The organism is Ruegeria sp. CDSA193 (assembly GCF_059611885.1).
Map to the genome: position 1 here is coordinate 115,344 of NZ_JBXWPN010000003.1, position 57,671 is coordinate 173,014.

Consider the following 57,671-nt stretch of genomic DNA (forward strand, 5'->3'; position numbering starts at 1 on the left):
TCCGGCACGATCGGCGGCGGCACACTTGAGTTTCAGGCAGCCGAAGCGGCGCGGATACAAACCGCCCAATCGCGCCTGACCCATCACGCGCTTGGCCCCGACATGGGCCAGTGCTGCGGTGGCGCTGTTTCCTTGCTAAGCGAGGTCTATGACCGCAACAACATCAACGATCTGGACGACAGCATCATCGCGCGACCAACATCGGGCCAGGACATGCCACTGTCGGTCAAACGCCTGTTGACCGAAGCCCGCGGACAGGGGATTGCACCAGAGGCACAGCTGATCGAAGGCTGGATGGTCGAGCCGGTCCACAAACCCGCGCGTGCACTGTGGGTCTGGGGCGCGGGTCACGTCGGTCGCGCCTTGGTGGATGTCCTGTCACCGCTGCCCGATCTCGCAATCACCTGGGTCGATACAGGATCCAAGCGGTTTCCGGAAACCGTACCGAACGGAGTCACCGCCGTCCCTGCCGCGAAACCAGCGGAACTGGTTCGGCATGCGCCGCGTGATGCTGAACATCTGGTGCTGACTTATTCACACAATCTGGACTTGGAATTGTGCAACCGTCTGCTTTCGCACGATTTCCGCTTTGCGGGGCTGATCGGCTCGGCTACGAAATGGGCGCGGTTCCGGTCTCGGCTGGCGGCGCTGGGGCACTCGCCCGATCGGATCAGCCGGATCACCTGCCCGATTGGCGACCCGGGCCTGGGCAAGCACCCGCAGATGATTGCCGTGGGCGTCGCAGCACAACTGCTGCGCCCGATCGGGCAAAACAATTTGAAGAAGGATCTGAGCGCGTGACCACTCCACTGCTAAGTTTGCAAGGACTGACCAAAGCCTATCCCGGCGTCGTGGCCAATGATCAGGTGTCCTTTGACATCGGTGAGGGCGAAGTTCATGCCCTGTTGGGCGAAAACGGCGCGGGAAAATCCACGCTGGTCAAAATGATTTATGGCTTGGTGAAGCCAGACAGCGGCACCATGCTGTTGCGTGGCCAACCCTTTGCTCCGCCCGAGCCGCGCGCCGCGCGTGCTGACGGAATCGCGATGGTATTTCAGCATTTTTCGCTGTTCGACGCGCTGAACGTGGCCGAGAACATCGCATTGGGGATGGAGAACCCGCCGCCAATGGGCGACCTGGCCTCGCGCATTCGGGAAGTTTCGGAAACCTACGGCCTACCGCTGGACCCCTTTCGTACAGTCGGCGACCTGTCTGCGGGGGAACGCCAACGGGTTGAGATCATTCGCTGCCTTCTGCAGGATCCAAAGCTTTTGATCATGGACGAACCAACCAGTGTTCTGACTCCGCAAGAAGTCGATATCCTTTTCGAAACGCTGAATAAATTGCGGTCTGAAGGCACATCGATCCTGTATATCTCGCACAAGCTTGAAGAAATCCGCACCCTATGCGACCACGCTACGATCCTGCGTCTGGGCAAGAATGTGGGCGAATGCGTTCCGTCTGAAACCTCGGCCCGGGAGATGGCCGAGTTGATGGTCGGTTCAACCCTGCAAACACCTGAGCGCGGAGGCCGCGAGTTCGGCGAGGTCGCGCTGGATGTCAGCGGGCTTTCCGTGCCCTCGCCGTCTGAATTCGGCACCGCGCTGAAGAATGTCCACATGACAGTTCGCAAGGGCGAAGTGCTGGGAATTGGCGGTGTTGCCGGCAACGGACAGGACGAACTGCTGGGTGTCCTGTCTGGCGAAATCCAGACAGCTGCCGATGCGATCAAATTCGATGGCCAGCCGATTGGCAAACTGGGCCCAACCGCACGGCGCAAGCTGGGCGTACTGACCGCCCCCGAAGAGCGGTTGGGACATGCAGCCGCCCCAGACATGAGCCTGACCGAAAACGCCCTGCTGACCGGATCGGTCCGCGAAGGGTTGGAAAGAAACGGGTTCTTGAAATGGGCAGAAACCAAAAGCTTTGCTGAAAAGATCATCAGCACCTTTGATGTGCGCACGCCGGGGCCCGAGAATGCGGCCCGGTCATTGTCAGGCGGCAACCTACAGAAATTCGTGATCGGGCGCGAGGTATTGCAGAACCCCGATGTGCTGGTCGTGAACCAACCCACATGGGGGGTGGACGCCGCTGCCGCTGCGTCGATCCGGCAGGCCATTCTGGACCTTGCCGCCAAGGGCACGGCGGTGGTCTGCATCAGCCAGGATCTGGACGAATTGATGGAAATCTCGGACAGCTTTGCCGCCCTGAACGAAGGCAGGCTCAGCGCGCCACGCACAACCACGGGTCTGACCGTGGATGAGATCGGCCTGATGATGGGTGGTGCACATGGCATGGAGGTAGCCCATGTCTGATGCAAAACAAAATATGACGACGGGGGTGTGAGCAGATGATTGTATTGGAGAAACGGCCACAGCCGTCCAAGGCGTGGTCTTATGCGACCCCGCTTGTGGCGGTACTGGCGACGATGCTGTTTGGCGGCATATTGTTTGCCGTCCTGGGTAAAAACCCGGTTCAGGCCATCGGCACCATTTTCTGGGAGCCTCTGTTCGGTGAATTCGCCTTTTATTACCGCCCGCAGCTGTTGGTGAAGGGCGCGCCGTTGGTGCTGATTGCGATTGGCCTGTCGTTAGGCTTCCGCGCCGGTATCTGGAACATCGGCGCCGAGGGTCAGTATATCATGGGCGCCATCTTTGGTGCGGGGGCCGGGCTGGCCTTTTACCCGCTGGATGCCTGGTATGTCTTTCCGATCATGGTGATGGCAGGTGCGCTTGGCGGTTGGCTCTGGGCCTCTATTCCGGCCTTTCTGAAGGTGCGCTTTGGCACCAATGAAATTCTGGTCTCGCTGATGCTGGTCTATGTGGCTGAACAGATGATGGCCTCGGTCTCGCTGGGACTGCTGAAAAACCCCGAAGGGTTCGGTTTTCCGGGTTCACGCAATCTGCAATCCTATGAGAGTGCGCATAATGCCGAGCTGATCGCAGGTTCGGGGATGCATTGGGGCGTTGTGACCGCACTGATAGCCGTGATCTTTTCCTATATCCTGCTGAACCGGCACATGCTGGGCTTTCACATCCGCCTGACGGGTGAGGCCCCGCGCGCAGCCAAATTCGCCGGGGTAAACCCAGCACGACTGATCCTGTTCTGTCTTGGCCTGTCAGGCGCACTGGCCGGGCTGGCGGGGATGTTCGAAGTCTCGGGCCCCTCGGGTGTTGTCAGCATCGACTTTAACGTCGGCTATGGCTTTACCGCGATCATCGTGGCCTTTCTGGGTCGACTGCATCCGGTGGGCATCCTGCTAGCCGGTGGTCTAATGGCGTTGACCTATATCGGTGGTGAAATTGCGCAGTCCCAAATGGGTCTTCCTGCCGCGGCCATTCAAGTATTCCAGGGGATGCTGCTGTTCTTCCTGCTGGCCTTCGACCTTTTGACCAACTACCGCATCCGTGCGGCCCGTAGCGAGGTGGCGTAATCATGGACCTTGGTGAGATTAATCCCGTACTTCTGGTCGCGTCACTTATGGTGGCTGCAACCCCCCTGCTTCTGGCCGCGATCGGTGAATTGGTCGTCGAAAAAGCAGGAGTTCTGAACCTTGGCGTAGAGGGCATGATGATCGTTGGCGCGATCAGCGGCTTTGCGATCTCGGTCGAGACTGGGTCGCCCTGGCTGGGCTTTGCCGCCGCCGCCATAGGCGGTGCAGTACTGTCCCTGCTGTTTGTGCTGCTGACGCAGGTGGCGCTGGCCAATCAGGTTGCCAGCGGCCTGGCGCTGACTCTGTTTGGTTTAGGGTTCAGCGCCCTGCTCGGTCAAAGCTATGTGGGTGTCAAACCCCCCAGCATGGGCGATATCCATATCCCGGTGATCAGCGATATTCCGGTGATCGGCCCGATCCTGTTTCAGCATGACCCGATCCTTTATGTCGGCATCGCTTTGACAGCGGCCGTCTGGGCTACGCTTAAATACACTCGCGTCGGACTGATCCTGCGCGCGGTAGGTGAAAACCACGATGCGGCGCATGCGCTTGGCTATAAGGTGATCAAGATCCGCATCATGGCGATCCTGTTCGGCGGTGCCTGTGCCGGGCTGGGTGGGGCCTATATCAGCTTGATCCGGGTGCCACAGTGGACCGAGGGCATGACAGCCGGTGTCGGCTGGATCGCCCTGGCCTTGGTCGTCTTCGCCAGTTGGAAGCCATGGCGCGCCCTGCTGGGTGCCTATTTGTTCGGCGGTATCACCGTGTTGCAGCTGAATTTGCAGGCAGCGGGCGTTGCCATCCCGGTCGAGTATCTGGCAATGTCGCCCTACATCATCACGATCCTTGTGCTTGTGATCCTTTCCGCCGACAAAAGCAGCGCACCTGCCTCACTCGGCCGGATATTCCATGCCTCGCATTAGACGGGGACAACTGAACCAACTTGGGGAGTAACACATGAAAATTACTACATTTCTGGCAAGCGCCGCCATGGCGCTGGGTTTGGCAACTACTGCCATAGCCGAAGACAAAACCAAGGTCGGCTTTGTATTTGTCGGCCCGGTGGGCGACGGCGGCTGGACCTATGAACATAACAAGGGCCGTCTGGCGGTTGAGGAAGAGTTCGGCGACAAAGTCGAAACCGTGTTTGTTGAATCCGTGCCCGAAGGCCCGGATGCAGAGCGGGTGATGACCCAGATGGCGCTGGAAGGTGCAGACCTGATCTTTACCACCTCGTTCGGATACATGGATCCGACCATCAACGTGGCCAAGAAATTCCCGAACGTGAAGTTCGAACACGCGACCGGCTATAAAACAGCCGACAACGTTTCGGTTTATTCGGCACGTTTCTATGAAGGTCGTGCGGTACAGGGCCATATCGCGGGCAAGATGACCAAGTCGAACATTGTTGGCTATATCGGGTCCTATCCGATCCCCGAAGTGGTCCGCGGAATCAACTCGGCCTATATCCACGCCAAGAAGGTCAACCCGGATGTCGAGTTCAAGATCATCTGGGCCTACACTTGGTTCGATCCGGCGAAAGAAGCAGATGCCGCCACTGTTCTGATCGAACAGGGCGCGGACGTGATCCTGCAGCACACCGACTCGACCGCACCGCAAGCAGCTGCGCAAGAGGCGGGCAACGTCATCACTTTCGGCCAGGCCTCGGACATGAGCGAATACGCTCCGTACCCGCGCGTCTCGTCGATCATCGATGACTGGGCGCCCTACTATATTGCACGGACCCAGGCCGTCATGGATGGCACATGGGAAAGCGCCAATACATGGGATGGCATCCGCGAAGGCATGGTAGCAATCGGCGAAATCTCGGACGCGGTTCCCGCTGACGTCAAAGAAGAGGCACTGGCGCTGAAAGCGGCCATGGCCGCGGGTGAATACCACCCCTTCACCGGACCGCTGAAAAAGCAGGACGGTAGTGACTGGCTGGCCGAAGGCGAGACCGCAGACGACGGTACACTGGCCGGCATGAACTTCTATGTAGAAGGCTTGGAAGGTGAGATTCCGCAGTAAGGCGGCACAGGATAACGCAGAAAGGCCCGCCATGTGCGGGCCTTTTTTGATTTTGCCACCTGTTTTATGCCACTCTTGATCTTCGATAGCCCGAAACCAGCGCCAAGCACATTGATCCGCGGCTCTACCGATCAACGAGGACCAGATGAATTCAAAACGCGAATTGCTGCAGAAACTGTTGAAAGGTATCGAAACCGGGGATGCCGAGGCCGCAACCGTCGTCAACGAAGAAAAATACATCCAGCACAATCCCCAGACCCATGAAGGCAGCGAGGGGCTGGCCACGTTGTTTGCCCGCCTGTCGAAAACAAATCCCAAGGTTAAATTTGTTCGCGTTTTTGAAGATGGCGAATTCGCTTTTGCCCATAACGAATATGATTTTGCCGAAGTTAAGGCCGCGTTCGAGGTCTTTCGGTTTGAAGACAGCAAAGCTGTTGAGCACTGGGATAACATTCAGCCCCTGCGCGGCCCAAACGCTTCGGGACGCGGCATGCTTGATGGGCCAACTGAAATCACGGATATTGACAGAACCGAACAGAACCGGGAATTGGTCGACAACTTCTCGCAAACGGTCCTGATAGACCGGAAAACCGAGCGGATGAAGGCGTTTGTTGATGCGAACCTGATACAACACGATCCCGATGGTGTTGACGGCATCGACGCCTATCGCATGGTGCTTGAAGCTAGATCAGACGCGGAGTTGATCGTTCAGTATCACCGCGTCCATCGTGTGCTGGCAGAAGGGAATTTCGTCCTGTGCATGAGCGAAGGTGCCAGTCACGGAAAACATACCAGCTTTTATGATCTGTTTCGGGTCGCAGACGGAGTGATCGTCGAGCAGTGGGGCACTATGGAAACCATAGCGCCCCGTAGCGAGTGGAAGAATGACAACGGCAAATTCTGATCTAAGTAAGGGCCGTTAATGCCCGGTCAGAACCAGCGTGTTCACCGGCATCAGGATCAAACGCAGGCGCAGACCCGCCGCATGAACCACGCCGATCGTGTCGACCACATGCAGGAAAGCAGAGTGCCAAAAGCCCAAATCTTCATGCTCCAGCCGCTCGTGGTTATCGGTGTAGACATTCGCCAGACAGTTGCTGCCGGGCGGGATATCATCCGCCATGCCCTTATAAAGCGGTTCAAAATAAACCAGGATCGAGCCCGGCACCTTGTTGGACTGCACGTCTCTCAGCTCGTCTGACGGGCGAATTTGTCCCGATGGGATCACATCCTGAACTTCGACCACCACAACCGGAATAACCGTGAACGGCTTGGTCATGCAGCCCAGCTCTCCGACCATGCCGGGCTTGATAACCTGCGCCGACATCTGATTGAACGCAGCCTGAAAGCGGTCATGCCCGGAATTTGACGGCACAAGAATACCTGCTGGACGTAGCAGAGGACTGACGTAATCGCCAACCTGCAAGCCGAACTGTTCGATCCTCCCCGTCACACCCGCGTTGATCACAGTCTTGTCCAGCTCGGTCAAAGCAGCATCCAGGTTCGCATTGGCGCTGGCCAGTTGGGCCGGGATCAGCTCTTCGATTTGCTGTACGACGGCAGCGCGTTGCGATTCAGCCGCAACCAGCTTGGCCTCTCGTTCAGCGACAAGGTTTTCCAGCCGGTCAATCTCGGCCAGGCGGACGGCGCTTGACCCTTCGTCCCGCAGGGTCGTATTGCGTTGCAAGTCCTCTAGCGCCTGATCCAGCGCCGCTTTTGCGCCCGCGATCCCGGCGGCGGCCTCGGCCAGATCGGTCTCCGCAACTTTCAGTGATGCCTGAACTTGCGCGATCTGCGCATGCGCTGCCTCAACCATTGCAGTCTGAGTAAAGTCCTCGATCCGGAAGATTGGCTGCCCAGCAACGACCTGTTGGTTGTTGGAGACATAGACCTCGGACACTCGCCCACCCAGTTGCGGCAGGATCGTCACCGTGCGGAAATACGAGGCCGCAGTTTTGCTGGCCGGGTGAAAATAGAACAGAGTGGTGATCACGGTCAGCGCCATAATGGCACAGGTTGTCAGACCCCAGCGCAGCTCGTACCACATGGTGAATAATGTGATCTCGTGCCCGATACGTTTTCCCTGCACAAAGCGGCGGAACAGATAATCAGGCAGCACTGTAACCAGCGCGCACATCAGTGTTTCAAGCATGTCCTATTGCTCCTGCTGCGCGACGGGTTCGGGGGATGGAACGGGATCGGGATCAGCAGGCGGTTGCGGCGCCAAAGATCGGATCGCATCGGCAATGGCACGCAAGGGCGCACCTATGTCGGGAAACTGGAATCCGGCGACCAGAATGGCTGCAATCCAGAACAATCCGTTATGAGTGAACAAAGCCAGCAGCGCAAGAATTCCCACAAGCTGAAACTGCGGGTGGTTGGATTCATGCGCGAGCTTTTCGGGGATCGAATGCAGGGTGAAATAGCCAACGCCGATCAGGATGATCACCACAACCGTGAAAATGAACATGACCGTCAAAAGAAAATCGCTGCCATCCGCCTGGGTCACGTAAGACGGAATGTGCCCCGTGGCCAATGGGTGTAAATCTGCTGTGCTCACCCTGCCCTCCTCTAAATGCTTTCCACTTCTTTGGATGGGTTGATGCGCAAATTCAACCCTGCTTAAAGTCTCAATTAGAATTCTACGGTCGTGCAGGGCGCATTCGACGTCAGAAAATCACGACTGCGGCCAGCAAAGGGGCGACATGATAGATTTCCTGATTATCGGCGGCGGTATTGCCGGGCTTAGCGCGGGCGCGCGGTTGTCAGAGCGCGGCCAGGTCACCGTGCTCGAAGGCGAAGAGGCGCTGGGCTATCACGCATCAGGCCGGTCCGCGGCTATGTTTGCACCCGCCTATGGTCCGCCTGCTGTTATTGCCCTCAACCTTGCCAGCGCAGCGCATTTTGAGACGAATGACTATCTGTCGCCACGCGGCTGGGTTCTGATCGGCGGGAAAGACCAACACGATGTGTTTCACCGGGATGCCGATCAACTTGGCGGCCGACAGATTTCCTTTGACGCGGCACAATCCCTTATCCCGATCCTGAACCCCGAAACCGTCGGGTTCGCGGCGCACAGCGACAGTGAACAAGATATAGATACCGACCGCATGATGCAGGATTTCGCCCGGACGATCCGTGGGAATGGTGGATCCGTTCTGACCCGGCAAAGCGTCACGGCAATTCGCAAACATAGGCACTGGATCGTCGAGGCCACCGAGAGCTTTGAGGCACGACACATCGTCAATGCAGCCGGCGCCTGGGTTGACGAAATCGCGGCGATGGCCGGTATCGCGCCGATTGGTATCCAGCCGCGCCGCCGCTCAATGGCCCGTATCCCGGCCCCCGGCGGGCATGACTTGCGCGCCTGGCCCATGATGTTGGGTGCGGGCGAAAGCTGGTATGCTAAACCCGACGCGGGCAAATTGCTGGTCTCACCTGCCGATGCCGATCCGACCGCCGCCCATGATGCGTTTGCCGATGACATGGTTCTGGCCGAGGGCTTGGCCCGGTACGAGGCAATGGTCACCGAGCCTGTGACGCGGGTCGAAACCAACTGGGCGGGCTTGCGCAGTTTCGCACCGGATGGCAGCCTGGTTTTGGGGCCCGATCCGACCGATCCTACGTTTATCTGGTCTGCCGGTCAGGGCGGTTACGGGTTTCAGACGGCCCCTGCTGCATCCCAACTGGTAGCGGATCTGACAGTCGGCAACCAATCAAGTCTGGACACGGCGACCATCGCCTCTCTGAGACCAGACAGGTTGCATAGATGAACAAGCGCCCGTTACCCTCCAACGCCAGCGTCGCGACTGTAGGAGAGAACGGTCAGTTGGTCGCTCCGGCAGCCAGCCGTAACGTCGGGGCTTTGTGCGATCTTCTGGACCGGTTCGCCCCTTTGACCGGACAAGCGCTGGAACTGGCAAGTGGCACCGGTCAGCACATCGCAGCCTTTGCCGAATGCCGCCCCAGCATGCATTGGCAACCCAGTGAGGTTGAATCCGAACGGCAGGCCAGCATCAATGCCTACACCGCGGGCCTGCCGAATGTGTCTAAAGCAGTCGCTCTGGATGCAACCATCGAGGGTTGGCATCAGCCGTTTGGCGGCAGGGATCTGATCGTTCTGATCAATCTCTTGCACCTGATCAGCTGGGCCGAAGTGGAAACGCTTGTCGGCGAGGCAGCTCAAGCACTGAACGCGAATGGCCGGTTGATCCTCTATGGTCCCTTCATGCGCAACAATCGCCTGACCAGCGCGGGGGATCAACGATTTCATGCAGCTCTGGTCCAGCAGGATGCTGAAATCGGATATAAAAACGACGGAGAAGTTTCTGAGCTTTTGGCCAATCACGACCTGAAAATCCTGGAAGTCGCGGAGATGCCTGCAAATAACCTGGCCTTCATCGTGGAAAAATCTGACACCTGATCCAGATCAAAGCCCGACCGAGGCCAACTAAACATATTCCAAACACACGATGTTAAATGGAATGTAGCATGCCCTGGCAGGAAAAGATCAACGACACGCGAAAAGGTCTTCGCAATTTGAACGGCGCAATCCCTGATACCGCCCGCGCCTTCGGTGCGCTTGGCGCGGCGGTCAAGCAAGGCGGAACGCTGGACTACAAGACCAAAGAATTCATCGCTCTTGGCATATCCATAGCGGACCGATGCGAACCCTGTATCATGCTGCACACCGAAGCTTTGATCAAAGCCGGCGCGTCGCGTGACGAGGTTTCGGACGTTCTGTCCATGGCGGTTCAGATGGGGGGCGGGCCGTCGATGATGTACGCCTCTAAGGCGCTGGACTGCTTCGACGAGCTGAGTGCATGAAAAAAGCCCGCGTGCCGCGGGCATTTGAAGGCGGCACCAAAAAGGTGCCGCCGTTCTTATCCAGATCAGCCGTCCTTGCGGATGGTTTCGTTTTTCGGATCATAGGGGCTGTCGCAGGTGACGACCGCATCCCACAATTTGTCCTGAAGCTTGACCTTCAGCTTGGTGCCTTCCACCGCCAGATCGGGCTTCACATAGCCCATGCCGATGGATTTCTCGAAGGCTACTGAATAGCCACCCGAAGTCAGACGACCGACGCGTTCACCTTCCGGCGTATACAACACTTCACGGCCCCACGGATCGGCATCCTCCGGTCCGTCGATCAGCAGGGTGCAGCATTTCACGCGCACGCCGGTCTCTTCCAGCTTGGTCTTGCCATAGAAGTCCTTGGACAGGTCAACAAAGCGTGGCAGGTCGGCTTCCAGCGGGGTCGCGTCGCGGCCCAGTTCGGTGCCGAAGGCACGATAGGATTTCTCCTGACGCAGCCAGTTCTGGGCGCGTGCGCCGACCAGCTTCATGCCATGCTTCTCACCCGCTTTTTCCAGCAGGTCGAACAGGTAGTTCTGCATTTCAATCGGGTGGTGCAGTTCCCAGCCAAGCTCACCGGTATAGGCCACGCGGATCGCGTTGACCGGGCACATGCCCAGTTCGATCTGACGGGCCGACAGCCATGGGAAGCGCTTGTTGGACAGTGCGGTTTCCGGATCGGCGTCTTTGATGACCTCTTTCAGAACGTCCCGCGATTTGGGTCCGGCAATGGCAAAAACGCCCCACTGAGTGGTCACATCCTGGATCTCGATGTAACCGAACTCCTCCATCTTGTCCTCGGCCGCCTTGCGCAGGTAATCGGCGTCGTACTCAGTCCAGGCACCGGCAGAGACGATGTAGTAGTTGTTCTCACCGTTACGGACGATGGTGTATTCGGTGCGGGTGGTACCGTGCGAGGTCAGCGCGTAGGTCAGGTTGATACGACCGACCTTGGGCAGCTTGTTGCAGGTGAACCAATCCAGGAACTGGGTCGCACCGGGGCCTTTGACGACATGCTTTGTGAAGGCCGATGCGTCGATCAGGCCAACGCCTTCGCGGATCGCCTTTGCTTCGTCAACGGCATGCTGCCACCAGCCACCGCGGCGGAACGAGCGGGCATCATGGTCGAAGTTTTCGGGTGCATCCAGCGGACCAAAGTAGTTCGGGCGCTCCCAGCCGTTAACCCAGCCAAACTGTGCGCCACGCGCTTTCTGACGGTCATAGGCCGGAACAGTCCGCAGCGGGCGGCAGGCAGCACGTTCTTCATCGGGGTGGTGCAGGATATAGACGTGCTCATAGCACTCTTCATTCTTGCGTGCCGCAAACTCGGTGGTCATCCAGTTCGACGAGTAACGTTTGGGGTCCAGCGAAGCCATGTCGATCTCGGCTTCGCCGTCGACCATCATCTGCGCCAGATAATAGCCGGTGCCGCCTGCGGCGGTGATACCGAACGAGAACCCCTCGGCCAGCCACATGTTGCGCAGACCCGGAGCCGGACCAACCAGCGGGTTGCCGTCGGGCGTGTAGCAGATCGGGCCGTTGAAATCGTCTTTCAAGCCGGATTCGGCACAGGACGGCACGCGCTCGGCCATTGCCATATACTGGTCTGCAATCCGGTCGAGATCGAGCGGGAACAGATCAGCACGGAAGCTGTCCGGCACGCCGTGTTCGAACTGCGCCGGCGCACCATGTTCATAGATCCCCAAAATCCAGCCGCCGCGTTCCTCGCGTGCGTAGGATTCGTTGTCGGCATCGCGGACAACAGGGTGTTCGGGGTTGCCCGCTTCACGCCATTTGACCAGCTCAGGGTCTTTGTCCATGACGATGAAGGTGTGTTCGACCGGGATCGCAGGCATCTTGATACCCAGCATTTTCGCGGTCCGCTGTGCGTGGTTGCCCGATGCGGTCACGACATGCTCGGCGGTGATAACCACCTGCTCATCCGACGGAATGAGGTTACCGCCCTTCTCGACCATTTTGGTGCAGGTGACTTCCCAATGAGTGCCATTCCAATGGAAGGCATCGGCCTGCAGCTTGCGAACGATCTCAACACCGCGTTGACGCGCACCCTTGGCCATCGCCTGTGTCACGTCTGCTGGGTTAATATAGCCGTCCTCGGTGTGATATATCGCGCCCTTCAGGTCCGAGGTCTCGATCAGCGGCCAGCGTTCCTTGATCTGGTCCGGAGTCAGCCATTCATAGGCAACGTCACAGGTTTCGGCGGTGGACGCGTACAGCATGTATTCGTCCATGCGCTCCTGGGTCTGCGCCATGCGCAGGTTGCCAACCACGGCGAAACCCGCGTTCAGGCCGGTCTCATCCTCAAGCTGCTTGTAGAAATCGACCGAGTATTTGTGGATATGCGTGGTCGCATAGGACATGTTGAACAGCGGCAGCAAACCCGCCGCATGCCAGGTCGAGCCTGATGTCAGTTCGTCCCGCTCGATCAGCATGACATCCTCCCAGCCTGCCTTGGCCAGATGATAGGCAATCGAAGTGCCGACGGCGCCGCCGCCAACGACCAGTGCTTTGACTTGGGTTTTCATAGCCGGGTGTCTCCCCTTGGAATCTGTTGCCACCATATGGCGCAATCAGCGCCCACCGCGCGACATTCATCCGACCAGTGATATAAAAAAAACGACCCTCAGACATCCGGGGGTCGTTTTTCCTAAAAGTTTTGAACTTTCTCAGCCGCCAGACAGCGAGCAGGTCTTGCGTGCATCTTTGAAGGCGCATTTGCCCGAAGAACCTGCTCCACCCTTGTTCACACGAATCTCGGATGCTTCGTTCACACGTTTCCCAGAAACATCGGCAGTTTCTGAACCTTTAAAAAACGACTTCAGGCCGCCGAACAAACCGCTCGAGCTTTTCGGTTCGACCTCTTTTTCTTCCGACCCACCCGTTAGCTTCCCGAAAAGTCGCCCAAAAACACTGCCACCAGAACCATCCGCATCTGCGTTTTCAATTTCCAGGCCAGCCAACCCTTTGCGATACCCGATCTGGATCAAATCATCCGGGGATTGGATATTGTTTGCCGTCAGATCGAAAGTATCAGATGGCAACCCGTGTTGTGCCGCCATTGTATTGGCAAGCAAGGCCAACCCGTTGATGTTTTCGATCCGCAACTGAGCAATCTCGCTGCGCAGCCGGGTGAACTCGGCCCGGACTTCGGCCATTTGCAAGGCGCGCTCAATGCCGCCATCTGGGTCGGTAACCGCCTCGTTTCCTACACCAGGCACCGGCCGGCTAAGCAACGCGTTCATCCCATCATAGTCAAGCTGGCTGAGGAATATGCGCACATCCTGCTCCGGGGCATCCGTGTACATCTCAACACGTATTTCCTCACCCAGACCCAGGGTGCCCGTATAGATCTGGAACCCAACCGGCTGAGTCAGATCCGTCACTTTGGCAGTGATCATCGACCAGACTTTACGGACATCGAGATGGATCGGGCTGTACTCAGCTTCGACGAACTGAAAATAGGCAACGCCCCCGATCACACCGAACGGAGCATAGTTGCTGGCGCCGAAATCCATCGAGTCGATCGATCTTGCGATATTGCCCGCAAGTGAATCCGCGGAAGCCTCCTGCCGCAGTTTGATCTCAATCCAGTAAGTGTGACCAGCCTTTTCATAAACCCAGCTTGCCTTATCCAGTTTTTTTGCCTGTATTTCAGCTTTTTGAACAGCCACCTTACTGGCAAGCGGGCGCGCTGCCTCGCTGACTGATTTCAAGCCCCCCCCTTCACGCGCATCGAGCGTGAAGTCACTGTCCATTATTGCCCGACGCGAAAGCTCTGAATCCGGGACCGGCATATAGGGCTTGCCCCCTGCGCGCCAACGCTTCTGGCGGTCGCGTTCTGCCGCTTCGGCATCCAGTTCTTCATGATAAAGGGCGAACCGCGTTTTGAGCGTTTCCACATAGCCGTTTGCCGACAGCGTACCTTCGTGTTTCTTATCCTGCTGGTAGTAATCCAGCCCGGCGACAACCAATCCAACAATCAGCGCAAACCCGATCAGCCGCAACGCGTCCATCAAATTACCTCAATATTCATTCACTGCTTATTTCGCGCAGAATCTTTGAAAATTGAGGCATCCTTGTGGCCTAGATACGGAATAATCCGCGCGGTTTTTACCCGTCCCGAGCCGGAAATATTTTTCCCGGGTTCATGATATTGTCGGGATCAAGCGCCTTTTTCACCGCCTCCATAAAGGTCAGCGCTGCCCCTAGCTCCTTGGCCAGGTATGACCGCTTTCCTTGCCCGATCCCATGTTCCCCGGTACAGGTTCCCTCCATCTCGATCGCAAGGTCATTCAACCACCCAACAAACCCGTCCGCCTTGGCCACTTCGTCGGCGTTTTCCATATCGATCAACAGCAAGGTGTGAAAATTACCGTCCCCTACATGCCCGACAATCGGCGCCAAAAGCCCAAGTTCCTTGGCCTTGTTCCGGGTCGCAGTCACGCATTCTGCCAGTCGCGAGATCGGTACGCAAACATCGGTTGATATGCCCCGCGCACCGGGGCGCAACTGCAAGCTGGCCCAATACATATCATGGCGTGCCTGCCAGAGTTTGTTGCGTTCTTCGGTTGTCGAAGTGGCCGCGAAATCTGTGCCGCCGAACTCTTCGGCGATCTGACCAAATGTCTCAGCCTGCTCGACCGCACCACCAGTTGATCCATGAAACTCCAACAGCAAAAGCGGGGTTTCCGGTAAGGCCAGTCCCGAATAGGCGTTTGCGGCCTTCACCGACACCTCGTCCAACAACTCGATCCGGGCCACAGGAACGCCGTACTGGATCGTCATCATTACAGCCTGACATGCCGCGTCGACAGAAGGAAACACACAACGCGCCGAGGTGATCGCTTCGGGGATGCCTTGCAGACGCAGAGTGAGTTCTGTGATGATGCCCAGCGTGCCCTCTGCGCCTACCATCAGGCGGGTCAAGTCATACCCGGCCGACGACTTTCTGGCCCGCTGCCCGGTTCGGATGATTTGCCCGTCCGGCATCACGGCCTCAAGGCTAAGGATATTGTCCTTCATCGTGCCATAGCGCACCGCATTGGTTCCCGAAGCACGGGTCGCCGCCATACCGCCCAGCGAGGCGTTCGCACCGGGATCAATCGGAAAGAACAGACCCTGATCACGCAGATGAGTATTCAGCTCCTCTCGCGTTACACCTGGTTGCACGACACAATCCAAATCATCGGAATGAACGGCCAGTACCTTGTTCATCTGAGACAGATCGACCGAAATGCCACCGGCTGGCGCGTTCACATGCCCTTCCAGCGAGGTTCCGGTGCCAAAGGCAATCACAGGGACCTTATGCGTGGCGCAGGCCTTGACGATTTCCGAGACTTCCTGGGTCGAATGCGGAAACACCACCGCATCAGGGGGCTGGTTTTCGATCCATGTGGTCGTATGCCCGTGCTGCTCGCGGATCGCCTGACTCGTTTGCAAACGGTCGCCGAATTGCTGTTTCAGAATGCCGACGACCGTTTCAATCCCCGCCTCGTTTCGCCGAAGCGACTTTGCCTGCACCATGCTTTCCCTTTCTGACTGGCCGCTAGACTATTCGCCCAGCGCAATGCCCTCACGTCGCGGATCGGCACCGCCTGTCAGCATGTCCCCGATCTCGATGGCATGAAGACCTGATGTCAGATCACGCGCGTTGACCTCATAGCCAAGTTCGGTCAGCGCATCCGAAAGCCCTTCGGCCCCGGTGCCCTGTTCCACGTCGAACGTGCCGAAACGATTGACCAGATGCGGCAGTGCCAAGGCCTGTTGCACATCCATATCCCAATCTGCCCAGGCGATGATCGACTTGGCGACATAGCCGATAATCCGGCTTCCGCCCGGCGACCCGATGGCCAGAACCGGTGCACCGTCCTGCATCACAATGGTCGGACTCATAGATGAGCGCGGACGCTTGCCCGGTTCCAGACGGTTGGCAATCGGAACGCCATCACTGTGGGTTTTGAACGAGAAATCTGTCAGCTCATTGTTCAGCAAGAACCCGTTGGTCATCAGCCGCGATCCAAAGCCGTTTTCGATCGTCGTGGTCATGGACAGCACATTGCCATACTGGTCCACGATCGAAATATGCGAGGTCGACGGAAGTTCCAGCGAGATATCATCCGCCCAGTTCGAGGCATGGTCAAATTCGGGATTCCCCGGACCGGCGTCGATCAATGCGGCCTCACCGCTCAGCAACGCGCCCCGTTCGGACAAATAGGCAGGATCGACCAGCCCCTGTGTCGGCATCGGGACAAAATCATGGTCAGCCATATAGCGCCCACGGTCGGCAAAAGCCAAACGCGAAGCATCCCCGATCAGCCGCCAGGATCTGATATCTTCGGGGCCTGACGCTGCCAGATCATAGCCGTTCAACATGCCCAGGATCTGCCCGACCGTCAGCGCCCCTGAGGATGGCGGGCCCATTCCGCAGACTTCATAAACGCGGTAGGTGGCGCAGACGGGGTCACGTTCGATGACCTGATAAAGCGCCAGATCTGTACCAGACAGCACGCCCGGATTCCCAGGCGCGTTGCGAACCGCGCTGACGATCCCGGCGGCAATCTCTCCTCCGTAGAATCCAGCCGATCCTTCCGCAGCCATGATGCGCAGCGTTTCCGCATAGGCCGGGTTCGTCAACCGCTGCCCTTGTGCAAGCGGCTGTCCATCCGGCAGGAAATACGCGGCTGTCTCGGGAAATCGCGACAGGCGTTCCGCGTCACTCTCAACAAGGCTGGCCAATCGAGGGGAAACCAAAAAACCCTCATCAGCCAAATTAATGCCGTCAGAAAACAGGCCGGGCCACGGGCTGCGGCCCCAGCGGCGATGCGCCTCTTCCAACAAAGCCGGGGTGCCGGGTGTGCCGACGGAAAGTCCCCCGACAACCGCATCAAAGAATTTCAGCGGTTCGCCATTCTCGTCCTGAAACAGACGATGGGTGGCCTCAAGCGGGGCGGCTTCACGTCCGTCCAGTGTTGTCAACTTGCCAGAGGCCGCATCATACCAGACCAGAAATGCACCACCACCAAGGCCTGAGGATTGCGGCTCGACCAAACCAAGTACAACCTGCACGGCAACCATCGCATCAGCCGCCGAACCGCCTGCCCGTAGCACCTTGGCCCCAGCCTCAACCGCCAGAGGGTTGGCCGCGGCCACCATCCAGTTCTGCGACGTCACGGGTTCACCGGCCAATTTCGCTTCGAGTGAGGCTATGACTTCTGCGGTCAGGCCTTGAACCTGCCCGTCAGTACCACCCTCAGGTGCAACCGCATCCGCAGCTTCCTGAGAGGCCAACGGCCCGGCAAAGGTCATGGTTGCCAAAAGCAATCCCGAAATCAGACTTCGTTTCATAGTATCCTCCTGAAAAATTGACTTTGTATCGTCCGGCCACCAAGCCGCGTACTATAACATGGACGGAACAACCTGGTCCGGTGGTCGGTGGCCGTCTTCGAATGTCTTGATATTTATGATAACTTTTTCGCCCATTTCGATCCGCCCCTCAAGCGTGGCAGATCCCATATGCGGCAACAGAACCACGTTCGGCAACTGCCGTAAGCGAGGGTTCACCTTCGTTCCGTGTTCATAAACGTCAAGACCTGCACCTGCTATATCGCCTGACCGGATTTGGCGGGTTAGCGCGTTTTCATCGACCACTTCGCCACGTGACGTATTGACGAGCACTGCACTGGGCTTCATCAGCTTTAGCCGCCGGGCATTCATCAGGTGGAAAGTCGAAGGCGTAGACGGGCAGTTTACCGAGATCACATCCATCCGCGCGACCATCTGATCAAGGCTTTCCCAATAGGTCGCCTCAAGCTCTTGCTCTGTCTCCGGCCTCAACCTACGACGGTTGTGGTAATGTATCTGCATTCCGAAGGCACTGGCACGACGGGCAACCGCCTGACCAATCCGGCCCATCCCCAAAATGCCAAGACGCCGCCCACCGATCCGCCCACCCAGCAACGCGTTGGGTGACCATCCTTGCCAGTCCCCCTTTTGCATGACGGACAGCCCCTCGGGGATGCGGCGGGTCACGGCCAATATCAGCGCCATGGTCATATCCGCAGTATCGTCGGTCAGCACACCGGGCGTATTCGACACAAGGATGCCGCGCTGACGGGCGGTTGCGACATCGATATTGTCAACCCCGGCCCCATAGTTGGCGATCAGTCGCAGCCTTTCACCCGCCTGCCCCAGCAACCCGCCATCAATCGAGTCTGTAACCGTTGGTACAAGTACATCCGCTTCTTGTACGGCCGCTACAAGCTCTTCTCGGGTCATGGGTGCGTCGTCCGCACGCAACCGGACATCGAAAAGCTCGCTCAATCGGGTTTCAACAGCCTCGGGCAACCGTCGCGTAACGACAACACTCAGACGTTCTCTAGGCACCTGTGTACTCCCACTGCTTTGCAAACTTTCGCGCGTCATGGCATCGTGGCGCAGGATAAGGCGGGGCACAAGAACCCCTGGGCATTGATCCAACCTTTTTTCGAAGCAAAATTAACAGGCATAAGAGCAGACTGTCAGTGAGTGTTCTCCTACCAGTAAATCGCCGGATTCTGGCGCTTTTTTCAGTAATTATGCTTGTGCTTGGTCCCTTAGTGGCCAGCGCACAGGATAAGCGCGGCCAGGTCACGAATCTGCCTTTGCCACGGTATGTTTCCATGAAAGCGGCCGAGGGAAACGTGCGCAGAGGACCATCCCTGTCGCATCGAATCGACTGGGTGTTCAAACGGCGTGGGATGCCTTTGCAGGTGACAGCGGAATATGGCAACTGGAGAAAGGTTCAGGACCGCGATGGCGCAGGGGGGTGGGTCCATTACGCCTTGTTGTCTGGCGTGCGCACAGTACTGATCGAATCCGACTTGCTGCCGGTCTATTCCAACCCGGACCCAAACTCGCAGGTCAGTGCGCGGTTTGAAACCGGCGTTGTCGCGCGGCTTGGAACCTGCACGATCGAGTGGTGTCGCATCTCTGCAGGTGGCTATCGTGGCTGGGCCCTGAAATCCAACCTTTGGGGCGTCGATCCCTCAGAGATTCGCGAGTAGCGCTGATCTCAGAGCAACCGGCAATGAAGTTCCCGATCCGCCACTCTCGAACTTGCTTATTCTTGTTATCTGCTTCGGCATTGGGCCGCCCTACGTAAGCAGGAGGCGCAACAAAGGAGTGCAGCGCCAGAAAGACCACATTCGCGACTGCCACTCGCCCTCGTTAAACCAATCGAAAACCTGCTTCCTGTCCGCCTGCCAGACGAATCCTCGCCCGGCCCAGCCGTTCAACATCTGTCCGCAGAGTCATGCTTCATTGGCGGAAGGGCCAATTCACAGCCGTTGCCGTCAAACCATGTTCAACACCTTCTGGCAGGAAGAGGTGCTGCTAACATGACCCGTGAAAGATGCTCTGAATTTTTTTTATAACTGGCCTAATTTTTTACCTGAAAGCTCTTGAACCCTACCAACAACAATCGTAGATAGCGCCTCACCGTTGGGGTGTAGCCAAGTGGTAAGGCAGCAGTTTTTGGTACTGTGTATCGTAGGTTCGAATCCTACCACCCCAGCCAGTTCATCAGATCATAGAACGACAACAGGCTCTTGGGGCTAAACCCTCCGAGAAATGCCCCGTTTATGCCCCAGCCACCCGAACCACCCGTTAACAATCATAGCGGGTTCTGCGGGGGTGCCCCTCCCACGTTGCGGGAGGAGCGGGTTAGCTGTTCCGAAGTCGAGATTTCTGCATAGCCACAGGTCTATAGCATATCCCAATCGACCCCGTTCGCCTGCCGGTCACGCTCATCCTCAAGGTTATCACGGCGGTCACCGATGGTCAGATGACGCGGGTTCACACAGCGACGGTTATGGCAACGATGCCGGATCGTCGTCAGGACAGCCTTGGGCGGTGGGTGCAAAAGAAAACCCCCGGCGAGAACGCCGAGGGCAGACAGGTACTTCATGGATCAAACTCCTGCAGTTGCTTCTTTATTTAGATGCAAGGGGTTGCTCGGTTTAGATGAAAGCGGACGTTGGGTGAAGACTGGTGAATGACCGGGTTGCGGGACTTAGCGGCCAATAGGGTTCACCGACGCTGTGCCCCTAGCCAGGCTCAGGCTCTCGACCCAGAGCTGTGTATATCTCTCTGCAAGTGAAGTACTTGTACGCCAAAAATAGGAAAGTGGACGTTCCGATTTGAACTATTGGAAAAGCAAGTAGTGTCCGCGACCGCTTATGCATGTTTCGCGAGATTGGCTTGACGTCAGAATCTGAACTGGATGCAGCACAGATCGTTGACCAAGAGTCGCCCTCCCAGATCACGGTCAGTCATGAGACAAGAGTTGGCAAAGTGCGAGTTGCGATCAGACATAATCAACAGAACAGCTTGAGCTTGCGCGACTGGCACACCGATCCATCGGTTGCGGGTGTTTTGGGCATTCTGCATCGCACACAGGCAAGATGGAGGGCCTGTCAGGCATCCGCGATTATCAAATCGCTCGCCTTTTCCCCGATCATGATTGCCGGTGCGTTGGTGTTGCCACTGACGATCTCGGGCATGATCGAACAATCGGCCACGCGCAGATTTTCTAGTCCGTGAACCCTTAGTTTAGGATCGACAACAGATGCCTCAGAGCTTCCCATCGCACAGGTGCCGGTTGGGTGGTAGATTGAGGTCGAATTCGACCTGGCCCAATCCAGCGTAGCGTCATAGTCGTTGCAATTCAGATCTTCTGTTGGTCGAAACTCTTCCGAAATCTTCGAGGCCAAAGGGTTTTTCTTGGCAATTCGCCGCGCGATATTCACGCCATCGACTATGGTCCTGCAATCTGTTTCTGTGGACAAGTAGTTCGGTATGATCTTGACATGTTTGGACGGATCGGGGCCGTTCAGGCGCAACTCCCCCCTGCTTTCCGGGCGCAGCTGGCAGACCGACATTGTAAAGGCCGAGAACGGGTGTACGCCCTCGCCCGGGCTGTCAGCGGACCAGGGTTGGACATGAAACTGTATATCGGGTGTCTCTACATCCGGGCGCGTTTTCATAAAGCCGGTGGCAAGGCTGGCCGCCATTGTCATAGGCCCGGCACGGAACAGTGCATATTTCAGAGCGATGCGCGCCTGATTGAAGAGGCTGCGGACTTCATCATTCAGTGTTGGTTCATTGCACTTGAACACCAGGCGCGCCTGTAAATGATCCTGCAAGCCCTTACCAACGCCAGACAGGGCGTGAAGCGGTTCGATTCCGTTTTCTTTGAGGTGGTCCGGGTCTCCAATCCCCGACAACATCAGGATCTGGGGCGAATTGATCGCGCCACCAGACAGGATAATCTCGCGTCGAACCTTCAGAGTTTGCTCGACCCCTGACCTGTCACGGTAAACCAGCCCGGTCGCCTTTTTCCCGTCCAAAACCACGCGCGTCACAAATGCGTTGGTGATGATGTTAAGATTCTGACGACTTCGAATGGGTTTGAGATAAGCCACAGCCGCGCTGCAGCGACGACCGTTGCGTGTGGTCAATTGGAAATAACCTACGCCTTCTTGTTCGGCGCCATTGTAGTCGGGATTGAACGCGTAGCCTGCAACCTGTGCTGCGGCAACCCAGGCGTCGCAGATGGGGCGTTGAATGCGCATGTTCGAAACAGACAAAGGCCCGCCAATGCCGTGAAACTCATCTTCACCGCGTTCTTGATCTTCGCAACGTTTAAACAGGGGCAAGACATCGTCCCACCCCCATCCCTCATTGCCCATTTGCCGCCAGCGATCGTAGTCTTCTTTCTGGCCGCGGACATAAAGCAGCCCGTTCAGCGAGGATGAGCCGCCCAGCACCTTGCCTCGTGGCCAGTCTATGGATCGTCCATTAAGCCCCGGATCGGGTTCAGTGCGATAGCACCAGTCAACCGACGGGTTGTGCATTGTTTTGAAATAACCGACCGGAATGTGAATCCACGGGTTGGTGTCGCGACCGCCAGCCTCCAGCAATGCGACGGTCGTATTGGGATCAGCACTCAAACGGTTGGCAATGACACAGCCCGAAGATCCTGCTCCGACTACCGCATAATCGACTTCCATAACTGTCTCCTCCCGACGCGACTGAAAAAAACTCTATGCAAGATGCGAGAAATATACTAGCCTTTTTTGATACAAAACGTCTCATTAATTGCGATCAGGGAGGTAGGCAATGGAGATCGGTAAGAAACTAAGTGGCATTTCCCGGCGAGATTTTTTTCGTGTGGCCGGGCGGTATGGCATGAGTTCGACACTGCTGGCGGCAGGTGGGTTCGGTGGCGCGATGAGCCTGGCGAATCTGGCGCAGGCAGCCGAATCAACCTATGAAAAGCGCTTCTCGAAAGAGCCAAAGCACACGCTTAAATTTGGCGCATCGGGCTTTAACACCCGCAATCTGCTGATCGAACGCGCCGGCGCGATCGAGTTTGCACGCGATCTGGAAGAGCGCACGGACGGTGAAATTCGGATCGAGTTCATTGGTGATAACCAGATCTGCGGCCAGCTGAGCTGTGTTGAAAAAACCCAGCAGGGCATTGTTGATATTTACGCGGCCTCGACCCAGAACTCGGCTGGAGGCGCGCCGTATCTCAACGTGCTGGACTATGCTTACATGTTCCCCAGCCGGGCAGCGCAGTATCACTTCTTCTACAGCCCGGCGAGCCAGCGCATTCTGCGTGATCCGCTTGAGAAACGGCACGGCCTGAAGTTCCTGTTTACCCACTGTGAATTGCGCGGCCTGCAAATGGGTTCGACCTTTGCCGACAAGCCGACCGTCACCAAACTGGAAGAGCTGTTCGGTACAAAGAACCGTGTGACGGGTACGCAGCTGGGACGCATTGCGATGCAGCTGTTGAACCTGAATCCGGTACCGGTTGCATGGGAAGAAACTCTGGATGCGTTGAAGACTGGTCTAATCGACGGGGCTGAAACGTGGGCATCGGCCGTCGCATATGCCAACATGGCTCCAGTGGTGTCGCAGTCAGTCAACCTGAAATTCTTCTGCGGCACTGAACATACCTCAATGTCGGCCAAAGTGTTCGACAGTCTGGGCGGGGAGCTGCAGGATGCTGTGATGGAGTCTTCCTACTTTACGCAGGCTTTGATTCAAGGTGCCAATGAAGCGGCTTTGCTGAACACCGTCGGTTTCTCGGAACCGCAGCTGCCTGATACTATCTTCGCCGAAAATGGAGTACGTCCGGCGTTCCTGCCAGATGATCAGATCAAACTGGCCGAAGAGATGTGCGCCCCGAACTACAACCCCGAACCTTGGGCGCAGTGGCGTGAGCGTTTGAACAAATGGGCCGGTGGCATCGATACCTATCAGGAAATCTACGACATCGCGCGTGAGATTCCGGCAGACACCCTGCCGGAAAACGTAGAACCGCGCCGTTGGTGGAAAGGCGAAGCCTGATACAAAAGACGAACTGGCCCCAAGCGGGCCGGTTCTAATACACACCGACTGGGAGGACGGGGTACATGTCGTTTTGGGCAGACACAGGCGCGATCTTCAGTGCCTTTCTCAGCCAGGATTCGTTCGAGATTCAATCAGCGCTGGAATCGGACGCCGCATGGGTGTTGGGCGCGGTTGTTTCAGCCATGGGCGGATTCGTGATCATGCTGATCTATCGGACAGTGCCGTTTATCGAGCGCCATCTGGAGCGGTCGGTGATGGTATATTCTTACCTCGCGATTGCGTTGATCATTTTCTGGGGCGTGATCGACCGATTCGTGTTCAACGATCAAGAACCGTGGTCCACCACTATCCCTCCCTTGTTGTTTATGGTGATGGCGTGGTTCGGGGCCACGTACAATGTTCGCCTGCGGACGCATCTGAGTTTCAATGAGTTCCGCACCGCAATGCCCCGAGGCGGGCAGTTGGCCTGTTTGATCCTTGATGCGGTGCTGTGGTTCATCTTTGCGGTGATCGTCATCGTGACGACCACGCGACTGGTTGCGTTATCGGCGTCAAATTTTCAGATCGTTCTCGGCACGGACAATATCATGCAGTGGTGGTTTTTGCTGGCCGCACCTCTTTCGTTCTTTTTGATGATCGGGCGTGTGTTTCAGAACCTCGCCGACGATCTGCAAAACTGGAAAACAGGTGAGCCGCTGATCAAGCAGGCCGTGATCGGAGCAGACTGATGACAGACGGAACTTTGGTTACACTGATCTCACTTGGGGTTACCTTTCTGTTCATGCTGGGCGTGCCGGTGTTTTTGGTCATCGGCTATTGGGTGATCGGCTGCTCATTCGTCCTTGGCTTGACGCTGGACAATATGGGGGCCGAACTGTTGAACGTGTTCAACAAAGGCTTTGCCCTGCTCGCGATGCCGCTCTTTATCCTGACCGGAGACCTGATCAACAAGTCTGGTATTGCCCGAAGGCTCAGCGATTTCGCCTATGCCTGTCTGGGCTGGATACGTGGCGGGTTGGCGATGGCATCGCTTGGTGCCTGCGGGTTATTCGCGGCGATTTCGGGATCAAACTCGGCGACGACAGCCACAATTGGTTCGATGCTGCACCCCGAGATGGTCAAAGGTGGCTATGACGAACGGTTCAGCGCGGCGACCGCTGCGGCAGGGGGTACTGTAGGGATCATAATCCCGCCGTCCATTATCTTCATCGTCTATGGCTTCTTGATGAACCTTCCTATTTCCGAGTTGTTCGTGGCGGGCATTCTTCCGGGCGCGCTCATGGTCTTTGGTATGCAATTCGCGTGCTGGATCATTTGCCGCATGAACGGGTGGGGCCATCTGATCCCTTTGCAGCTCAACCGGGTACTGAAAACGGCATTTGGCGCCTGGCTTGGATTTTTCGCCATTGGGCTGGTGCTGTGGGGCATCTACACAGGCAAGTTTTCCCCGACAGAAGCCGCGGGCGTGACAGTTGGCTTCTGTGTGATCGCTGGTTTGGTCAGCTATCCGATCAACCGGATTATGGGGGCCAGAAACGACATATCGCCAACCGAGAAGAGTTACGCCGAAATGTTCGTGGTCGAAGGCTTTACGATCCCCGAGATCCCCTCGATCGTCATCCGCTCGGCACAGATCACCGGCATCCTCGCGCCGCTGATCGCGATATCAGTTGTGATGCAACAGATCTTGTCATTGCTCGGCGCGCAACAAACCATTGGAGATTTTGTAACCTCGATGGGTGGGTACTATGCGGTTCTGTTCACGTCGATGGTGATTGTCTTCTTCTCGGGTATGGTTCTGGAAAGCCTACCTGTAACCATAATTCTCGCCCCAATTCTTGCGCCAATCGCGGCCTCGGTTGGGATTGATCCAATCCATTTCTCGGTGATCTTCCTTGTGGGGGCGTCCATTGGATTCATCACACCACCTTATGGGCTGAACCTCTATGTGGCTTCAGGAGTAACAGGAGTACCCTATTTCCGGTTGCTTCGGTATACGGTACCCTATCTGGTGGCGCTTCTTTCGGTTTGGATTTTAGTGTCGCTTGTGCCCGATCTGGCCTTGATACTGCTGCCAAATAACTAGACTGTTGCAGGATGGCCGAGACGGAAACACAAGAAAAAGAAACTCAAATACCGACCAACCTCCGCCTCCTGCTGATCCTCGAGGAGGTGGCGCGGCGTGGCGTTTCCGTAAAACCATCGGATCTGATTGAGGCATTAGGTCTGGCCAAGCCAACAATTCACCGTCTGCTGCAAACCGCAGAAGCCGAGGGGTTTCTGCAGCGGGATCTCGATGGCAGATCATATGGCCCGGGACACCGGCTGCGACTGCTATCGGTCAACACCATGTCGTCCGAGCATTTGCGCACTGCACGACTGGCGATCTTGCGCAGTGTGGCTGAAACTGTTGGCGAGACATGTAATCTCGCCATTCCAGACCGCGAGGGCATGATCTATCTCGACCGGGTGGAAACGAAGTGGCCCCTGCGAATTCAACTGCCGGTCGGGACACAGGTGCCCTTCCATTGCACGGCCAGCGGCAAGATGTACCTGTCCACACTACGGCAAAGAAAGCTGGATGGGTTTCTTTCGGCAGGACATCTACAACCACAAACCGAACGCTCGCTGACCGATCCCAAGGCATTGCGATCGGAGATCCGACGTATCTCTGAGAATAGTTATTCCACCGATGACGAGGAATTCATGACCGGAATGACTGCCCTAGCAGTACCCGTTCAGGATGGACAAGGCCGATTGGTAGGCACGCTTTCGGTTCACGCGCCGACACAACGTCATGACGTCAACAGTCTGATGTCGTTTCTGGGCATACTTCAGAAGGGAGCGAAGCAGCTTTCGGCTCTTTTGAGCGAGTGACTAATGCTTCAGATGACAGTCAAAGCGTGATTTTTTTCACCAGCTGCGAATTCGATCATCGACCGGTTTGGAGAATTCTGCACCAGAACGGATGAGAGCGCGATAAAAGTTCCGTGTACTCCGTTCGTTCAACTTTGCAGAGTCGACATTAGCGCACCGCTGCCATTCCTAGCTAGCGCAGCATCTGTCACTCTGGGCTCTAACCAGTTCCTGGCAGTACTACGCGTGAACGTCCGCTCCCCACCCAACCCGCCAGCACCAGCGACCAGTCTTCAGCCCCCGGAATCGATCGTCAGCGGTCGTCTTAGCGGCAGTGAACGGTTGATCTAGCAGTTGGAAATGCCCGTCGCAGAGCTTAGCGAAATAACCATAAGCGTACAAATTTCGCTCGGTTCGTACAAATCGATGTCAATAAGTTTGTCTACTCACACCGTATCGAAGATTCACCATCATTTGTGTGGTTCCATTGGAAGCGCGGAAAACTAGTTTCCCTTAGAATATTGCTGCTGGCTTTTTTGTATCGAGCCACGGCTGGTTGATGCAAAGGCCGATTCTAGGGTTCGCTCCAGATATGTTGGTTCCGTTCCCAGATCTTCTCGCCAATCAGGCAGTCTGAGGGTGAGGCAAGTTGCGCCTTCATAACCTCTCCTATTGCTGGCGCTGACCCAATTTCCAGTACCAATTTTCTTCGTACGCCCTCCGCAAAGCCCTGCCAGTCAAGCACCGGGACTACGAATGAACCAGGTCCGCCTGTCACACAGTTCTGGTAGTAGACGTCAAGATCGTCGAAGTGCCACTGACTCCCCATACCTTCGCGGGCCATCAGCGGTAACCCAATTATAATAATCGACTTCGACAGTACAGCGTCACGGGCCCGCAAAACCAGGCGGAAGTTGCGAAACATCAGCCGCTGCAGCTGGTGAGGTCCAAACAAGGCCCGAAGCAAGCACAATCCCGGAAACCAAACCTTTCAACTGGCGCACTATTTGGGAAGCTGGTTGGAAGGTAGCATCAATTGCATTGATCATACCTGTAGTCCCCGTACTCCAGCCAGTTTGCCGAGCCTTCGCTAAAAATCAGAAATTCGGACCTGTCTTCCCCAAGCAGGGCGACGACAAATCCGGCCGGTGGCTCAGAGTTTCCGAAGTAACTGTAGGCCGTCATGGCTCTGATCCACTCGCCGCTGACTGCCACTCGCGCGTCCCACTCCCCCTCCGGGTTTTCCAAAATCATAGGTTCGATCACGCGTTTTATCGCACCGCCTCCACAATAGACGATGCCTTCGGGTGCTTCATAGGAGGCTCCCTGGCTGGCATCCGAAGCGCACTCAGAACGAAGGGACCGAATTGCCGCGCGGGAACCTTTTAAGTCGAAGATTCCATAGCTGACATCTTGATCAATCATCGACAAATTAACCGATGCATTGGCCGCAAGCTGGTCCAATACAAAACCATAGTCCTGCTGACTATTGAAACTGATCTCGACGGGATAATTGTCAACGATCTGCAACACAGCGTTTTCAGCGCCAACCTGAAATGCCCCAACCTCGGTGGTGCCGTTCTTCAAAAAACGAAAGGAAAGCCCTTGCTTCTCCGCAATGTCCTGGCTGTCCTCATATCCAGCTGGAGCAAAGCGAATACGGTTACACTGAAGCTCTAGCGTCATGTTTCCGGTCTGAATAAATGCATTGGGATTAGGCCCGGAACTGAACGACCACTCCGCCGATGCTGTGGTCGCCATTGCCATCATTAGCGTTCCAATGGAAATCGGTCTGAAACTCATTTTCTCTCTCCATGGTGTTGCGGTTTGCACTTTCATTCAGCAGAGATTCCGACCTGTTGCCCCCACAGCGAGGTCAGGAAGCAGGTGCGCCGTATTCGTTTGCGCCTTCTTGGGAAGGTCGTGTCAGCCACCAGATCATCAGAATCGACAGAACGAATTGCAGAATTGAGACAACGACAATACCGGTCAAGCCCAGGACTGCCGCGGGTCCTCGCAATGCATCGGGGTTTTCGGTCCCTTGCTCCAATACCGAAAAGAACGCCACCCCACCCAGCATAACAAAAAGCGTTGTAATGCTGAGCGCCATCGGCAGCAGCAAGTACCAACCAGGTCGTCCTGTATCATGCAGCCTCCGCCAACCGGCGGCTAGCATTGGTATGAGAACGGCCAGTTGAAAAACAGAGGACAGAACCCGAGATCCTTGGCCTGTTTCGGGGTTTGTCCCGAACAGGATCGAATCCAACCCGGCAAAAACGGCACTTACGAGAACCACAAACAAGAAGAACCACCAGTATTCTGTGCGTATAGCCCGCCCGGAGAACTGGAAGTATTTCGAGAAACACGTTTTAACTGCTTCACCGAATCCCATCTTTCATTCCTTTCTCAGTTTCTGTGCGGTCTCAAAACATTTCGCCGCTCAGGAGAACACACTCTCCCCTCTGGGTACTCCCACTTACCTTTTTGTTTGAAAGCAGAAGCCTATCGTACGAGAGCGTAAAGAAGTTTACGCGCGGAAATAATGTTGATTTATGAAAAAATATATTCGAACATACGAATTCGACACAACTTTTTTTTACCTCCGTTGTTGTCGCTGTCGCCCGATCTACCGGGCCCTTCCGACTGCTGGAGTGAGTGCCGGCGGTCGGAAGGCACTTCACAATAATCTGGCTTGGGAGAACACGATGCTCAGACTTAACGTACTCGCCCTCTCTCCCAAGTTCGCTCTAGCTTTTACCAGTGACGTCATACGGCCATCACACGTTGTTGGCGGCCTCGGTAGTCAACGTAATGTCGTTCTGCCCCACAAGCCCCCCGCGGCAAGTTTTTGGGAAAGGTAGTCAAAGGATCGAGGTGTGTTCTGTTGGCTGCACAGACGCAAAAGCTTCAAACATGCGCATCCAATTTCACAAATTTCAAAGGAACCAGAGGGAGAAGAAAATGACTAACAAGAAGGTGATGATTGCAGGCGCGACATGTTTCGCATTGCTTGCAGCCTGCGACGACACGAGTACGTCCAGCGCGTCCGCCGAGCTCACGCCCGCTCAGCAGGCATGTTTACGGGATGTAGCCAACACGACAAACAATTCGCAAGTCGTGGTGCTCTCATCCGCGTTTAGCGAGGCGGGAACACAGGTCACTGTAGGCGTTGGTGAGGATCGCGCTCCGTGGAATTGCATTGCCTACAGTGATGGCGCGACAGCTGGTATCGAGTTCCTTGGCGACGAAGGCGCATTGTAGTCTGTTCGCTGTGTATCTCGAAAGCACCAGTCGTGATCAAATTTGAATAACGGCAAGCTTAGACATTCAAACCTCGTAATAGGATTGGGTTTTAACATGCTCAATCATGCTAAGGTTGTAGAAAATGCCCGTAACCAACTCGGTTGTAATTGCGATCATTTGCACTTTTGTGGCCATTGTTTCAGTTCCAAAATACAGCATTGCACAAACTTGGGACATAGCATCACAGCACTCTGTCAGCGGCGTAACTGTGTATGATTCAGATGAGCTGTTAACTTTTGCCGGTCAGTTGGCCTTTGATCGGTCAGGGCGCATCACAGCGGTAGAGGTCGCATCAACGATCACGCAGATCTACCGAGAAGACGGCTATTTTTTGGCTGAGGCCTGGCCTGGCCCCGATGGGCAGAGCATTGTTGTTGATGAAGGGCGTATTCAAACCATCGAAATTGAAGGTGTAGATACGCGCACGTTCCAAAACTTGGAAAAGATCTTTCGCCCCCTCACCACCGCATATCCAATAACTCTCAAACAATTTGAGCGGGCGGTTATGTTGGCCGAGGACATACCTGATTTGGAATTGTCGACCGAACTTGATTATCCGGATCAGGCAGGTGCCAGGCTGAGGGTATTGGGAGAGCCTCTGCGCAAACAAGCCGGGAGTGCGACACTCGACAACCCTCCGCGTGAGCTTGGAGAAGCGCTCAGCTTCTATGTCGTACAAGAGTTTTATTCGACGCTGACCGTCGGGGATTTACTGCGCTTTGAGGGATCAGGCAATTACAACTGGGACAAAGACGACGAACACTCTTTGTGGGGCGCTGTTACCTATCGCACGCCGCTGAACAGCAATGGTCTCTACGGTGAGATTTTCTACGGAAACATAAACGCAAAACGTGACCTCTCGGGGGATTTTGCAAGAACGGATATTGACGGCGAGAACTTCACCGTCGCGATGGGTTACCCCGTGATCCGCGATGTAGCCCGATATGGATATTTTCTGCTGGATTATCGCCTTTCAAAAGCGGACTCAGTAAGTGGCGGCGTTCCATTGTCCAGTGACGCGAGCGTTGTTGGCCTTACGTATCTTTACGGGCAAAACTATCCAAAAGGGCAAGCTCTGGAAGCGGGGCTGACCTTATCTTTTGGTGACAATGACAATGACACGTCAGACGCGAGTTTTGACGACGGAGACTCTTCGTTCTGGCATCTGCGGGGCGGCATCGGATACGAAAGCCCACTTACGAACTTGTCACCCAACACAGCTTGGCGCACCGAGATCTGGGGCCAGTTCACAACCGACCGGTTGCCCTCGGTCGAGGAGTACTTCCTTGGTGATCGCTATGCATTGCGCGGCTATCGGTTCGACGAAGTAGACGGTGATTCCGGGATTTCCGCGATTTTCGAAGTGTCGCACTCCTACTTTCCAAGTTCCCAAAGCATTCATCGCTTAACGCCTTTTGTCTTTTTCGACGTGGGTTACATCTCGAACAATGACCCAGCGAGTTTTGAAGTTGATAATGCTACACTGGCATCGACAGGTCTGGGTTTGGACGTTGAGTTTAAGCAAAACCTTTTCCTGTCCGGATATGTCGGTGTCCCTTTGAGAGATGGCCCTTTGACCGACTCAGGCGATCCTGGCGCGTATCTTGCTCTGACAACAAGTTGGTGAGGATGTTATGAAACGGAACTGCATTGTTTTACTTACCGCAGCTTGTTTGGGCGCAGAGCTGGCCACTACGCAGGTCGTCGCGCAGGGAAATCATTTTGGGTGGTGCCGTGGCGTAGGGAATCCGCACCAGTCGAGCCAAGGATGTGGGCAGGCCGGTGGGCAAGGGGCAGGCAATCAAATTACCGGCCCAACGCAGCCGGTGGCAAATCAGTTGCCGCCTAAAGGAACACAGCAAACGCCCACATCAGTTACTGTTCCAGTCCTTGCGCCGGGCGCGGTCCCGAACGCAATTCCCGGTCAGGTTCCTATTGCGACACCAATAGCGGTTCCAGGTCAGGTTCCCACGCCGGTCCTAGCGCCGACCCTAGTTCCGCCTTTGACACCAAACGCGACACCAAACCGGGTTCCGACAGCTGTTCCAAATCAGGTTCCCTCATTGGCTACCGGTCCTACCGCGGTGCCGCCGCAAGTTCCGACTGCAACTCCCAATCAAGTTCCGATAGCTATCCCTGGCCAGGTTCCGCCTCAAGTTACTGGCCCGACGGCTGTGCCGCCCCTTGTGCCAACAGCAATACCCAACCAAATACCAGTCGCAGTGCCAGGTCGTGTTCCGCAACCCAGCGGCACTACAGCGACGCCACCGCTTGTCCCAACCGCAACCCCCAATCAGGTTCCCACCGCGGTTCCTGGCCAGGTTCCACAGTTGACACCAAAACCTACGGCAACTCACGTGGCCGTCCCAGGACATCCGAAGCCACAAGGCGTCGTGACAATCATGCGCCCAAAGCCGAGGCCGACAACCGGTACTGTTCAGCAACCTGGCACAACACAAGTGACCCACCATTTAACCCACCAAAGTAATTCAAAGAAACACGATCACGTCGCAGCAACACCTGGACGGCATGACCCGCACGACCTGCCGAGGTTCCGCAGCGCGGCGGCCAAGGAAAACTGGGAATGCGTTGCCAGCGGATTTGGACAGCGCCGGTATGACGCTGGGCGGGGCGTGTTACTGAACAACGGAGCATTGCGGCACCTCGGTAACGTGGACGCAATGGCTCGTGATGTACCAGCACGGCACCCGAAGCATTCCGGATGCATTATCTCGGTCAAACGAAAGCAGCGCTGAAGCTCGCTGGGTAGGTTTTGCTCGGGTAATGAGATTAATCGACCAATAGTTCGTCAATTGTCATCTGGATAATTGGATTTCGTATTGCCTTTAATCCCTGGCGCTTACGTTGGCTGATGTAGCCCAACAATGCTCCGTACCCAAATTTACTTCAAATAGGCCAACAATCTAAAGTGCCGCACTTCCACGAAAAGCCTCCGACCATCTGGGCCGGTCAAATTAGGCAAGCGAAACTTTGAACGGTAACTTTGCAAAGTCAGCTTTCTGCGTAAAGCCGCCGTTAGCAACGACAGTTGCTGCAATCGCGGCGAATGTCGACTCAGTGGCCACCTGCTCAATGCCCGCTTCGGTTTGCATGAAGATCGCGGCTGGGAATATTTCTACAAATAGCCGCGTCGCGCCATGCTGTGGGCTCAGAAGTCACTTTGATTTTTTCCGGGAAATCGTGCCAAATTGTCCGAAAGCCGCCGCGCTGCTAAATCAGTTCTTTGTATTCGTACTTTTTACCAAGCGGTTGTCTCGGCACACAGCTTCGGGCAATGCAAAACACACTGATGGATGTAATGGTAGATACACAAAGCAGATATCAGATCAAAGCCTTGATATTAAATAATTTATCTTAGCTAAATGGTGCCCGGGGGCGGCTTCTTATAAATCATCTAACAATATGCAATATATTAATATTATTACGATCTTACCTTATGATTGCCCCCAAATATGCCCCCAAACGTAGTGCTTCTATATGCGCGTTTGCGTCGAGTTTGCAGGCTTCAGCTGTTGGAAAATAATCTGGTTCTTTCGGGCCGTGGTAGCATGAAGTTCTGTGTTTTGTTAAGATCTTCGTCCTTCAAGGTAGTGATGCAATCCTGAACGCATCTTGGTTCTGGAGATTTAACAGTTTTCGACATACTGTGAATCAAGCCCACGTAGAGTACCTTTAGCCAGTTCGCGCCAGTTCAGCAAAAGTTTACGGGCACCCAGCTCGAGGAACCGGCTTTAGGGAATAAAGCAAAAATCTTGTGTAAAAGTACGAAAAACTACTATCTATTTTTTTCTCTTAAGGTCTCGAGCATTAATCGCGAGCCAACAATGTCGACAGAGTTATCTTGCTCTGGCACTGCAGCAAGAGCACGAGCCAATTTAATTTCTGCGTGCTCTCTATCACGAAACTGGTCCGGGATTTCAGCGTAGCTCATAGCGTTCCGCAAGCGGAACATCGGCGTCGCTTGGCGAACAGCTAATTCCTCGGCCTGAGTTAGTAGTGTTATAGTCCGATCCAAGAAACCGGCTGCTTGCGCCGCTACTGCCTGCATCCGTAGCACTTCCGGTCGCCAGACCTTGATACCAATACGATCAAACTCTTCGAGTTCGCGCGTCAACTCTTCGTAAGCTCGCTCCGGTTTGCCGTTGACAAGAAAAGCCTCGGCCAGAATACAAGCGTAGACTGGGAAATCCTCGTACGTCGCAATCTCGCGATGCCGAGACAAGCCTTCTTGGATGCGACGGAGGCCAGATTTCGGGTCACTGGTTATAGCCGTTACCCATCCATCAAGTATGTGACCAGAAAGGCCATGGTCCGCAATGTCATGCTGAACCGTCAGTTCAATCAACTCAGCCGAAATCGAGCGGATTGCATTCAAGTCGCGGCGGTAGAAGCTAACGAACAAAGCAGAGTCTAACGCGTGAACCAAGCTGCCAAGGTGCTTGAGTTTGCGTGCCCAGGCGAGCGACGAGTCCTCGAATTTGACCGACGCTTTAAGCCTTCCTTGCATCCAACGTATTCGGGCAAACTCTCCTTTCGCACAGGACCTTGCGTCATGGTTCCCGTAAAGCTGAGCATGGTGCCGAAAATCACCTTGGCCATAAACTGCAAGACCCTTACGGAGATGCAGCTCGCTACGTTCAAAATCGGCCGCATGATAGTAGCTCGCCCAGCAGCAATGGTGCGCTTGCAACATCTGCTCGAGATGCGCCGTGTGTCCGAAGTTGATGCTCCGTTTTGCGCTTTCGAGCAAGCTTGTTGCACGTACCAAGTGGGTATTAAAGTCCTTTGAAACCCTCCACCAACCCCACGCAATTGGAAAATGCGCTGGTTTTGTTGGTGAGAGAGTGGTCAATTCCAAACCGCGGGCATAAAGCGCTTGAGTTTCTTCCGTCTGGGATCCTCGCGTAGCTATCAGTACTGGGCCCAGAAGCCCGATTACGTCAAGTTGCCGTTGGATTCTGTCCGCCCGATCAGGCAATGATTCCAACAATAATAAGCTTCTTCGTAGTATCCGGCGAGCTTCAGTCAACGAAGCACTTTGCAATGCTCGCTTCGCGGCTTCGATCCATAGTTCGATTGCTTGATCCTTGGAGCCGGCGCCTGCCATATGCAGGGCCAGGGTTTCTGGATGGCGCTTGGCTATGTCAGGATAAACGCTTTCAAGCGCAACGGCGACGTCGGCATGCAACGATTTGCGGTTCTCTCGAAGCAGCGATTCATATGCGGCTTCACGAAGCAAGGAATGTGCGAATTCCAATGTTCCACTTTTTCTTGCACGCAATATTCCTTGATCGACAAGGATCGCTACTCGTTCGTCAATGTTGTCAATCCCCGCTGCTTGCCGTAGGACCTTGGTATCAACGTTGATTCCTATCACTGAAGCGAGCTGCGCGATTTCTTTGGCAACTCCGGCACGGTCCAGATGGGCAATAAGCAACTCGTGTAGCGACGCCGGCACAAATTGCCGTTCTGCTGTCTGTTCCTCAACAGTGGCTTCGCTGCGTAGTAGTTCGCGCGCAGTTTCCTCGACAAACAGTGGTATGCCATCCGTGTTTCGGCCAAGTTCTTGAATCAATCGCAGAGGAACTTCCTTATCTGCGAATAATTCACTTAGCATGGCTTCTGAAGTGTCTTTCTGTAGTGGGAAGAGTTGTATCACATCGACCAAATCGACGTTGCTCCAGTGGGGTTCGAATTCAACTCTAGCACTCATCAACAGGAGTAGTCTGCTCGACCGCATCTCAGCAAGAAGCCTCTCCAACAACGTGATGGATGTAGGATCAAGCCAATGCAGGTCCTCGACGATAATGCAGACAGGATGCTTCTGCGCACGCGCTAGCAGTACACTAGAGATGGCGGCAATAGTGCGCTCCCTTAGCGCTTCCGGCCTCATCACGTCTAAATCGGCATTTGCTACCGGCAACCCGAGCAGATTTGCTACCAATGGCACAGCGTCTTTAGATAACAATTCGTGATCAGACCAACTTGCAGAGAGCGCTTCGGCAAAAAATTCTAGAGATTTGGCTCCGGTGACCCCCAGCAGATTTCGAAGACCCTCGCGAAATGGAAAAAGTGGTGTGTCCTGATCTAGAGGTGAAGCCTGTAGATGTAACAATAGCGAATCATGACCGACGTGCCTCTCGATAACCTCGTGCAACAATCGAGTCTTACCCATTCCCGCACCCGCCTGAACCATTGCCGCGGTACCGTGGCCATCACGAGTCCTCTGCCAAGACTGTGCTAGTTGGGTGAGTTCTTTGTCGCGCCCATGAAACGAAGTCATATGAGCGACGGATGTAACCCGGGCAAATGGACGGGTACTGACGCGGAGCACACGCCATGGTGAATGTGCGTCTGCGAAACCATGCAATTTCGTCGCTACAATCGGTAGGCACTCGAACCGGTCTGAAATGCGTTGGTGTGTGATTTCAGAGACCACAATTTCATTAGGCCCGGCTAGCCCTTGAAGTCGGGCAGCGAGGTTCGGGGTGGAACCAATAATGGAGTTCTTTTCGAGTGTTCCCTCTGTGATATCGCTGACGACAACCAGTCCTGTTGCGACGCCAAGTCGAACAGACAACGGCACATTTGCAGGCGTAGTTAGTTGGCCAATTCCATCTTTGATAGCAAGGCAAGCCCGTACTGCACGCTCTGGATCATTTTCGTGAGCGAAAGGAAAGCTGAAATAGGCTAAAATCCCGTCGCCTACAAACTGCCCAATCGTACCACCAAACTTGGTGAGCAGTTCAGCGCAAAAGGCCCGATATTGGCGGATAACCTCCAACAAATCCTCGGGGTCCAAACGTTCACCTATTTCTGTCGAACCCACCAAGTCGACAAAAACAACAGTCATTGGCCTGCGTTCACCCACCCGGCGTTGTTTGGACGCCGCTGCAGAGCCAGCGGAATTAGTATTTTTCCTGCCAAAATCCTGATCGCGTGAAGGATAAAACTGCGCCATGACCACCATTTTTGGTTGAGGCAATGCGAAAAAAAAGTCGAAACACTTAGCGAACCGTAAAATCGCTTAGCCACGTTGGAAATGTACCTAACTAGATACTATAGTGGATAAGACACAGTAACTCCATGACACAGGATCACCAACTATAGTAGTACAAATGCTAGCTCTTTTGTGGTAGTTTCCCAACCAAGCTAAGTTAGACGAAGACCACTATTAAATCGATGCAAATCTTCTGAAACTGCCCGTAGGTGCAGGTCATACAATTACTCCAAGATTGTTTTGAGATTTGCACGCGTAATACGTCCAAATTTGAGTCATCTTGGTTTCCGGACCAATCTGTTTTGATTTTGAGCTTTGGAGGAGAAATTGGGTACCATTAGCATAGCTTGGTTCCTTTCGATACTTTCGACTTGCGTGGAATGTGGCCCTCTGGAACCACAGATTGAGCTAATCCCGATCCGCGATATTAGCTCTGCTCCAGCAGAGGTTCAGGAGGATTGCGATGCTGCATTTGTCATCAATCGCAGCTGTGTAACCAATCGGTCGCCATTTTCACCAGGCGCTCCCGATGTGCCGCCAGACTGCATCGCCTCGCTGTCTTCGCAACAGGCTTCGCTGATGGAACGCGTATTTCATGTTGCCCCCCAACAGGTTCGGAACAAACTTTGCTCTCTAGAGGGCTTATATGTGTCTCCAGGTGGCGCATGGTTCAAACATATCAATGGGATGCCTTACCTTGGTCTTCCCGAGAGAACGTTTAAGAACTCTCCCACCTTTTTAGAGGCCAGAAACAGCCGAGCGTCAGCATTCTGGGGGAAAACGATCACTCCATTTCTTTCCGCTGCCGCTGGCGAAAACAAAGAACTAGGAACTGAATGGGCGTTGTTGGCAAACGTCGCACACGAAATCGGACACTGGTTGGAGCCGTACTCTCGCGCGTCAACCAAAGATTGCGCGCCTTCCTATCCTACAGGTGTGTGCAATCTTGACCCAGAGTCGTACTTCTTTCCGAGCTGGAGTCACTATGCGCCACCAAGCCTCGAGGCTCCGTGGCTACATCCTTGGGGGATTTCACTAAGACCGGAAATCATCCGTATTCGAGCAAACTTGTTTGCTCGGGCTTCTCCGGATCAATTCTATGACGATCTTTTGCGCTCGTGTACGCGGCATGCCTATGAAGGACCAGGACTACAGGGCGAGTTTGCAACCTTTTTCGCCTTGACTTCGCCAAGCGAAGATTTTGCGGATGGTTTCATGTACTTCGCACTATGGAAAGCAGGGCTTTCAAGTTTAGTCATCAAAGGCGATAACAAGAACTACGATCTTATTGGTGTATTGTTCGATAGTGATTCCGAATTTTTGGAATGCGGGTTTTCAAAGAAACGCTCCATCCTCGAGCTATATTGGCAAGCCCTCCCAAACTAGTTCTACTTTTGATCTTTAGAACTCAAATGGCGAATTGCATGATGCCACACTTCGGTGGAGGAAAACGACCACTTCGGATACGTACGCTCTATGTCGCGTGAAAGATGATCACGGATTGCTTTGATCATCAGGTTGGCATCCAATTGCTTTTGGCTAACACGACCATTTGGCAACCAGCCATTTAACAATTCGCCTATACTAAGTGGCACACGCTCGATGATCGCCGACCAAGTCCGATGTTTAAAGTGTAATTCAGCAGACACTGTTAACACCACTTGCGCGCTAACCTTATCCAGAACACCCTGTTCGACAGCGGAATTCATCGTTGCTTGTACATCGACCATCGCTTCCGTGATAGCGGCGAAACCCAGCCCCGCTGGACCATGGCAGACCGCCACATCGGCATCGTCCAAGATTGGAGTGTCGCGGTATGCTTCAAAGATTTTACCGACTCCACGCATTCCATAGCGGTGCAATTCAGCAGCACGAATAGCACCCATACTCGCTGCACCCCAAACGCTGATCCCCTGAGCCAAGGCCCAGAGTATCTCTTTGTGCCAGATGCTGAGCGTTGTCTCAAAAAGACCGTCAACTATGCCAATCGCATCGGGACTCTGTTGAGCCACCTTGAATAGATCGCCATGTTTGGCTGGGGGGTACCATATCAAATCGGGACCGGATGCCTCGGCACGGTCGGCAGGAGGAACAGAAGGGCCAGCAAAAACAGCAAACATCATCGTCTAGCAGCCATACGTAGTGCTCGCGGGCCGGCTTTATACCCAGGGTGGTTGTGCGGCTGCTCAAGTTCTGGGACTACAATACGAACCACGGGGATTCGTATAGCGGAATTGCTGAGGTCGGTTGCGACAACTCGGTTAACTCCGGCGCGGCGCAAGCATTCTAAAAGCCAGCGCAAATCTCTACCCAAGTCCTCGCTGTCAATGCCAGATGAGTCTGGGAATGGTCGTTCGGCTCCGCTGCTAAACACTTCGAGTAAAATCTGGGCAGCTTTCTGATCGAGCGTCCGTTCCTCGATCTCTTTCAGGTCGTCACGCGCACCGGAGATGCGGGTCACCCGCGACTGTGCGGCCTCCGTAAGAGATCTTGTAAGTGCAACGGTCGTCGATGGGTGACAACCGGAACCACCAACCGCTGACAGTGCGGGGTTTATGTGCGAACGATCATCATTGAGTATGGTAAAAAAAGCTGGAACCCCAACATCAGAGGTTATGTCCCAAATCGAAACAGACAGTCCTGCCCTATGACAAAGATCCAAGAGTTTTTTGGATTCGGCATCTTCAATTGTTGCTAGATCAACCCGTGTTGTCGCTCTGGATGCTAGCGGTCGAGCGTACCAGAGCGCCAACGCATCTCGTTCTATTACCTCGCAAATTGCCGTACACACTGCCTCAAGAAGTACGTTCCCGGAGCCCAAGCCATTGCTGCTGGACATAAAGGAACCGTCTGTAGGATGCCGCGGCAGCGTGGAATCGACGTGAACAGACGCGGCCGGTAACCAACAAATCTCCTGCTGTAACAAGTCCCAGCCTTCAATCCAGCGCATTGGCACATCGTCAGGCGGTGCATGGGATCCTCCGACCAATGGCGCTACGACTGAGGCATCTGGTGCTAGGCTCGAACGCGTTGACACCGTGATTGCCCGACTAATTTCTTCAGCGTGATAAAACTCGACGGCTTCCATGAGCGCGGATGCAATAGCCTGTGCGTTAGTCAATCCCTTTCCCTGTGATACAGAAATAGATCGCGCGTTCGGGCGAACAGCAATTGCCACCGGAATACCGACGTCGTCAAGTCCGGTATTCAGGCCTAATCTGGTAATTCCAAACTCAGCAAGCGCGGGACGAAGAAGTGAAATAGTCTCTTCAGGCGCAAGCAATCGATGGGTGCCTATAAAGAAGTTCTTTCTGGTTGATGCAAACGCGACATCACGAATTGTCATGGTGTCGCAGACCCACATTTGAGTTCTCCAAATATTGGTCAATCAGTCGGATTAAGATGCTTAGCTCCACCTGGAAGAACTAAGTCCTGACCGTCCCTAACTACCAGATCCGTTTCTTCGACGCTTAGTAAAAGCGCCACCGACATCACACCCGGCAAATTGGCATCCCCAAAAAGACCCTTGATCGGGTTGTTGTTATCAAATTCCAGCTTTTGAACGCTTGAACTGGGACAGTAGTAAAAGTTACCATTTTGGTCTTTGACCAATATATCAGGTGTCTGTTCTGTTTCTGAATTTCCGTCTTGTTGTCCCATTTGAAACTCCCTTGGCAGCTATGTCACTAACGATATGCAAGTCGGTTTCGCTCATGCAAGCTTATTTCATTAATCAGTTGGCCCCTGCAGTAGCAAACACGTCTGCTCGGTTTGAAACTTACACCGCTGCCAAAAAATGACAAACCCTGTGTGTCAAAAGCCCAGCCAGACAATGATGCACCCGGGTGCAATTGAACGAACTCGAAAAAGTAAGTGTTCATGGACTCGCTTTGAAAACTGCTTCGTCTTTGGCCTTCTATGGGAAGCAGGGTGCAATTCCACGCAGGCGCATGTGTTTAAGCCAACCACAGTAACAATTAAATTCAAACTAGAACATTGGTCCGCGTTCAGTTCTGTGCACACTGAGAAGCGCGTTGCACCCGGGTTCAATGTACGCCCGGCGGCGAGCAAGACTCCCCTACTATTCAGTTTTGAACCCGGGTGCAAAACTACACAAGATTGTTTTAAATCGCCTGAACACTCAAAGTTGTGGGCGAAACCAAGTCGAACAACTAGATTTCGGACCGTCAACTCGCAATTCATATCTGATTGCTTAATCCGAAGACAAAAACGGCGACCTCTGAAAGTTTTTCAACTCAACGCCACATGTGTGACAAGATTTCGCCAAACGAAGAAGTTTAGGCTACAAGTTCCACTCTCATATACATGGATGCTAATGCCCTGCCCTCTCGGATACATTTTCGTCGATGGTCTTCAGCGCCACGCGCTGCAATTTGCTGAGAAAAGTGCTTTGATGCGACGCCTACAAGCTGGCGAACGATTTACTTCTAGGAAACCCGATTTCAATCGACCTGAACCGGGCCGAAGCACACAAGTAGATACACTTCCAATGGTCCAAGACTGGATACATCCGACAACACTAAAACACCTGCTTGCATCTTATTTGGTTGAGCGTTTTCTGCTGGAAGAAAGTACACAACTCTTCCTCTGTCGTAAGAATTTAGAACCGATTGCGATCAGTAGGTCGCTTTTGGACGGCCCAGTTGATCGTTTTGAGAATGGCGTCGAAGTTCCAACTGACGATCTCGGGTGTTTTGTGGATTTGCTCCAAACCTTTGTCCAAAACTGCAAGTCAAGGTACCCTTTCTGGAACACAGAAAACTGGACGTTACGAGGAACAGATGAAATTGAAAGGCACTCGGGCGACCTCAGACGCAACGACGTGTTAAGCATCCGGAACTTGTGCTTCCCTCACCTTCTTCTTCGTGAGGACCAAGTCCCAGATACGCGTCAATTCAATAAATACCTAGACCATTCCACAGAAGAGTTCTTTACAATGCAGAAAGAACTTGCCGGCAGCAAATCTTCCGGACGTCCACCGACGGCAAGACGAGAATGTAAGCGAATACTTTCGCAACGCTACCCGAATGGACGGCCAAAGGAGAACGTTGAAGCTTTGCTGGCCGAAGTGAACGATGCGCTTCGCAGCGACCCAAATATTCGTACCGGCGTAAGTAGGCGCACGTTCTATCGCGTCATGCAGGAAATTGGATGGTAGGTCAAAGCTTACGTTCTCTGGCAATTCTTAGTTTTTGAGCCAAAATTATTTTGTCATTTTTGGCATACATTTGGCAGGCTTCGCCGACTTTTTTTGCACATCCGAATCATTTCAAAACAGGAGCCTCAACACAGTTTCGTAAGAGGTGACACAATGTCCGAACGCTATCTGCGTCTTTCAGAAGTAACCAATAGAACCGGTTTAAGTCGGTCTTCCATCTACAACATGATGACCGAAAATAGGTTCCCACTTGCCCTTCGTCTAGGTGTCCGCAGTGTCCGCTGGCGTGAGGCCGATGTCGACAATTGGCTAAACGCCTGTCCCGCAATCGAACTTCGTTCGTTTCAAGCTGAAGGGTAGTATTTATGAACATCCCCACAATAGAAACAGCGGTGACGCCGACAAGCAAAAAAGAAACTCGTATCAAACAAGGCATCTATCAAGAAACCCACACAAGCATTCAGAATATCGGTCTAATGGCCGTTCTGGGTCACAAGGACCGCGCACGCAAAGCGACATACGACTTGTTCAGAACTCACAACTCTAAGCTATTTGGCCTTATGAAAAGCGGTCTATATCAACTCCCCTTACAAGTGTTGAACGCATTGGCGGAGGAATTCGACCTTGATGGGACATTCAATGAACCGATCCAACGGTATCGTACACGAAAGCCGCAAGGAGGATGCCGCGAGATTTGCGTCCCCGGGACATATCTCATGGCGACACATCATTTGATCGGAGCGGTAATCGACGCGCAAACCATTCATTCGAACAACGTCTATTCATGTAAAGGGCAAGGGCGAAACGCTTTGATCCAAGACGCACTGAGGCGAATTAATGATGGACATTGTTATGTGTCTACCTTGGACATCGAAAACTGCTTTGCCAGTGTAAATTCAAGTATTCTTGACCGTCTACCGGTCCACCAACGCTTTGTTTCGAACTCGCTGCGAAATGAAAACCTGAACTTCGCGACACCACTAATCAAATACGGAAAGGAGGTCTGTAACCAGGCAAAAGACGAGAGTATTTTCTCCCCCTTATATAGGGAGGACATGAACAATACGGGTGCGCCCACGGGTTTAATGCAAGGGTCCCCTGCTTCTTGGCCTATCCTCGGATGGGTCTGGAAAGATTTGCCGCCTATCGACGAAAACGTCGGGTTCGTACACGTCTACGTCGATGACATCCTCGTTGTCGCGAAGTCTGAGGCAGGTCGCAGGGAGATAACAGACGCAGTAGTTCAGTTTCTACAGGACTGCCCCGCTGGGCCGCTCGGATTGACCCAAATTGACTATGACGTTGGTCAAGCATTCGAGTTTCTTGGGTATGAAATATCCTACGATTTTGAAGATGGTCTTGCCGACGCCCGTTTAGCCGAGGCCGCTTTCAGCAAGCTTGAAAGAGTTTTACCCCAACTAGTTGAGGTTGATCGCCTTCGTGGGTCGGAATTCCCATATTTCGCATGTGCAAAGTTGCGCGCAATACTAGGCGGTCACTCCATGGCCAGCGATCTAGATGAATGGTGGGATTACTATGTCGAAACGCTTCTGGATTACGATCTTACTTCAGAAAGCCCTTTCGACTTGCGGTACACCGCGACTTGAACCTCCTAGGCAACCTTAACAAATCGATACCGGCACAATGGTGTGCCGGTATTTTTGAACCCGGGTTCATTTCCATCCTCTTTGAGGCTGAACTACGTTGAACCCAGGTGCAAAAGTACACTTGAGCTTCAAGTTCGCAACTCGGTGAATGCTACAAGTGTTTGATATATATTATTTTCTTGACTTGCCTGAAATTTCGCAAAGCATAGCAGTACTTTCCTCGGTCAGCGAGCAATTCACCAAGTATCTGCCGCTCGACGCTTACTGAGGTCGCTCGAAACACATTTTTTGGAGATCAAAATGGTACGAATTGTTGTTGAAGGTCGCGACACGATCAAGTTTCGTGATGCACGCTTGTTCTTCACACCAGGCAGGTCACATTACCCGACCGGCTACCTTCAGCCTCGCGCTGGGCAGATTCATATTGGCGACCGCCACTCTCGTTCGCGACTAAGATATGGGATCAACCTGTCAGATCCACCTTGGTACTGCGAGGGCGAGACGAGCCCCGAGTATGCATTGCGGCATGCGCTCAGATTCCTGACTAAGGAATACGACGTTGACATAAATCAGATAGAGGAACTGCGATCTAAACTTTCATTTGAAAGCTAGCGCAATAGAGCAATTATATTGTTGTACCAAATTCACCTGGCACCGCGAGCTGATCTGAACTGGCAGTAGAGCCATAGTAGGGTCCGAGACCCGTCACTCAGACATGTGAACCGCTGCATCACTCAATCCGTACTCCGCAGGCAAATACCCGTTGCTGCCGACGCGCGAATGGATCAAACTCAAGTGGCTGACAATCAAGGAAAAGCACGCGGCTTGTTCAGCTGTAGAAGCTTATTCACCCTGCAACTTGATCTTGACGAGGAAACTGAGTGGGAAGTCCTAAATTCGAAATTGGTCAATGCGTTCGCGTCCGTAGACGTCACTGGCTAATTGAAAATATTGAATCAAGTGAATTTGCACCTGATGTTCTTGAAATCCGATGCCTCGATGACGATGCGACGGGTCAAAAGCAACTCATCCTCCCGAGATCGGAAATCGCGATCGAATGCGTTGACGATGAACTTTGGCACCAGCTGGGATCAAATGTTCCAACTGATGCAAAAGGGTACTCCGCCTATTTGCAATCTTTGCAATGGAACACGGCAACAGCAGCCGACAATAAGCTCTTCCAAGCTCCATTTAGAGCCGGGATCGAAATTTCGCCCTATCAGTTGACTCCATTGGCCAAAGCGCTGGACCTGCCTCGTGTTAACCTATTGATCGCCGACGACGTTGGTTTGGGAAAGACAATTGAAGCCGGGTTGGTTTTACGTGAATTGCTGTTGCGAAAACGTGTAGACTTCTTCGTAGTCTCATCCCCCGCATCAATGACACAGCAATGGAAAGAAGAACTGTCTTCAAAATTCGGTTTAACTGCTGAGATTGTCGATGCAGATTTCTTCGCCGAGATGAGAGCTGAACGAGGGTTTGGTTACAACCCGTGGCAATCAGGAAATGCATTCATCATTTCTCACTCTCTACTGAGGGATGAAGGTTATATGGTTGGCCTAAAGGCGATACTTGGTGCGCCTCGTGCCAGGTCAATGTTCATTCTTGACGAGGCTCACCACGCTGCGCCCGCACACAGTCAGGCATATGCCACCGACAGCCAGATGACCCGCGCGGTCCGCGAGCTTTCCAAGATGTTTGAACATCGCCTTTTCCTAACCGCAACCCCTCACAACGGGCATTCAAATTCTTTTGCAGCCCTGCTGGAAATGCTCGATCCACAGCGTTTCACCCGCGGCATAGCTGTGTCACAAGACGAACACGACGCGATAATGGTGCGCCGGCTAAAATCAGATTTGAGAGAGCTTACTGATACGCCTTTTCCGGTTCGCCATGTGGATAATATAGAACTACCGGACACCCCGTCCGATGCACCGGAGCTTAAACTGTTTCAGTCACTATTGGACTTTGGAGAGCTGGAGGAAAGCAAAGGCGGACATTCCTTTGTTCTGTTGCAGCAAAGGCTCTTATCATCGGTTTCAGCGTTTTGCACCACGCTCCAAGGTGAAGTTAACAAGATGGTGAATGGTGAGCTTAAAACGGCTGCCGAGGCCCTGTTAACAACAGCTACACGCCAAGCCTTCAAGGGCGACTCGAAAAGTAAGAATCTTGCGGCCTGGATCAGAGAGCATTTAGGGGAAGGGAAATTCTGGAACCAAAGACGGCTCATTGTCTTTTCAGAGTATCAAACCACGATTGATTGGTTGAAGAAGCAACTGCTCGAAGAACTGTCTGTCGAGCTTGAGGATGAGCGTATCGCTGAATTCACTGGCGACACCGACAAGAATGAAAGGGAGCGCCTCAAGGCTAGATTCAACGCAGACCCCGCAATGGAGCCACTGCGCATTTTGTTGTGCACTGATGCCGCGCGCGAAGGCATTAATCTTCAGCATCGTTGCTACGATTTGTTTCACTTTGATTTGCCCTGGAATCCTTCCAGGCTTGAGCAGCGCAATGGTCGTATAGACCGACGTTTGCAACCAAACCCGGATGTGTATTGCCGTTATTTCACCTACAAGCATCGGCCATCGGACCGAATTCTTGCGGCACTGGTAAGAAAAACTGAACGTATAAATAGAGAATTGGGTGAAGTTGGCTCAGTTATCGAAACAGAGATTGAAAAACGCTTCAAAACTGGCATCACACGCGAGAATATGGATCGGCTGGAGCAGGACCTAGAGTCTGAAAGCTATCTAGAAGCACAGCGTTTGAAAGAAGAGCTTCTGATTGCTCCAGAGAAACAGAAACGCCTTCGAAAACTAGAAAGCGAATTGCAATCAATCGCACGACGTCTGGAGCAATCAAAAATTCAAAAAAATGTTGCACCAAATGCCTTGCAGGCGGTTTTCCTCAATGCACTTGAAAAGATGCATGTAGATATTGGTCCGAAACAAATTGCTCAGGAAAATGGTGTGGATGTCATCGCCCTCGACCCTAAATCTCCGGGCTTTTCCAATGCAGACTGGACACCGGTCTTTGACCAATTGCGTGAGCGGCCGCGCAACAAGGACGAGACTGTTGCTGAGTATCGCCAGAACGCTCCAGTGAAGAGAGTCAGCTTTTCACCCGTCAAGGACGGGGATCGGTTGAGAACTGGCATAGAACATCTGCATCTGGAACACCGTTTAGTTAGGCGACTGCTGGCTCAGTTCGATGCCCAGGGGTTTCGCTCGCGGCTGGAAAGAACGGCGGTCCTGCAGACAGCTATCGAACGCCCGCGCGTTGTGCTGCTTATCCGGCTCACGCTCTACGCCAAAGGAGCCAATCGGCTGCATTCTGAGATTATTCCCGTTGCAGCGTCGGTTAATCTGAATGGCGTGACACCTCTGAAGTTCGAAGGTCAAACAGCATCTGAGGTTTATAGAAACCTCCAAGAGGCAATCCAGTCTTCGTCAAGGCCGGATGAACCGATTTGCGATGAGTACCGTAAGCGCGCTTCGGCCGACGCCCAATTTCTGCGCGAAATTGCCGAGCGGCAGGCGCGAGAGAATGAACAAAATGTCCGTAGGGAATTGACCGAAATTGGCGAGGCTCAGGCTCGCTCACTTAAACTTCTACTTGAACAGCAGCGCGACCGAATTATCAAACAACAGGGTGCGGTCCAACACGAGTTCGACTTTAGCGAGCAAGAGCGTGAACAACGGCGGCTGGACAAGCTTAACTGGGAAGACCGACTGCAAGAGCTGGATATCGAGATTGAATCTGAGCCTGAGCTTGTGCGCCAAAAACACATTGTATCGGCCCGTCGAATTGAGCCCGTGGGCATTGTTTATCTGTTGCCGGAGAAACTTAAATGATTGATCTCTGGCTGAAACATGTGCGCCAAGAAGGGTTAGTTGTTTCTCAATCGGCGTTAGATGAGGAAAATCTTGTTCCCATCAAGCAAACTGCTGAAGACACCAGGGTGTTCGAGGAAAACGTGTCCGATATCTGGCAGATGGGCACCAATGTTCTGGGTTGGCCGCAAAGCCGCATACAGCGCGGAGAGAACTTGCCCGCTGAGGCCACATGCAGGCTAACCGAAATGGACGTCACGCTGAAAACTGATGCAGCGCTTGCTGGTAAAGCAGACGAACCACCGCGCCTGCTAATTAAATGCATTGAGCGCGGGTCAGACCCGGATAGCCGAATTTCCATTGGGAATTGGAGCGGCATTACCGAGCAACAGGCATTTGAACGCCACCTGCGTGAAACTGGCGTCGCGCAGGGCCTGCTTGTTACTGATCAGGTGCTACGTCTGACATACTCACCGCCGGGAGAGACCCCAGGTTTTCTTGAATGGCCAATCGACGGCCTGAAAACCACCGCCGGACGTGAGATGTTGTCCGGCCTGAAACTGCTTCTGGGCAAGAATGCCATCTGGGGTAGTGCCGAAGCCCGTCTTGACGGCATTCTAAAACGTTCGCGTGAAAACCAGAACATCGTCTCGACTAAACTGGCCGACCAAGTGCTGGGTGCGCTGTACACCCTTCTGCGCGGGTTCACCTCAGAGGCCGAAACTGACACCAGCATGCGCGCCGTGGCGGAAAGCCAGCCGCAGGAGTTTTACGAGGGTCTTCTCACGGTTTTGATGCGACTGGTCTTTGTGCTCTATGCCGAAGATCGCGAGTTGATGCCCTCGTTAGATAATCAACAGGCCAAGTCGATCTACGAACAAGGTTACGCGGTACGCCGCCTTTTTGTCGATCTGGAGGCTGAAGCGGCCCTGTACCCCGACACCATGGCTGACCGCTACGGCGCTTGGGGTCGTCTGCTTGGGTTGTTTCAACTGATTCACGATGGGGCTGGACCGGAGTTCATGCACCAGCGCCGTGGGAAACTGTTTGATCCGGAAACCTTCCCCTTTCTGCTCGGTCGGTTCGGCGATGGTGATCAGCCTGATGTCCTTCCTGTCTCGGACAAGTGCATTTACGAAGTATTGCGCCAATTACTGATGCTGGGCGGCGAACGGCTGTCTTACAAGACACTAGACGTGGAACAGATTGGCTCGGTTTATGAGACGGTCATGGGCTTCACCGTCACCCGCTCCCAAGGGTCGAGCATCGCGTTGAAATCCGGTAAGGGCAACATTCCCGCCTATATCAACCTGGAGGACGTGCTCGCCAAAGCACCAGACAAGCGCAAGAAGTTTCTGGCGGATACAATTGATTACACTACCACCGACGCCCAGAACAAACTTATAAAAACAGCAAACACCGTAGATGATCTTCTGGCGGCTCTGGACAAGAAAATCGACGAACGTGGATCGCCCGGAAAACGCATCGTCACAGAAGGCACTATTGTTCTGCAGCCAACCGACGAACGGCGCAAAACTGGCAGCCACTATACCCCACGTTCCCTTACTGCTCCAATTGTGCGAGAGGCCTTGGAGCCGATCCTGAAGCAAATAGGCGACGACGCGACGCCCGATCAGGTGCTCGACTTAAAAGTCTGCGATCCGGCGATGGGATCCGGTGCATTTTTGGTGGAAACCTGCCGCGCATTGGGCGAGCGGCTTGAGGCGGCATGGGTGACCCATCCTGAATTACTGCCAGATGAGGCACGCACTGATCCACAGACATTCGCCCGCCGCGAGGTGGCCAAACGATGCCTGTACGGTGTCGATAAGAACCACATGGCCACCGACCTGGCAAAATTGTCGCTTTGGTTGGTCACCCTTTCCAAGGATGAGGATTTCAGTTTTCTTGATCACGCGCTCAAAACGGGGGATTCCCTTGTCGGGCTAACGCTTGATCAAATCAATGCTGTGAATTGGCAAACAGAAGGGTCTACACCGCTGTTTGCAAGTCAATTTATTCAGCTGGTTAATGCAGCGCGCCAGGACCGTCAGCGCATTCGCACAGCTCCAGACAATGTCACCTTCGAAGCGCAAAAGCATCGGCTGGATGAGGCAGACCATGAACTGGCCGAAGTACGTCTTGGTGGCGATGCAGTAATCGCCGTGTTCTTTTCGGAACAAAAAGCCAAAACCCGCAAGGAAGCACTGGATGAATTTCAGGTGCAGCTGGGGCGGGAAGATGGTTGGGATAAGGCTCGCCGGTTGCGAGCTCAGCTTGTCAGCGGTCCTCACCCGATCACACCGTTCCACTGGCAAATCGAATTTCCCGAAGTGTTTGAGGGCGAGAGGCCCGGTTTCGACAGTATCGTCGGAAACCCGCCGTTCGCTGGCAAAAACACAATCATCAATGGAAATCGCGGTGGCTTCCTAGACTGGTTGAAAGTGATTAGCCCCAAGTCTCATGGCAACGCCGATCTGTCGGCGCACTTCTTTCGCCGAGCTTACGGCCTGCTGCGTAAGGGTGGCACTATGGGATTAATTGCCACCAATACCATAGGTCAGGGTGACACCCGAGAAAGTGGATTGCGGTTTCTACTGCAAAAACAAGAAGGTGAGATTTACCGCGCCAGACGTCGGGTAAAATGGCCCGGTGACGCCGCGGTTGTGGTGTCGACCGTACATATGGCTAAAGATGGGTCAAACCACGTGCCAATCCGGCTGGATGACCGTCCAGTGAGCCGTATTTCCGCCTTTGTGCGTGAAGGCAATTTTGATGACACTCCGGTGGTCCTCCAGGCAAACAAGGGAACGGCCTTTCAAGGTTCGATCATCCTTGGTTTGGGGTTCACCTTTGATGATGACAATGCGTCCAAGGGGAAAGCGACATCGCTTTCCAAGATGCGGGACTTGATTGAAAAAAATCCGCGCAACGCCGAACGGATTAAACCATATCTTGGAGGTAGCGAGGTCAATACAGACCCGCAGCACAAACATCACCGCTATGTCATCGATTTTGAGGATTTCCCGTTGCGTCGGAACTCTAATCTTACTTTGTGGGAAAGCGTATCCGATCACGACCGGACAGAAATGCTGCGTAATGGTTTAGTGCCCAAGGATTACCCTGATCCAGTAGCAGCAGACTGGCCCGATCTACTTGAAATTGTCGAGGAACTAGTAAAGCCTGACAGGTTAACAGATAACCGCGATAACTATCGAAATATCTGGTGGAGATATGGCGAAAATCGCCCCGGCCTCATTAGTGGTCTCCGAAAGCAAGCGGAAAAGCAATGCATCGCAATAGTTCTGTATAGTCCGAACCTTTCGGTTGTCGTACTAAACAGCCGACAAGTCTTTTCCAATAAGTTGGCGGTAGTTCCCGATGCTACGACTGCGACCTTTGCCTCCCTCCAATCGTCTGCTCATGAAGTTTGGGCTAGAGTAAGCGGATCTACTTTGAAGGATGACTTGGCATACTCTATTTCAGATTGCCTGGAAGCATTCCCCAAACCTAAATTCCACGCCGATGTAGAGGCAATTGGACTCGATTATTTGGAGCTTCGGTCATCGGTTTTGACCACTACAAACTTAGGTCTTACCAAAACCTACAACCGCTTCCACGATCCACTCGACCGCAAGCCCGATATAGTTGAACTGCGACACCTCCACGCCAAAATGGATGATGCAGTGCTTCGCGCCTATGGCTGGGACGATTTGGCCGATATGGCGCAAGACACCTCACCCGATGGCGCAGCACCACGTTTCTTGCATCAAACGGATGAGCCCGAATTTGCCTATCAGAAACGCTATCACTGGCCCGCATGGTTCCGCGACAAAGTTCTGGCTCGCTTGCTGGAATTGAACCGCACCCGTGCCGCTGAGGAAGCGAAAGGAGACACAGAAGGTAAGATGAAACCGAAGGCCTTGCAGCTAGATCGACAAGGAACACTGATATGAGCGACGAAGCCTTAAAAACCTCAGCAGATGTTCGCGACGAAATCATCGATGCGTTCCGCATGGATGTGGTCGGGCCTGACACCCGCCCCGCTTTCCACGATAGTCACATGGCCAATCATGAGGTCATCAATTCTACTCGTCCGTCCAGCTTTTACTTGATCGGCTATCTCACCCCAGCCGAAGGCTCGGTCGTCGGCCTTTCCAAAAACGACGCCCCCGAAATCCAAAAGCCCTTACCCAGTTTGGATGACGACCCGGAACCGGGCGCGGCAGCTGGCGAGGACAGCGACGGCGGAGTAGAAGCCAAGCAGCGCAAACGCCTTGATCCATCCAGCCTTGGCTTGACCGCCTTTGTCGCCCCAGAGTGTCCGCATATCGACGTCACCCTGCGCTATGCCGATTACATCGCCCAGCCGCCCATCCCTCAGGAGGTGTTAGACGGAACAGGCAAAGGGGCACCGAAGGAAATCAGCTGGCACCGTAAGCCAAATTCCGTTGATCACAGGATCACTGCGGCAAAGCTCGCCGAGGCAGCCCAAGCCAAGGGTGGTATTTCCATTCCGTTGCTGGATACCGAGTCCCCTCAGAGAAAGGGCGGCGTTTTGCATCTGCACCTGATGGTGCAGCATACCAAACTGCCCCGACCTGAGGCTGATCTTGATGGTTTGTCGGTCACCGTATTCGTGATCAACCGACGCCCTGCGGCTCAACGATTTCGCGATGTGTCCAATGTATTTCAGGTCGGCTTGTCTCTGAAGGCAGGCGGTGCTGGTTTCATCGGAAACCCGGATATGAGCGGCTACAAAGCAGATGATCCGGACCTCCGTCTGCACGATTTGCATTATGCCGACGTTCTGCGATTTGCCGGTGGCCGCAATATTGGCACAGGACATGCCGAACCGTCTGAAGGTCACACCGAAATGGTATGGACCGATCCATTGCCGTCGGCGGATGTGGAAAAAGTTGACCAGAACAAAGCACTGGAGACCGTCACAGAATTTAACATGCTCGCTCTAGCTGAGCTTGCTAAGGATGCCTCGAAACTGGCGAGTGTTTTGCAGAGCTTTCCAAGTGACTATGCCAAATTCATTTCAAGCCAGTCGAACGAGCTTCTCTCGATCGAAACTGCTGCGCGATGGGACGTTGCAAGCGAACTGGTTGCCAAGCAGGAAGAGGCCCGAGCTCGCATGCAACAGGGCATCGAGTTACTAGAAGCCGATGAGGCAGCGCGTGATGCGTTTCGCGCGATGAACCTGTCGATCAATTCCTATCTTGAGAAGCGCGGCATTGTCGGAGCCTCTTGGCGACCGTTCCAGTTGGCCTTTATCCTGCTGAACCTAAACGGCCTTTCTGATCCAACTCACGCCGACCGCACAACCGTCGATTTGCTGTTCTTTCCTACCGGCGGCGGTAAAACAGAGGCCTATCTTGGCCTTGCAGCCTTTCAGATTGCTTATCGACGCCTTAACAATCCGGATTGGCTAGGTAGCGGCGTCTGCGTAATCATGCGCTATACTTTGCGACTTCTCACCCTAGACCAGCTTGGCCGAGCCGCCGCCATGATCTGCGCCATGGAGTTGTTGCGCCGCTCACCGGAGTGGCAGAAGAACGATCAACCTCGACTTGGCTTTTTCCCCATTGAGATTGGGTTGTGGGTCGGTTCCGGGGCAACTCCAAATCTTATTGGCGGACGCGGTGAACAAGACAGCCACGCTCGCCATGCCTACACCAAGGTCAACAGGTATCGAAAATCGGGGCGCGAAGCACCGGCCCCAATAAAGGAATGCCCGTGGTGCGGTGCGCCATTCGGCAAGGACACCTTCCATGTGGTCGGCAAGCGTATGCTGATCAACTGTGAAAACATCGATTGTGATTTCAGCGCCGAAAACGGTGGACTGCCCGTTCTGGCCGTGGATGAGGAAATCTACAACAGACTACCTGCGTTTGTTGTCGGCACTGTCGATAAATTTGCGTCGTTGCCAAGGCGCGGCGAGGTCGGTCGATTCTTCGACAATGTTAATCGCATGAGTCAGGAGACGGATACTAAACATCTTCGATTCTATGGGGCTGATGAGCCGGGTGTCGGCTTTCTCTTGCACGATCAAGGTGAGAGCCTGCCACCGCCATCGCTGGTAATTCAGGACGAGTTACACCTGATTTCCGGCCCCTTGGGCACCATTGCGGGCCTTTATGAGGCATTGGTTGACCGATTGTCTTCACGCAAGATTAACGGTGAATTGCGTGGTCCCAAAATTGTCGCTTCGACTGCCACAGTACGGCGGGCCGAAGACCAAATTGAAAAACTGTTTGGTCGGGACAAGACAGCAATTTTTCCTCCACCAGGGATTGATCGACGCAACAGCTACTTTGCCATTACCCGACCTTTGGAAGAGGCACATGGCCGTCGATATTTGGCAATAAGCGCTCTGGGTATCGGTCCGCGCAAAGTTCTCCTACGCTCCGTCGTGCCTATTCTTGCCGCAGCACAAAAACAGTACGATGACGATCCACGGGACGCGGATGAAAACGCAGCGGATCCCTACATGACTGCCCTGTGCTACTTCAATGCACTCCGGGAGCTGGGGGCCAGTCGTCGCATCGTTGAAGACGAGGTGGCCAACAATTTGCGCAGTTGGCCCCTAAAGCGCTTGCGCGATGGACAAAATATCGCAGAGACTTCATTTGCCAGCCGCAGCATCGCCGCGCCAGAAGAATTGACTTCGCGCCTCAGCACAGACCTCGTGGCTAAGGCCAAGAAGCGGTTGGCGGAAAGCTTTCTCAAATCGCCACCAAAAGAAAATGAAGGTCCGCTTGATGTGGCGCTGGCAACCAATATGATTTCCGTTGGTCTCGACATCACCCGTCTCGGCTTGATGCTTGTGCAAAATCAACCCAAGTCAGCGGCTGAATATATTCAGGCTACCAGCCGCGTCGGGCGTGACTCCGACCGCCCTGGCATGGTGTTTGTAATTTTAAACATGCACCGGGCACGTGACCGCGCTCATTATGAAGACTTTGAGACTTATCACAAAGCTTTCTACCGTGCAGTCGAAGCCACAAGCGTCACACCGGGGTCAATGCGCGCCAAAGACCGAGCTCTTGGTGCAGTGTTTGCCGGTTTGGTACGGCACCTCAATCCTGACTTTGCAATCAAGGCTGGTGCATCCAAATTTGATCCAAAGGACCCTTCTGTCATCGAAGCAAGTAACTTCCTGAAATCGAGGGTCTGTTTGCAGGAAGATATCGACCGTCTAATTGACAGCTGGGAACAATTGCTAGCGGATCACGGCGATGAAGACCTTTATTGGGACACCAATCGCGCCGATGATCAGGGGCTTATGCACAATCCTTTAACCGACCTCTCTGCTCTTTCATCAGACTTTGAGCTTTATCGGGCTGGCTGGTCAATGCGCGATGTTCAACCTGGGATCGACCTTGACATCAAGGACTACCTGGCCGGGCCGCAAATCAAGAAAAAGGTGGATACTTGGTGAGCTCCAAAGATGAAATTAGGTTGTCACAACTGATCCAGACCTTTGGACCGGGCGCAATTGTTGATCTACCAGACAACTCTGTGATGATCATGGGGCTGGACAGCTGGCCAATTGCATTTGGAAACCAAAGCATGCGGCAGATCAAAGAGCCTCGGCTGGTAAACTACCTTACGAAGCTCTTGAACAATTCTGAAGACGGGGAGAGCTGGCTCGCGACAGGCGTGACCTTGAGCCTGTACGAGCCACCTCTCAACGGAGACACACCGACAGGCCACAAAACTCCTGCCGTTCCTGCGGTAAAGTACCCCAGATGGGAAGTTGTCTCAGATCCCTCAGATCTGTCCAAACAGGAGCTGCGACGGTTTCGGTCGGGAGAAAAGCCAAAGGGGAAAAAGGGACAAACCATATCGCCTGTTCGCTGGGTCGCCGCTTGCAGCAAGGGCCACATCGACGATATCGATTGGCGATATTTTGTTCATCAAGGTAAGAACTGCCAGCAAACGATGTATATGAAGGATGAAGGCGCCGCCGGTGATCCTCAGTACATTACGGTCCTGTGTGACTGTGGAGCCAATCGAAAGCTGAGTGAGCTTTTTACCGAAAATGCGCTTGGTACCTGCAAGGGGTACCGCCCATGGATTGAGGGTTATACGGCTACAGCATGCAATGAGAGCCAGCGTCCGATGACACGAGGGGCGATCAATAACTACTACTCACAGACACTAAAGCTGATTGCTCTGCCGACCGACCAGAACGAAATTGAACAAAAGATACACGATCACTTGCCGGCGTTTGACAGCGTCAAAAGCCTTGAGGAAGCACTACACCCTATTCATTACGGACAGGGCCCCATCAAAAATGCGTTCGAGGGTATCAGTCAGGCCGAAGTCTGGGCAGCATTGCAGAAAGTGCGCGCTGATCAGGTTTCTTCTGACACAAGTGATATCGAGAATCCGAAAGTTGAAGAATATGCGATACTGGCAAGTGGAAAAAAGCTAATTGGACAAAATAGTTTAGGCGCTCGACTTCATGCCGAGACGCTGGACGACGCGGACTGGCGGGATCCTGGCGAGTTCGATACCTCATTTATTAGCTCGCTCGCAAAAGTACACCGGCTTTGCGAAGTAACCTGCCTATACGGTTTCACGCGGATTGAGCCGGCTCCATCGCCGTTCGATGAAATCCAAGAAGACATTACGCTCGAGGTCAAAGGTCAGTCACTGGCTGACAAAGTAACTTGGCTCCCGGCAATGGAGCAATTTGGCGAAGGCTTGTTTTTGAAGTTTGACATCAGTGAAGTTCGAAAACGCATCGGCACTTTGGGAAAAGAGAGCTCTCTAAACGAGTTAAAGCAGCGTTATGAATCCTGGTATCAAAAGGACCCAACTAGGCGGCGACCCTACCCGGGAGACGAGTACGTTTTTGTCCACTCTTTGTCTCACTTGCTGATTGAACAGATTTCCCTTGAAGCCGGTTATCCTTCAACATCACTTTCAGAACGAATTTATGTCTTGAAGCCGGAGGGAAGCGGGCGAGTCTCGAAACTGGGTTTGCTTATTTATGCAGCTGGCGGGGGATCACAGGGGACGCTGGGCGGATTACTTGATCAAGCAACCAACCTTCCGGCGACGTTGCACCGAGGAATAAAGCGCCAATCGGTCTGTGGAAATGATCCAATTTGCTCTTCCGAATCTGACCTTCTGACGTCGGATGTCGACATGATCAACGGCGCGGCATGCCACGGCTGCTTGTTCACAGCAGAAACAAGTTGCGAACGCCGAAATACTCTGTTGGATCGGATTTCTATGCTGGAAATCTTGGGGACTCGATAAGCACACTGAGGTTCGTCCTCCATCTTATGAGCGCTGGCTCGTTAAACGAAAGACCATTATGCACGTCCATCTTCCAAACAGCCTTGAACCCACTAGTTTGGCTGCGTTTGCAATCGAGCTTCGCGACCTGCCAATAGCAGATGAGTACATTTTCGATTTTGGAAAAACACGCCGTTTTCCACCTTTCTCGATGTTGTTTTTGGCGTCTGTTCTTAGATCTTTTCGCAGTGCCCGGCCTGATGCGCGAAGAGGGGCAATAAACCACGAAAAACACGGGTATGCTGCCCATTTCGGTTTCTTTCAGTCCTTCGGCCTAGACCATGGAAATTCTCCGGGTGATGCAGCTGGAAGCGATCGTTACATCCCCATCAGTGAATACAGTGTCGCCGAAATTGAACGCGAAGCATCTGACAACTTCCTAGAAACCGGTGATGTGATTGAACGGAAATCAACAGAACTCGCTGAGATTCTTACCCAGCAGGAAGCAGGCGTTCTGCAGGACACTCTGACGTATTCTATCCGGGAGATAATTCGTAATGTCGTAGAGCACAGCGAGTCTGATCGGGTGTACCTTTGCGCTCAGTACTGGCCGCAATATGAACAAGTTGAAGTTGGAATAGTGGATAATGGGATTGGGATACACGCAGCACTAACGCGGAACCCAGCTCATGAAGAGTTGACTGAGGACGAAGCACTTGAACTAGCTCTGATGCCCGGAATTTCGGGAAATCCATTTGCTGGAAAAGGGCACAATGTATGGAATAACTCTGGATACGGTCTATACATGACCAGTCGGATATGCCGAAACGGCGGCAGTTTTCTGATTTGCTCTGGCGGTCATGGAATTGAC

43 protein-coding genes and 1 tRNA gene (2 of these 44 cut by a window edge) are annotated in these 57,671 nt (G+C 53.9%); 27 read left to right on the plus strand and 17 right to left on the minus strand.

Going from position 1 to position 57,671, the window contains the following annotated elements; genetic code table 11:
- From xdhC to AC2FLG_RS06070, 6 genes are all read left to right on the plus strand, one after another.
- Nucleotides 1–801, plus strand: the 3' portion of a protein-coding gene (gene xdhC / locus AC2FLG_RS06045; RefSeq protein WP_496701144.1) for a xanthine dehydrogenase accessory protein XdhC. The gene continues 135 nt to the left of window position 1, outside the view; only the last 801 of its 936 coding nucleotides appear in the window; its start codon lies beyond the left edge, outside the window; the stop codon is at nucleotides 799–801.
- Entirely contained in the window at nucleotides 798–2,315 is a 1,518-nt protein-coding gene (locus AC2FLG_RS06050) for an ABC transporter ATP-binding protein (RefSeq protein WP_496705445.1), read from the plus strand. The genes xdhC and AC2FLG_RS06050 overlap by 4 nt, the downstream gene beginning before the upstream one ends.
- 35 nt (nucleotides 2,316–2,350) lie before the next feature.
- Complete coding sequence (locus tag AC2FLG_RS06055) at nucleotides 2,351–3,433, plus strand: ABC transporter permease (RefSeq protein ID WP_142638948.1); 1,083 nt, start codon at nucleotides 2,351–2,353, stop codon at nucleotides 3,431–3,433.
- Nucleotides 3,434–3,435: 2 nt separating this feature from the next.
- Entirely contained in the window at nucleotides 3,436–4,356 is a 921-nt protein-coding gene (locus tag AC2FLG_RS06060) for an ABC transporter permease (protein ID WP_496705447.1), read from the plus strand.
- A 34-nt stretch (nucleotides 4,357–4,390) separates the two neighbouring features.
- Nucleotides 4,391–5,464 (plus strand): BMP family ABC transporter substrate-binding protein, encoded by a 1,074-nt coding sequence (locus AC2FLG_RS06065; protein WP_281973637.1) that lies wholly within the window; start codon nucleotides 4,391–4,393, stop codon nucleotides 5,462–5,464.
- A 145-nt stretch (nucleotides 5,465–5,609) separates the two neighbouring features.
- A complete protein-coding gene (locus tag AC2FLG_RS06070) occupies nucleotides 5,610–6,368 on the plus strand; it encodes a nuclear transport factor 2 family protein (protein ID WP_496705449.1) in 759 nt (252 codons plus the stop codon).
- 15 nt (nucleotides 6,369–6,383) lie between these two features.
- On the opposite strand, the gene AC2FLG_RS06075 is transcribed toward AC2FLG_RS06070, so the two are convergent.
- Nucleotides 6,384–7,616: an HlyD family secretion protein gene (locus AC2FLG_RS06075; RefSeq protein WP_142638954.1), complete on the minus strand. Its 1,233-nt coding sequence runs from the start codon at nucleotides 7,614–7,616 to the stop codon at nucleotides 6,384–6,386.
- 3 nt (nucleotides 7,617–7,619) lie between these two features.
- A complete protein-coding gene (locus AC2FLG_RS06080; protein ID WP_142638956.1) occupies nucleotides 7,620–8,024 on the minus strand; it encodes a hypothetical protein in 405 nt (134 codons plus the stop codon).
- Between the two features lie 145 nt (nucleotides 8,025–8,169).
- On the opposite strand from AC2FLG_RS06080, the gene AC2FLG_RS06085 reads away from it, so the two are divergent.
- From AC2FLG_RS06085 to AC2FLG_RS06095, 3 genes are all read left to right on the plus strand, one after another.
- Nucleotides 8,170–9,237: an NAD(P)/FAD-dependent oxidoreductase gene (locus tag AC2FLG_RS06085; RefSeq protein WP_281973636.1), complete on the plus strand. Its 1,068-nt coding sequence runs from the start codon at nucleotides 8,170–8,172 to the stop codon at nucleotides 9,235–9,237.
- Nucleotides 9,234–9,887 carry a DUF938 domain-containing protein gene (locus AC2FLG_RS06090; protein ID WP_496701149.1) on the plus strand — a complete coding sequence of 218 codons (654 nt, stop codon included), beginning with the start codon at nucleotides 9,234–9,236 and terminating at the stop codon, nucleotides 9,885–9,887. Before AC2FLG_RS06085 ends, AC2FLG_RS06090 begins: the two co-directional genes overlap by 4 nt.
- 68 nt (nucleotides 9,888–9,955) lie before the next feature.
- A complete protein-coding gene (locus AC2FLG_RS06095; RefSeq protein ID WP_142638962.1) occupies nucleotides 9,956–10,291 on the plus strand; it encodes a carboxymuconolactone decarboxylase family protein in 336 nt (111 codons plus the stop codon).
- Between the two features lie 65 nt (nucleotides 10,292–10,356).
- On the opposite strand, the gene AC2FLG_RS06100 is transcribed toward AC2FLG_RS06095, so the two are convergent.
- From AC2FLG_RS06100 to AC2FLG_RS06120, 5 genes are all read right to left on the minus strand, one after another.
- A complete protein-coding gene (locus tag AC2FLG_RS06100; protein ID WP_496705451.1) occupies nucleotides 10,357–12,864 on the minus strand; it encodes a GcvT family protein in 2,508 nt (835 codons plus the stop codon).
- 141 nt (nucleotides 12,865–13,005) lie between these two features.
- Complete coding sequence (locus tag AC2FLG_RS06105) at nucleotides 13,006–14,352, minus strand: hypothetical protein (protein ID WP_496703858.1); 1,347 nt, start codon at nucleotides 14,350–14,352, stop codon at nucleotides 13,006–13,008.
- A gap of 97 nt (nucleotides 14,353–14,449) precedes the next feature.
- On the minus strand, nucleotides 14,450–15,862 hold the full coding sequence (locus AC2FLG_RS06110; RefSeq protein ID WP_496692262.1) for an FAD-binding oxidoreductase: 1,413 nt from the start codon (nucleotides 15,860–15,862) through the stop codon (nucleotides 14,450–14,452).
- A 27-nt stretch (nucleotides 15,863–15,889) separates the two neighbouring features.
- Nucleotides 15,890–17,683 (minus strand): gamma-glutamyltransferase, encoded by a 1,794-nt coding sequence (gene ggt / locus AC2FLG_RS06115; protein ID WP_496705452.1) that lies wholly within the window; start codon nucleotides 17,681–17,683, stop codon nucleotides 15,890–15,892.
- Nucleotides 17,684–17,734: 51 nt separating this feature from the next.
- Complete coding sequence (locus tag AC2FLG_RS06120) at nucleotides 17,735–18,721, minus strand: 2-hydroxyacid dehydrogenase (RefSeq protein ID WP_496679414.1); 987 nt, start codon at nucleotides 18,719–18,721, stop codon at nucleotides 17,735–17,737.
- Between the two features lie 191 nt (nucleotides 18,722–18,912).
- Here AC2FLG_RS06120 and AC2FLG_RS06125 point away from each other — a divergent pair, with 191 nt between their 5' ends.
- Together AC2FLG_RS06125 and AC2FLG_RS06130 are read left to right on the plus strand one after the other, a co-directional pair.
- Nucleotides 18,913–19,380 carry an SH3 domain-containing protein gene (locus tag AC2FLG_RS06125; RefSeq protein WP_282022367.1) on the plus strand — a complete coding sequence of 156 codons (468 nt, stop codon included), beginning with the start codon at nucleotides 18,913–18,915 and terminating at the stop codon, nucleotides 19,378–19,380.
- Between the two features lie 437 nt (nucleotides 19,381–19,817).
- A tRNA-Gln gene (locus AC2FLG_RS06130) sits at nucleotides 19,818–19,892 on the plus strand.
- 186 nt (nucleotides 19,893–20,078) lie between these two features.
- Here the strand turns inward: AC2FLG_RS06130 and AC2FLG_RS06135 are convergent.
- Together AC2FLG_RS06135 and AC2FLG_RS06140 are read right to left on the minus strand one after the other, a co-directional pair.
- Nucleotides 20,079–20,282 (minus strand): hypothetical protein, encoded by a 204-nt coding sequence (locus tag AC2FLG_RS06135; RefSeq protein ID WP_496692260.1) that lies wholly within the window; start codon nucleotides 20,280–20,282, stop codon nucleotides 20,079–20,081.
- A gap of 508 nt (nucleotides 20,283–20,790) precedes the next feature.
- On the minus strand, nucleotides 20,791–22,386 hold the full coding sequence (locus AC2FLG_RS06140) for a GMC family oxidoreductase (RefSeq protein WP_271950774.1): 1,596 nt from the start codon (nucleotides 22,384–22,386) through the stop codon (nucleotides 20,791–20,793).
- A 109-nt stretch (nucleotides 22,387–22,495) separates the two neighbouring features.
- On the opposite strand from AC2FLG_RS06140, the gene AC2FLG_RS06145 reads away from it, so the two are divergent.
- From AC2FLG_RS06145 to AC2FLG_RS06160, 4 genes are all read left to right on the plus strand, one after another.
- Nucleotides 22,496–23,734, plus strand: coding sequence for a TRAP transporter substrate-binding protein (locus AC2FLG_RS06145; protein WP_142638251.1), 1,239 nt, complete (start codon nucleotides 22,496–22,498; stop codon nucleotides 23,732–23,734).
- A gap of 65 nt (nucleotides 23,735–23,799) precedes the next feature.
- The gene (locus AC2FLG_RS06150; protein ID WP_142638249.1) at nucleotides 23,800–24,465 is read left to right on the plus strand and encodes a TRAP transporter small permease; all 666 of its coding nucleotides are present in this window, start codon (nucleotides 23,800–23,802) and stop codon (nucleotides 24,463–24,465) included.
- Nucleotides 24,465–25,823, plus strand: a complete 1,359-nt coding sequence (locus tag AC2FLG_RS06155) for a TRAP transporter large permease (RefSeq protein WP_496701159.1) — start codon at nucleotides 24,465–24,467, stop codon at nucleotides 25,821–25,823. The genes AC2FLG_RS06150 and AC2FLG_RS06155 overlap by 1 nt, the downstream gene beginning before the upstream one ends.
- Nucleotides 25,824–25,834: 11 nt before the next feature.
- The gene (locus tag AC2FLG_RS06160) at nucleotides 25,835–26,614 is read left to right on the plus strand and encodes an IclR family transcriptional regulator (protein ID WP_496678596.1); all 780 of its coding nucleotides are present in this window, start codon (nucleotides 25,835–25,837) and stop codon (nucleotides 26,612–26,614) included.
- A 553-nt stretch (nucleotides 26,615–27,167) separates the two neighbouring features.
- On the opposite strand, the gene AC2FLG_RS06165 is transcribed toward AC2FLG_RS06160, so the two are convergent.
- The 3 genes from AC2FLG_RS06165 to AC2FLG_RS06175 all read right to left on the minus strand — a co-directional run bounded on the left by AC2FLG_RS06165 (nucleotide 27,168) and on the right by AC2FLG_RS06175 (nucleotide 28,985).
- Nucleotides 27,168–27,518 (minus strand): DUF1194 domain-containing protein, encoded by a 351-nt coding sequence (locus tag AC2FLG_RS06165; RefSeq protein ID WP_496703861.1) that lies wholly within the window; start codon nucleotides 27,516–27,518, stop codon nucleotides 27,168–27,170.
- A gap of 107 nt (nucleotides 27,519–27,625) precedes the next feature.
- Entirely contained in the window at nucleotides 27,626–28,396 is a 771-nt protein-coding gene (locus AC2FLG_RS06170) for a hypothetical protein (RefSeq protein ID WP_496705453.1), read from the minus strand.
- A gap of 73 nt (nucleotides 28,397–28,469) precedes the next feature.
- Complete coding sequence (locus AC2FLG_RS06175) at nucleotides 28,470–28,985, minus strand: DUF805 domain-containing protein (protein ID WP_496701165.1); 516 nt, start codon at nucleotides 28,983–28,985, stop codon at nucleotides 28,470–28,472.
- A 569-nt stretch (nucleotides 28,986–29,554) separates the two neighbouring features.
- Here AC2FLG_RS06175 and AC2FLG_RS06180 point away from each other — a divergent pair.
- The 3 genes from AC2FLG_RS06180 to AC2FLG_RS06190 all read left to right on the plus strand — a co-directional run bounded on the left by AC2FLG_RS06180 (nucleotide 29,555) and on the right by AC2FLG_RS06190 (nucleotide 32,652).
- Complete coding sequence (locus tag AC2FLG_RS06180) at nucleotides 29,555–29,854, plus strand: hypothetical protein (RefSeq protein ID WP_142638995.1); 300 nt, start codon at nucleotides 29,555–29,557, stop codon at nucleotides 29,852–29,854.
- 124 nt (nucleotides 29,855–29,978) lie between these two features.
- Nucleotides 29,979–31,523, plus strand: coding sequence for a ShlB/FhaC/HecB family hemolysin secretion/activation protein (locus AC2FLG_RS06185; RefSeq protein ID WP_496705455.1), 1,545 nt, complete (start codon nucleotides 29,979–29,981; stop codon nucleotides 31,521–31,523).
- Nucleotides 31,524–32,355: 832 nt separating this feature from the next.
- On the plus strand, nucleotides 32,356–32,652 hold the full coding sequence (locus tag AC2FLG_RS06190; RefSeq protein WP_496705456.1) for a hypothetical protein: 297 nt from the start codon (nucleotides 32,356–32,358) through the stop codon (nucleotides 32,650–32,652).
- A 219-nt stretch (nucleotides 32,653–32,871) separates the two neighbouring features.
- Here AC2FLG_RS06190 and AC2FLG_RS06195 read toward each other — a convergent pair whose 3' ends face one another.
- Both AC2FLG_RS06195 and AC2FLG_RS06200 read right to left on the minus strand, forming a co-directional pair.
- Nucleotides 32,872–33,009, minus strand: coding sequence for a hypothetical protein (locus AC2FLG_RS06195; protein WP_496692253.1), 138 nt, complete (start codon nucleotides 33,007–33,009; stop codon nucleotides 32,872–32,874).
- A gap of 683 nt (nucleotides 33,010–33,692) precedes the next feature.
- Entirely contained in the window at nucleotides 33,693–36,878 is a 3,186-nt protein-coding gene (locus AC2FLG_RS06200) for an ATP-binding protein (protein ID WP_496705458.1), read from the minus strand.
- Between the two features lie 366 nt (nucleotides 36,879–37,244).
- Between AC2FLG_RS06200 and AC2FLG_RS06205 the strand changes: the two genes are divergently transcribed.
- Nucleotides 37,245–38,303 carry a hypothetical protein gene (locus AC2FLG_RS06205; RefSeq protein WP_496705460.1) on the plus strand — a complete coding sequence of 353 codons (1,059 nt, stop codon included), beginning with the start codon at nucleotides 37,245–37,247 and terminating at the stop codon, nucleotides 38,301–38,303.
- Between the two features lie 2 nt (nucleotides 38,304–38,305).
- Here AC2FLG_RS06205 and AC2FLG_RS06210 read toward each other — a convergent pair whose 3' ends face one another.
- Genes AC2FLG_RS06210 through AC2FLG_RS06220 form a run of 3 tightly spaced genes read right to left on the minus strand, consistent with a single transcriptional unit; the run spans nucleotide 38,306 to nucleotide 40,577 of the window.
- Complete coding sequence (locus tag AC2FLG_RS06210; RefSeq protein WP_496705462.1) at nucleotides 38,306–39,037, minus strand: TfuA-like protein; 732 nt, start codon at nucleotides 39,035–39,037, stop codon at nucleotides 38,306–38,308.
- Entirely contained in the window at nucleotides 39,037–40,263 is a 1,227-nt protein-coding gene (locus AC2FLG_RS06215) for a YcaO-like family protein (RefSeq protein ID WP_496705463.1), read from the minus strand. Before AC2FLG_RS06215 ends, AC2FLG_RS06210 begins: the two co-directional genes overlap by 1 nt.
- A 38-nt stretch (nucleotides 40,264–40,301) precedes the next feature.
- Nucleotides 40,302–40,577, minus strand: a complete 276-nt coding sequence (locus tag AC2FLG_RS06220) for a hypothetical protein (protein ID WP_496705465.1) — start codon at nucleotides 40,575–40,577, stop codon at nucleotides 40,302–40,304.
- A 676-nt stretch (nucleotides 40,578–41,253) separates the two neighbouring features.
- On the opposite strand from AC2FLG_RS06220, the gene AC2FLG_RS06225 reads away from it, so the two are divergent.
- The 8 genes from AC2FLG_RS06225 to AC2FLG_RS06260 form a co-directional block, all read left to right on the plus strand.
- Complete coding sequence (locus AC2FLG_RS06225; RefSeq protein ID WP_496705467.1) at nucleotides 41,254–42,096, plus strand: hypothetical protein; 843 nt, start codon at nucleotides 41,254–41,256, stop codon at nucleotides 42,094–42,096.
- A gap of 153 nt (nucleotides 42,097–42,249) precedes the next feature.
- Entirely contained in the window at nucleotides 42,250–42,456 is a 207-nt protein-coding gene (locus tag AC2FLG_RS06230) for a helix-turn-helix transcriptional regulator (protein ID WP_496705469.1), read from the plus strand.
- A gap of 5 nt (nucleotides 42,457–42,461) precedes the next feature.
- Nucleotides 42,462–43,703, plus strand: a complete 1,242-nt coding sequence (locus AC2FLG_RS06235) for an RNA-dependent RNA polymerase family protein (RefSeq protein ID WP_496705470.1) — start codon at nucleotides 42,462–42,464, stop codon at nucleotides 43,701–43,703.
- A gap of 881 nt (nucleotides 43,704–44,584) precedes the next feature.
- The gene (locus AC2FLG_RS06240; RefSeq protein WP_496705472.1) at nucleotides 44,585–47,560 is read left to right on the plus strand and encodes a helicase-related protein; all 2,976 of its coding nucleotides are present in this window, start codon (nucleotides 44,585–44,587) and stop codon (nucleotides 47,558–47,560) included.
- Nucleotides 47,557–51,495, plus strand: a complete 3,939-nt coding sequence (locus AC2FLG_RS06245; RefSeq protein ID WP_496705474.1) for an Eco57I restriction-modification methylase domain-containing protein — start codon at nucleotides 47,557–47,559, stop codon at nucleotides 51,493–51,495. Before AC2FLG_RS06240 ends, AC2FLG_RS06245 begins: the two co-directional genes overlap by 4 nt.
- On the plus strand, nucleotides 51,492–54,989 hold the full coding sequence (gene drmA / locus AC2FLG_RS06250; protein ID WP_496705475.1) for a DISARM system helicase DrmA: 3,498 nt from the start codon (nucleotides 51,492–51,494) through the stop codon (nucleotides 54,987–54,989). Before AC2FLG_RS06245 ends, drmA begins: the two co-directional genes overlap by 4 nt.
- Nucleotides 54,986–56,821, plus strand: a complete 1,836-nt coding sequence (drmB, locus tag AC2FLG_RS06255; protein WP_496705476.1) for a DrmB family protein — start codon at nucleotides 54,986–54,988, stop codon at nucleotides 56,819–56,821. Before drmA ends, drmB begins: the two co-directional genes overlap by 4 nt.
- 97 nt (nucleotides 56,822–56,918) lie before the next feature.
- Nucleotides 56,919–57,671 carry the 5' portion of an ATP-binding protein gene (locus AC2FLG_RS06260; RefSeq protein WP_496705477.1) on the plus strand. Its footprint extends 216 nt past the window's final position, so the window shows 753 of its 969 coding nt (coding positions 1–753); the start codon lies at nucleotides 56,919–56,921; its stop codon lies off the right edge, out of view.

What these genes read in the sequence shown, in the direction of transcription:
- AC2FLG_RS06055 (WP_142638948.1), top strand. Translation starts at nt 2,351, where the DNA reads ATGATTGTATTGGAGAAACGGCCACAGCCGTCCAAGGCGTGGTCTTAT.
- AC2FLG_RS06060 (WP_496705447.1), top strand. Translation starts at nt 3,436, where the DNA reads ATGGACCTTGGTGAGATTAATCCCGTACTTCTGGTCGCGTCACTTATG.
- AC2FLG_RS06065 (WP_281973637.1), top strand. Translation starts at nt 4,391, where the DNA reads ATGAAAATTACTACATTTCTGGCAAGCGCCGCCATGGCGCTGGGTTTG.
- AC2FLG_RS06070 (WP_496705449.1), top strand. Translation starts at nt 5,610, where the DNA reads ATGAATTCAAAACGCGAATTGCTGCAGAAACTGTTGAAAGGTATCGAA.
- AC2FLG_RS06075 (WP_142638954.1), bottom strand. Translation starts at nt 7,616, where the DNA reads ATGCTTGAAACACTGATGTGCGCGCTGGTTACAGTGCTGCCTGATTAT.
- AC2FLG_RS06085 (WP_281973636.1), top strand. Translation starts at nt 8,170, where the DNA reads ATGATAGATTTCCTGATTATCGGCGGCGGTATTGCCGGGCTTAGCGCG.
- AC2FLG_RS06090 (WP_496701149.1), top strand. Translation starts at nt 9,234, where the DNA reads ATGAACAAGCGCCCGTTACCCTCCAACGCCAGCGTCGCGACTGTAGGA.
- AC2FLG_RS06095 (WP_142638962.1), top strand. Translation starts at nt 9,956, where the DNA reads ATGCCCTGGCAGGAAAAGATCAACGACACGCGAAAAGGTCTTCGCAAT.
- AC2FLG_RS06100 (WP_496705451.1), bottom strand. Translation starts at nt 12,864, where the DNA reads ATGAAAACCCAAGTCAAAGCACTGGTCGTTGGCGGCGGCGCCGTCGGC.
- AC2FLG_RS06105 (WP_496703858.1), bottom strand. Translation starts at nt 14,352, where the DNA reads ATGGACGCGTTGCGGCTGATCGGGTTTGCGCTGATTGTTGGATTGGTT.
- AC2FLG_RS06110 (WP_496692262.1), bottom strand. Translation starts at nt 15,862, where the DNA reads ATGGTGCAGGCAAAGTCGCTTCGGCGAAACGAGGCGGGGATTGAAACG.
- ggt (WP_496705452.1), bottom strand. Translation starts at nt 17,683, where the DNA reads ATGAAACGAAGTCTGATTTCGGGATTGCTTTTGGCAACCATGACCTTT.
- AC2FLG_RS06125 (WP_282022367.1), top strand. Translation starts at nt 18,913, where the DNA reads ATGCTTGTGCTTGGTCCCTTAGTGGCCAGCGCACAGGATAAGCGCGGC.
- AC2FLG_RS06135 (WP_496692260.1), bottom strand. Translation starts at nt 20,282, where the DNA reads ATGAAGTACCTGTCTGCCCTCGGCGTTCTCGCCGGGGGTTTTCTTTTG.
- AC2FLG_RS06140 (WP_271950774.1), bottom strand. Translation starts at nt 22,386, where the DNA reads ATGGAAGTCGATTATGCGGTAGTCGGAGCAGGATCTTCGGGCTGTGTC.
- AC2FLG_RS06145 (WP_142638251.1), top strand. Translation starts at nt 22,496, where the DNA reads ATGGAGATCGGTAAGAAACTAAGTGGCATTTCCCGGCGAGATTTTTTT.
- AC2FLG_RS06150 (WP_142638249.1), top strand. Translation starts at nt 23,800, where the DNA reads ATGTCGTTTTGGGCAGACACAGGCGCGATCTTCAGTGCCTTTCTCAGC.
- AC2FLG_RS06155 (WP_496701159.1), top strand. Translation starts at nt 24,465, where the DNA reads ATGACAGACGGAACTTTGGTTACACTGATCTCACTTGGGGTTACCTTT.
- AC2FLG_RS06160 (WP_496678596.1), top strand. Translation starts at nt 25,835, where the DNA reads ATGGCCGAGACGGAAACACAAGAAAAAGAAACTCAAATACCGACCAAC.
- AC2FLG_RS06165 (WP_496703861.1), bottom strand. Translation starts at nt 27,518, where the DNA reads ATGTTTCGCAACTTCCGCCTGGTTTTGCGGGCCCGTGACGCTGTACTG.
- AC2FLG_RS06170 (WP_496705453.1), bottom strand. Translation starts at nt 28,396, where the DNA reads ATGAGTTTCAGACCGATTTCCATTGGAACGCTAATGATGGCAATGGCG.
- AC2FLG_RS06175 (WP_496701165.1), bottom strand. Translation starts at nt 28,985, where the DNA reads ATGGGATTCGGTGAAGCAGTTAAAACGTGTTTCTCGAAATACTTCCAG.
- AC2FLG_RS06180 (WP_142638995.1), top strand. Translation starts at nt 29,555, where the DNA reads ATGACTAACAAGAAGGTGATGATTGCAGGCGCGACATGTTTCGCATTG.
- AC2FLG_RS06185 (WP_496705455.1), top strand. Translation starts at nt 29,979, where the DNA reads ATGCCCGTAACCAACTCGGTTGTAATTGCGATCATTTGCACTTTTGTG.
- AC2FLG_RS06195 (WP_496692253.1), bottom strand. Translation starts at nt 33,009, where the DNA reads ATGCAAACCGAAGCGGGCATTGAGCAGGTGGCCACTGAGTCGACATTC.
- AC2FLG_RS06200 (WP_496705458.1), bottom strand. Translation starts at nt 36,878, where the DNA reads ATGGCGCAGTTTTATCCTTCACGCGATCAGGATTTTGGCAGGAAAAAT.
- AC2FLG_RS06210 (WP_496705462.1), bottom strand. Translation starts at nt 39,037, where the DNA reads ATGTTTGCTGTTTTTGCTGGCCCTTCTGTTCCTCCTGCCGACCGTGCC.
- AC2FLG_RS06215 (WP_496705463.1), bottom strand. Translation starts at nt 40,263, where the DNA reads ATGACAATTCGTGATGTCGCGTTTGCATCAACCAGAAAGAACTTCTTT.
- AC2FLG_RS06220 (WP_496705465.1), bottom strand. Translation starts at nt 40,577, where the DNA reads ATGGGACAACAAGACGGAAATTCAGAAACAGAACAGACACCTGATATA.
- AC2FLG_RS06225 (WP_496705467.1), top strand. Translation starts at nt 41,254, where the DNA reads ATGCCCTGCCCTCTCGGATACATTTTCGTCGATGGTCTTCAGCGCCAC.
- AC2FLG_RS06230 (WP_496705469.1), top strand. Translation starts at nt 42,250, where the DNA reads ATGTCCGAACGCTATCTGCGTCTTTCAGAAGTAACCAATAGAACCGGT.
- AC2FLG_RS06235 (WP_496705470.1), top strand. Translation starts at nt 42,462, where the DNA reads ATGAACATCCCCACAATAGAAACAGCGGTGACGCCGACAAGCAAAAAA.
- AC2FLG_RS06245 (WP_496705474.1), top strand. Translation starts at nt 47,557, where the DNA reads ATGATTGATCTCTGGCTGAAACATGTGCGCCAAGAAGGGTTAGTTGTT.
- drmA (WP_496705475.1), top strand. Translation starts at nt 51,492, where the DNA reads ATGAGCGACGAAGCCTTAAAAACCTCAGCAGATGTTCGCGACGAAATC.